Source organism: Marinagarivorans algicola (genome assembly GCF_001292705.1).
In the GTDB taxonomy this organism is placed as follows: domain Bacteria; phylum Pseudomonadota; class Gammaproteobacteria; order Pseudomonadales; family Cellvibrionaceae; genus Marinagarivorans; species Marinagarivorans algicola.
Genome location: NZ_LGAK01000004.1, coordinates 57672 through 108683 on the forward strand (window position 1 = coordinate 57672; position 51012 = coordinate 108683).

Below are 51012 nucleotides of genomic sequence, written 5' to 3' on the forward strand. Positions count from 1 at the left end.
GCCTAGAATGCAATACTGCAACGCCATTCACACTAAAGCTACCCACAATACCTAAGTAAGCCATACGCACCATAGGCTCGTCACCTTCTTCGATCAGTGACATCCTTCGCTGGCGCTCAGTATCGCCAGGCCAGCGCTGCGCAACCTGAACTAAAAAGCGTGCATTAATTTCATAAATAATTTCGAGTAGCCTAGGCAGCAAGGCACTGAACAAGTGTACCGACCAACGTTCTAGCGCTTCGGGTAATAAAGTATGGTTTGTGTATGCCATCGTATTATTCGTTATCGCCCACGCGGCATCCCACTCTAGTCGATGCTCATCCATTAATAGGCGCATTAACTCTGCAATAGCAATCGTCGGATGAGTATCATTTAACTGAAAACAGTTTTTATCCGCAAAATGAGCAAAGCCTCCACAATGCTCCAAGTGCTGCTCTATAACATCTTGCAAGCTGGCCGATGCTAAAAAGTATTGCTGCCTTAAACGTAACTCTTTGCCATTTTCACTGGCATCGTTAGGATATAACACCATCGTAATTTGTTCGGCTAAGTTTTTTTCAGCTACTGCCTCAGCATAATCACCAGCATTAAATTCATTGAGATTAAATTCATCTGTTGCAGTCGCCTTCCAGAGCCGTAAGGTATTGACAGTTTGGGTATTGTAGCCGGGAATAGGCATATCGTAGGCCAGCGCATAAATATCGCTAGTATCGACCCAGCGCATATGGCGAGCACCCAGATCGTCTGTATAAGACTCTGTACGACCATGAAACTGAATACGCCGGCGATGATCTGGGCGCTCCAACTCCCAAGGATTACCATCTCTTAACCAGTGATCAGGAGACTCTATTTGCCGCCCTGATTCGAGTGATTGATGAAACATACCGTATTCATAACGAATACCGTAGCCCATTACAGGGTAATTAAGTGTCGCACAACTATCTAAAAAACACGCGGCTAAACGCCCTAAACCACCATTACCTAAGCCAGCATCAATTTCTTCGGTTTCCAGATCTTCTAGCGTGCAACCGTAGCTGTGTAATGCCTGCTCGACCTCGGCTTGCGCGCCTATATTCTTGATCGCATTACTCAGGCTGCGACCTAATAAAAATTCTAACGATAAATAATAAACACGCTTAGGCTGAGCCGCATTTTCTTGTTCGCGCGTGACACGCCAGCGCTCCATTAAACGATCACGAACAGTCAAAGCCAAAGCTTTTAATAGATAAGGCGTTTTAACTCGGCTATCAAAACGTCCTAATGTAAAGTTATAGTGCCGCTGTAGATCACAAGCAATATCGGTATTATTCAGTGAGGGTTTTGCGCCTTTATTTTTCATTTATCTACCTTAATTATTGAGTCAATAAAGGCGCACACATGCACCTAACGATACAAGTCTTTAGAGTATGGTTGGCAAGCTTATACTGTGGCTGTCTTATCGGCACCAACAAATACCATAAGACTCTTATCTTCTAGCGTCACACAGGGTTCACATTCCCAGCCGGGCTTTGGCTGACCATTCACAGCTGCCGTATCAAGCTTTAGTGTCCACTCCCAGCCATTGGGCAGAGTAAATGCCTGTTTGCGGCTATCCGCATTAAACAATGTTAATACGCATTCATGTTCAGGCTCGGTTGACTCTAGCATCCACCCCAGGACATGATTGTCTTGTTCGTGCCAATCTTTTTCTTCCATAGGATGGCCATCGCGGCTCAACCAAACAATATTAACGCTCTGCACCTCATCTTGACCGGGGTCATGAATATATCGCGGACTACGAAACACATGAATACTTTGACGCAACTTAATCACATAACGCGAGAAGTTTTTTAGTGTCCAATCATCTAATGTCAACTCGGACCAATTAAACCAACTAATTTCACTATCTTGACAGTAAGCATTATTATTTCCTTGCTGACTACGACCAAGCTCATCACCACCAAGTATCATCGGTGTACCTTGGCTCAATAATACAGTTGCCAATAAATTTCGTTTTTGCCGATTACGGATATCATTAATCGCTTTGTCTTGTGTTGGGCCCTCGGCACCATGGTTATGACTAAAATTGCCTTTGTGACCATCATTGTTATCTTCTTTGTTCGCGAGATTATGACGATGGTTGTAGCTCACCAAATCGCTGGTTGTAAAACCATCATGGCTGGCCACAAAATTAACACTGGCAGAAGGTCTTCGCCCGCCACTTTCAAAAAGATCACTGGAACCATGAATACGTTTAGCAAAATCTGGCAACATGCCGCTATCACCACGCCAAAACCGCCGAACCACATCACGGTATTTATCATTCCACTCACTCCATCCCGCAGGGTAATTACCTAGCTGATAGCCGCCAGGCCCTATATCCCATGGTTCTGCGATTAACTTAACATTGGCTAAAACCGGATCTTGCTGCACCGCATCAAAAAAGCCACTACAAGGATCAAAGCCATGAGGTTCACGACCTAACACGCTAGCCAAATCAAAACGAAAACCATCTACACCCATCTCGGTAACCCAATAACGCAAGCTATCCATTACCAATTGTAAAACTCTAGGATGATTAATATTCAGGGTATTGCCGCAACCAGTATCATTAATATAAAAGCGCTTTTCAGCTTCTAATCCATAATAGCTAGTATTATCAATTCCCCTAAAAGAGTAAGTGGGACCTAACTGATTGCCCTCACCCGTATGGTTATAAACCACATCGAGTAAGACTTCGATACCAGCTTCATGCAGCGCAGACACCATTTGCTTAAATTCTGCGACCTCATCACTATTAGCATATTCGGCATGAGGGGCAAAAAAGTTTAAGCTGTTATAACCCCAATAATTTTTAAGACCTTTATCTTCTACAAATTGATCATGAATAAAACCATGTAAAGGTAAAAATTCAACACTAGTAATACCTAAATCTTTTAAATAACTAATAACATCTGGATGCCCAAAACCTAAATAACGACCGCGCAGCTCTGGTGGCAAACGGCGCTGTAGATGAGTAAAACCTTTTAAGTGCACTTCGTAGATAATGGTATCTTGCCAATCAATAGGCTCGGACAGAGGAGTCGGTGCTGGTGTTGGCTGAACAACTTTAGCCTTGGGTATAAATGCTGCATTGTCATCTTCGTTAAAACTAAGATCAGAATCTTTATTCCCTACGTTATAGCCATAGTGAGTATCTGACCAAGTAAATTCCCCCACTAATGCTTTAGCATATGGGTCAACCAGCAGCTTGTTCGCATTAAAGCGCAAGCCTTTTTGTGGTATGTAATCACCGTGCACTCTATAGCCGTACACTAAACCCGCCTTTGCATTAGCCAATTCGATATGCCAAACGTTATTTGTTTGCTCAGGCATTTCAACGCGTTTTAATTCTGTTTTTCCATCCTCAGAAAAAATACAGAGCTCAACTTTTTTTGCACCAGTAGAAAATAGCGCAAAGTTAATGCCTGCCTGTGTAATTGTGGCACCTAAAGGATAAGGCTTACCTTGTCCTATTTCAAAATGCTCAATGACTGTTTGCATAGTTAATCACTTGTTAAAATTTGCTATTGATTTGAATGGCTACTTGCTGCGGTACTACTCATTTGGATTGCCACTCAAAAAACACAGTCGCCAATGGCGGCAATGTAATACAAATTGATTGCTCTCGCCCATGTGCTTTGATTGTATTGGTTTGCACGCCACCGGCATTGCCTTTATCGCTGCCACCATAAATTTTGGCATCGGTATTCATAAGCTCTTGATAAAAACCTGCACGTGGCACACCTAAGCAGTAACCTTCGCGTAACACTGGTGTCATATTACTTACCACAACTACAATGTCGTTGTGCGCTTTACGGGCAAAGGCAAACACAGATGCACCACTATCATCGGCATCTAACCATTCAAACCCTCGCGCTTCGCAGTCATCGTAATGCATGGCTGGCACACGCCTGTAAAGATTATTTAAATCTTGAACTAATTGTTTAACACCCGGATGCCAATGATTATCATCCAGTAAATGCCAATCTAAAGAATGATCATGATCCCACTCTTTACCTTGCGCAAATTCACAGCCCATAAACAGTAATTTTTTACCAGGATGCCCCCACATAAAACCGTAATAAGCACGTAAATTAGCAAATTTTTGCCAAGCATCACCTGGCATTTTATCAAGTAGCGAGCCCTTACCATGCACGACTTCGTCATGACTCAGCGGTAGAATAAAATTTTCATTAAAGGCATACAATAAACTAAATGTCATATCGTGGTGATGATAACGACGATGAATGGGATCATTAGCCATATAGCGCAAGCTGTCATTCATCCAACCCATATTCCATTTATAACCAAAACCTAAGCCACCGGCATAAACCGGATGCGACACACCAGGCCAAGCGGTTGATTCCTCGGCAATCATTAAGGCATTAGGGTAATGCTCATAAACTTTTTGATTCACTCGCTTGAGCAAGGCAATGGCATCTAGGTTTTCTCGCCCACCGTTGGCGTTAGGTATCCACTCGCCATTTTCACGGCTATAATCGAGATACAACATTGAGGCAACAGCGTCCACTCGTAAACCATCAATATGAAATTCATCAAACCAATAGAGCGCATTACTGTATAAAAAATTGGCCACTTCACAACGGCCATAATTATAAATATAGGTATTCCAATCCGGATGGAAACCTTGTCGAGGGTCAGCGTGTTCATACAAAGGGGAGCCGTCAAAAAAGGCTAATCCATGACCATCCGATGGAAAGTGGCCAGGCACCCAATCAATCAAAATGCCGATATCATTTTGATGGCAGCGATCAATGAAGGCTCTGAACTCATCAGGTGTGCCAAAACGACTGGTAGGGGCATATAAGCCTACAGGCTGATACCCCCATGAGCCATCAAAGGGAAACTCACTAATGGGCATTAGCTGTATATGCGTAAAGCCCATAGATTTGACATACGGTATTAGCTCATCGGCAAAATCTATATAGGTTAAGAATTTTTCACCATTCGAGCCTCTACGCTTCCAAGAACCTAGATGCACCTCGTAAATACTTACCGCTTCATCCCGATAGCCTTGCTCAGCTTTGCGGGACATCCACTGCTCATCCTTCCAGGCATAGTTTGATGGTGCAATAACACGCGAGGCCGTTTCAGGAGGTCGTTGTGCAGAGACACCCATAGGATCAGCTTTGAGTGGTAGCACGCCGTGGCTTCGACTTAATATTTCATACTTATATAAAGCCTGATCATTAACACCTGGAATAAATAATTCCCATAAGCCACTCGCGGCGTGGTGGCGCATGACATGATGACGACCATCCCAAAAATTAAATTCACCAACGACAGAAACTCGCTTAGCATTTGGCGCCCATACGGTAAATAAGGTGCCTTGAACACCCTCTACCTCACGAACATGGGCACCCAACCATTGATAAAGCTTCTCGTGAGTACCCTCACCAAATAAGTACACATCTGTAGGATTTAGCACACTAGGAAAACGGTAAATATCTTCGATAATCATTGTATCGTGACCGTAATGCACTTCAAACTGATAGCCATCGCGCGAAGATAAAGAAACTTGAGCCTCAAAAACCCCCGATGGATGAATTTTATTTAATGCTGTTATTGGCGCTTGTGTAGCGCGATCGATCACCATCACAGAATCTGCATCAGGTAAGAATGTGCGCACAGCGTAATGACCGCTATGCATTTGATGCGGGCCCAATATCGCAAATATATTACCGTGATAGGCATGCACAATTGAGTCTAATTCAGCTGCCGATATCATTGCAGACGTTACTTCCACGCTTCCCCCAAAATATTATCAATGCCTGTAAATAGGCTGATTCTTAAACTCGATTTATCTAAATTCTTAACAAATCTTTGTTAAGGTCGAGCGTTTGCAACTTTATTTAGTGTCGCTATAACACTCTCACGAGCAAATAATGTGTCTAAATTCACGGTCAGCTTACGCTGCCAATTGGCGTACTCTGTGCTGGTCCCAGGAACATTAACTGGTGCATCTAGCAACTCTAAATCATCTAACTGAATAACAAAAATTTGCGAAGCCACTTTGGCTCCACACGCTAAAATCTCCCCCATAAGATCTTCTGTCATCGGTTGTTGTATCTGTACATCAGGCTCTAGCGCCATATGGATGCCACAACGCTCAAGCCAGCGCAATAAACGATACTTATCATTGGTTCGCTCTTGCTTCACCTGATCTAACGGGACGCTGTCATCTAAAAGATTCAAGTTCGCGCGCAGTTCAATATCACTACCGGCCCACCAACTCGCAAGCGTTGGAACATCATGATTGGTTAACATAGCCAAAGCACGTGGCATATAATGCTCAGGTAACTTAAAATCACCATCGTGCTCGCGCTCAAAATAAAATAATTTATTCGTAAATACATTACCGCTAATAATGGCCTCACGAAACTCATCAGGCACGACACCCATATCTTCACCAATAATCATGCAGCCACTGCGCACACTTTCTAACTTAAGTAACCCAAGCAGTTCGGTAAAAGGGTAATAAACATAAGCACCATAATCAGCCGTATGGCCTGGCGGACACCACCACAAACGCATCAAACTCATTGCATGATCAATACGCAATGCTCCACAGTTGGCCATGTTTGTGCGTAATAGGTTAATAAAGTGCTCGAAGTCGGTTTGCCGTAAATGGGCTGGATCCATCGGCGGCAGCCCCCAGTTTTGACCTTTTTCGGCAAGAGGGTCTGGTGGCGCGCCGACCGCTGCTTCGCGACAAAATAAACGCTGATTCGTTGTTACCTCTGAACCACCACCATCTGCACCGACGGCCAAATCGCGCATCAAACCAATCGTTAAGTGAAGTTCTTGCGCCAATTCTTGACAGCTCGCCATTTGCACCTGTGCTTGCCACTGTAAATAAGCATAAAAATCAGCCTCATCTTGCTGTTCTGTAGACAGAGCGAGATTTGGTGTCCACAAATCGGCTGTACCACTATTAGTCAGTACTTGGTAAGAACAGTAATCTTGAAGAGCATGACCCTCACGTTCAACATACTGTAAAAAGCGCTCTGCTCTCTGGGTATTCAGCTGTAAATGCAGCCGCTTAAATTGACGATATAAGGACTTAAAAACCGCAAATTTAACATCATAAACAGCAGCGTAATTAACGCTTTTATCGGCCCGTAATTGCACCAATTGAGCGGAGGGAACGCTCAGGCCGGCAAACTCGTCTATGACTTCAGGGTCAATGTAAAGCGGCTCAATAAAACGGCGGTCTGAAGGACTATAAGGACTGCAGTGGTATTCGTTAGGCGTACGCAGAACGTGTAATGGATTAAGACCAACAATATCAGCACCAAAATCAGCTGCTTTTAATAATAAGTATTTGAGATCTGTTAAGTCGCCAATTCCCCAATTGCGGTCCGTACGCAATGTATAAAGCTGAACAATAAACCCCCAAACACGTTTGCCTTTATGGATATCCGCCGGCACAAAACCTTGTTCAGGCACCACGGCCAACTGACCGGTCAATGAGTGTCCAGCCGATAACAGCGTCAGTCTATGATAACCTAAAGGCAAAGCGCCACACATGATAACTCGACGAGAGTAGCGTATACCCTCGAACAAGTAGTCACCTACCTCAGGCTGAGCTGAAGGTGTGAATACACCTTTAATATCGGTACCGTTTTCAAGCTCAATAGAATAGCTAAACTCTTGATTTAACTCTGAGGGAGCAACACTCACAAAAAAACAACACTCTTTATGTTGTTCGACAACTTGAAAAGTCTGAATCCATCGAGTCCAGGGCTCAACATCTAGTGTATACGCTGCACTAGCCACCGCAGCAAGGTCGTCAGGGTCTATGCCCATAGCTCGAACAAGGGCTTTACGATTATTTAGTGATATTTCGACTCTCTCACCCTTATAGTTAAAATAGTCAGATGCGATACCACGCCAATACATTAACTGATTGAGAGTTTCCATAGATAGATGAAGCCACAGTAATAAGAATTAAGTGTCTTAATCTTAATTTGTTTGCCCACTATATACCACTCACAAACAAAACAATGGCGGATATATTTGCGTTACGGCAACCAACTTATAAAAGATAATCTATCCCGTGGGGTATTGCATCTCTATTTTATGTCAGGCTAATGAAAGTACTTTCGCAAAACACAAATTACAGGCGAAAAAAAACCGAGCTAAGCTCGGTTTTAACAGCTAACACCAAATTACTCAGCGTCAGCAGCTTCTACTACTTCGCCCACAACAGGACGATCAACAAGCTCAACAAATGCCATTGGCGCTTTGTCGCCTGTGCGGTAGCCACATTTTAAAATGCGGATATAACCACCAGGGCGAGCTTCATAACGAGGACCAAGCTCATTAAACAATTTACCTACTGCAACCTTACAACGAAGGCGATCAAACGCCAAACGACGGTTAGCTACAGAGTCTACTTTACTTAAAGTAATCAAAGGCTCGGCAAAACGACGGAGCTCTTTAGCTTTAGGTAGAGTAGTTTTGATCGCTTCATGCTCAACTAAAGAAGCCACCATGTTTTTAAACATCGCTTTACGATGCGAGCTGTTCCGATTTAATTTTCGGCCACTTAAACGATGACGCATAACTTAAACCCTTTTTTTTGCTTCTCAGCAAACGTTACTGGGGTCGCAAGCGACCCTCTAATTTAATTAGTCGCCGGTGCGCAAGCTGGCTGGAGGCCAGTTCTCTAAGCGCATACCCAATGACAAACCACGTGATGCGAGCACATCTTTAATCTCGGTAAGAGATTTTTTACCCAAATTAGGTGTTTTTAACAATTCAACTTCAGTGCGTTGAATTAAATCACCAATGTAGTAAATGTTCTCAGCTTTCAAGCAGTTCGCCGAACGAACAGTAAGCTCAAGATCATCCACTGGGCGAAGAAGGACAGGATCAATTTGATCTTCTTTCTTCTCTGGCTCAGCTTCTTTTTCGCCTTCAAGGTCAACGAAAACCGCCAACTGCTGCTGAAGGATAGTGGCTGCACGACGAATTGCCTCTTCTGGGTCTAGAGTACCATTGGTCTCTAGGTCCAATACCAACTTATCAAGGTCAGTACGTTGCTCAACACGGGCGCTTTCAACCGAGTAAGCCAAACGGCGAACAGGGCTATAAGAAGCATCCAGCTGAAGTCGACCGATTGTTCGGTTTTCTTCTTCGTCAACAACGCGGGCATCAGCAGGCTGATAACCACGACCGCGGGCAATAGTTAATTGCATATTTAAGCTGACTTCACCAGAAATATTGGCAATGACAAGATCAGGGTTTTTAATTTCAACACTCTGATCAACTTGAATATCCCCAGCAGTTACAACACCAGGGCCTTGCTTAGATAAGGTAAGAGAAGCGCTATCTTTGCCTTCCATTGTCAAAGCAACGTTTTTGAGGTTTAGCAAGATTTCAATAACATCTTCTTGCACGCCCTCAATCGCACTGTATTCGTGCTGAACGCCATCGATTTCAACTTCGGTAATCGCGCAACCTGGCATAGAAGACAGCAGGATACGGCGCAATGCATTACCCAAAGTATGACCAAATCCTCGCTCCAACGGCTCCAAAACTACTTTGGCGCGAGTTGGAGTCACTTCTGTCACATCAATGTGGCGAGGGGTCAAAAATTCATTCACAGCTGTCTGCATAGTTTCACCTGTTAGCGGTTATATGGAGGCCTTACTTAGAGTAAAGCTCAACAATGAGGTTCTCGTTGATATCAGCTGGTAAATCACTGCGATCTGGAACTCGTTTGAAAACACCTTCTTTTTTGTCAGTGCTTACATCAACCCACTCAACATCAGCACGCTGACTAGAGATAGTTAAAGAGTTTTGAATACGCAATTGATTCTTAGATTTCTCACGGATAGCAACAACATCGCCCACTTTCACTTGGTAAGATGGGATGTTTAAAACAGCACCATTCACAGTGATTGACTTATGAGAAACAAGCTGACGAGATTCAGCGCGCGTTGCACCGAAGCCCATACGATAAACAACGTTATCCAAGCGACACTCTAAGATTTGCAACAAGTTTTCACCGGTTGCACCCTTACGACGTGCAGCTTCTTTATAGTATCCACGGAATTGCTTTTCAAGTACGCCGTAAGTGCGACGAACTTTTTGCTTTTCACGCAACTGAACACCGTAGTCAGATAAACGACCACGACGCTGACCGTGTTGGCCAGGTGCTGTTTCGTGTTTACATTTTGATTCTAATGGGCGCGCTCCGCTTTTAAGGAACAAGTCAGTTCCTTCGCGACGCGCCAGTTTACAGGTAGGTCCTACATAACGAGCCATAACTGATTAAACTCCTATACGCGACGTTTCTTGGGAGGGCGACAACCATTATGTGGAATGGGTGTCACATCGGTAATATTGGTAATTTTATAACCAACATTATTAAGTGCACGAACAGCTGACTCGCGGCCAGGTCCAGGACCCTTAACTTCAACATCAAGATTTTTCAATCCATAGTCCAACGCAGCTTGACCCGCACGCTCTGCAGCAACCTGCGCAGCGAATGGAGTACTTTTACGTGAACCACGGAAACCAGAACCTCCAGAGGTAGCCCACGAAAGAGCGTTCCCTTGACGGTCTGTAATTGTTACGATCGTGTTATTAAACGATGCGTGAATATGCGCAATGCCATCGACTACTGTCTTTTTGACCTTTTTGCGCTGAGTGCTTTTATTACCTGGCTTTGCCATAGCAATGGATCCTCAACTTATCGGGCTATTACTTCTTGATTGGCTTACGTGGACCTTTACGGGTGCGCGCGTTTGTTTTGGTGCGCTGGCCACGTAGGGGTAAGTTGCGACGATGGCGCATGCCACGGTAACAACCTAAGTCCATTAAACGTTTGATATTCATTGACACTTCGCGACGAAGGTCACCTTCAACCGTTAACTTAGCCACTTCAGTACGCAATAATTCTAGTTGCTCTTCAGATAAGTCGCCGATTTTTGCGCTCTCTTCAATGCCAGCATCAGCACATACTTTTTTCGCTGATGTAGCACCTACGCCATAGACGTAAGTTAAAGAGATCACGGCATGTTTGTTATCTGGTATGTTGACACCAGCAATACGAGCCATTTAGTTACTCCAATTTTTCATTTTGTTGCGGTACTAACAGCAACACTTGCATATCAAAAAAGCAGGGCCCCAAGTAATACTCGGGGCCCTGCCTGCATGTCTTAAGTAATCAATAGATAATTACAAATAAAGGCGCGCGATAATAATAGCAATGTCACTGGAATTCAATAGCTAACCCTAGGATTAACGACAGTTAGTACCCCCAGTGTGTAACGACAAGGATTATCTTGGCATTACGAAATATCGATTAGGCCGATACTCAGCATAATCGATATTAATTTTTAGCCCTGACGCTGTTTGTGGCGGGGCTCCGCACTACAGATTACGCGTACTACACCGCTACGACGTACAACCTTGCAGTTACGGCAAATCTTTTTTACAGATGCACGAACTTTCATCGATAAAACCTCATCAAAGGGTCGCTAACTTAGCGACCGTAGTTTTTCAAATTTGCCTTTTTCAGTACAGAATCATACTGATGGCTCATGAGGTGAGATTGGACTTGAGACATAAAATCCATCACAACCACCACAACAATCAGAAGCGAAGTACCGCCGAGATAAAAGGGAATATCTGCAGAGACGACCAAAAACTGAGGAAGCAAGGCCACACCAGCGATGTAGACCGCTCCGACCATGGTCAAACGGGTCAGTACTGAATCAATATACTTTGCTGACTGCTCGCCAGGACGAATCCCGGGTATATAAGCACCACCTTTTTTAAGGTTGTCAGCGACTTCCTTCGGATTATACATCATTGCCGTATAAACAAAACAAAACAGTATAATTAATGCACCGAAGATCACAAAGTTAAGTGGCTGACCAGGGCCAATTGCCAAGGCAACTTCCTGAAGTATCTCTCCAGCACGACCTTCCTGTGACTGCCCAAACCACTGAGCAATAGACGCAGGGAAAAGCAACAAGCTACTCGCGAAAATAACTGGAATAACACCAGCCATATTGATCTTGAGTGGAAGATGGCTTGTTTGTTGATTGTAACCACCATTACGTCCTGTTTGACGCTTGGCGTAATTAATGGTGATGCGACGCTGCGCACGCTCCATAAATACAACAAACCAAACAATCGCAATCGCAAAAGCACCGATAAGTAATAACAACAAAAAGTGTAAATCACCTTGTCGAGCGCTCTCAATGGCCTGCCCTATCGCACCGGGTAAACCTGCAACAATACCCGCAAAGATAAGCATGGAGATACCATTGCCAATCCCGCGCTCTGTTACTTGCTCACCAAGCCACATCATAAACATGGCGCCGGTTACTAAAGAGCTCACCGCAACAAGATAGAAACTTATGGAGTTCAACCCCACATAAGCCATACCTTGACCCGCCATACCTGCCACCATGATAAAGCCTTGCACTAGAGCAAGTGCCAAAGCAAGATAACGGGTATATTGACTTATTTTGCGGCGACCAGCGTCACCCTCTTTCTTAAGTGCTTCTAACGTAGGCGATACTGCCGTCATCATCTGCATAATAATAGAGGCAGAGATGTAAGGCATAATACCTAGCGCAAGAATACTCATACGCTCCAATGCACCACCAGAAAACATGTTGAACATGCCTAATATGGTACCTTGGTTTTGATTAAATAAATCAGCTACGCGCTGAGGATCAATTCCTGGAACAGGAATATGTGTACCCACGCGATAAACCACAATGGCCAAAAACAAAAACCACAGGCGAGCGCGAAGCTCTCCTGTGCCTTTAGAACCACCTAGCGCTAAATTTCCCGGCGTTGCCATAGGAACCTCGCTTAGTCTTCTACCTTGCCGCCAGCAGCTTCAATAGCCGCTTTAGCACCCTTGGTCACAGCTAAACCTTTTACAGTTACTGCTTTGGTAAGCTCACCCGACAAAAATACTTTTGCACGTTTGGCGCTTATTTTTACTAGATCGGCTCGCTTAAGCGCATCTAGATCAATAACGTCAGAGTCTACCTTGTTAAGCTCAGCAAGGCGAACTTCTGCAGAAATTAAACTAACACGACTGCTAAAACCAAACTTAGGCAAGCGTTTCTGTAAAGGCATCTGACCGCCTTCAAAACCCGGACGCACACTGCCGCCAGAGCGAGACTTTTGGCCCTTGTGGCCGCGACCACAAGTTTTACCTAAGCCAGAACCAATACCGCGACCCACACGTTTAGTGCTTTGCGAACGGCCAGAACCTGGCGATAATTCATTCAAACGCATCGGATTAACCCTCAACCTTAACAAGGTAGTTAACTTTGTTGATCATACCGCGCACAGAAGGAGTGTCTTCTACTTGTACGGTGTGACCTATGCGACGAAGACCCAAACCTGCAACACAGGCTTTATGAGCTTTCAATCGACCGGCGATACTCTTAATCTGAGTCACCGTGATCATATTATTAGACATGGCTAGATACTCGTTGTCACTAAAAATTAAACTAGCGAAGATGTTCTTAGTAGAGCGCCCGAAGGCGCCCTATTAATTTAGAATCTCTTCTACAGTCTTGCCGCGTTTAGCTGCAACAGACTCAGGAGAAGACATCGCACGCAAGGCTTCAAAAGTCGCACGCACAACGTTTACCGGATTGGTAGAGCCATAGCACTTAGCCAATACGTTTTGTACGCCTGCAATTTCAAGCACTGCACGCATTGCACCACCAGCAATAACACCGGTACCCGCAGAAGCAGGCTGCATGTAAACGTTTGAAGAGCTGTGAACACCTTTCGTAGGATACTGAATGGTATCGCCGTTAAGCTCAACACTAATCATGTTACGACGAGCAGCTTCCATAGCCTTTTGAATCGCAGTAGGCACTTCACGTGATTTACCACGCCCGTAACCCACACGACCATTACCGTCACCAACAACAGTCAAAGCGGTAAATTGAAAAATTCGACCACCTTTAACAGTTTTAGAAACGCGGTTCACCTGAACCAATTTTTCTTGCATGCCTTCGGCGTTGCTATCTTTTTTATCTGTATTAGACATTTTTTAGAACTCCAGTCCAGCTTCACGTGCTGCATCGGCTAATGCCTTAACACGACCATGGTAACGGAAACCGCTACGGTCAAAAGCAACAGCATTAATGCCAGCTGCTTTTGCACGTTCTGCAACAAGCTGGCCAATGACCTTAGCCGCTTCTGCATTACCGGTTTTCTCAAGAGAAAAATCTTTCTCAACAGTCGATGCCGATGCCAATACGCGATCGCCCTCTGGGGCAATAACTTGGGCATAGATGTGACGAGGAGTACGATGAATACTCAAACGGTTCACACCTAGCTGACTGATTTTGCTACGAGCACGGCGAGCGCGACGTAGACGTGCTTCTTTTTTATCGCTCATAACCTATGCCTACTTCTTCTTAGCTTCTTTACGACGAATTGTTTCGTCGGCGTAACGCACACCTTTACCCTTATAAGGCTCTGGCTCACGGAATGCGCGAATCTCTGCTGCAACCTGACCTAACAATTGCTTGTCCATGCCGGTAAGCACGATGTCAGTTTGTGATGGAGTTTCGGCTTTAACGCCTTCTGGCAACTCATAATCAACAGGATGAGAAAAACCAAGGGTTAGGTTTAAAGTTTTGCCCGTTGCTTTCGCACGGTAACCAACACCTACCAATTGTAGTTTTTTCTCAAAACCGACGCTAACGCCGGTCACCATGTTATTAACTAATGCGCGAGTAGTACCTGCAAGCGCATCAGAAGATTTACCACCATCGCGCGGGGTAAAAGTTAAAACATTATCGTCTTGTTTCACTTCCACGCTGGTGTGGATAACGAAATCAAGCGTGCCCTTGCTGCCTTTAACGCTAATGTTCTGACCTTTTAAGGCCACACTAACACCGCTAGGCAAGCTGACTGGGCTTTTTGCTACACGTGACATAACTGTATTCCCGTTAAATCTCGGCCTTTAGAAAACGGTGCAGAGAACTTCACCGCCGATACCTGCAGCGCGAGCTGCGCGATCTGTCATTACACCTTTACTGGTAGTAACAATCGCAACGCCTAAGCCGCCACGAACAGAAGGTAACGCGCCTTTGCCGGCATATGAACGTAAGCCTGGACGGCTTACACGATCGATTTCAGCGATAACAGGCTTACCTTCGAAGTATTTAAGCTCAATAGTGAGCTCAGATTTTACTTCGTCGTTTACGCCAAAATCAGTAATGTAGCCTTCGTCTTTAAGGACTTGCGCTACGTTTTTTTTCAGCTTAGATGAAGGCATAGAAACACTGGTTTTACCAACCATTTGTGCGTTTCGGATGCGAGTCAGCATATCAGCTAATGGATCTTGCATGCTCATTGTTAATTGCTCCTCAGAACCAACCTTACCAACTAGCTTTAACTAAGCCAGGGACATCACCGCGCATTGCTGCTTCGCGGAGCTTATTACGACACAAACCGAACTTGCGGTATACCGCATGTGGACGGCCGGTGATACGACAACGACGCTGAATACGTGCAGCACTACCATCACGTGGTAATTTCTGCAATTTCATCATCGCGTCCCAAACTTCTTCTTCAGAAGAGTCAACGCTAGAGATGATCGCCTTCAACGCATCGCGCTTAGTCGAATCTTTTTTTACAAGGTTGGCGCGCTTTACTTCACGCGCGATCATAGATTTTTTTGCCATTTCTACACCAATTCCTATTAACCTTTGAACGGGAAGTTGAACGCTTTTAACAGCGCACGACCTTCGTCATCAGTGCGGGCTGTGGTGGAAATACAGATATCCAAACCGCGCATTTTGTCGATCTTATCGTAGTCAATCTCGGGAAAGATGATTTGCTCAGAAACACCCATAGAGAAGTTTCCACGCCCATCAAATTGCTTGGGACTAATACCACGGAAGTCACGAATACGTGGAATCGCAATTGAAACTAAGCGATCCAAAAATTCGTACATTTTTTCAGCACGTAAAGTCACCTTACAACCGACTGGCCAGCCTTCGCGAACCTTAAAACCAGCGATTGATCTGCGCGCTAAGGTAACAACAGGCTTTTGACCAGCAATTTTTTGCATATCGCTTACTGCGTGGTCTAAAACTTTTTTGTCACCTACCGCTTCACCAACACCCATATTAATGGTGATTTTGGTGATTTTGGGAGTTTCCATTACGTTTTTCAAACCCAACTCTTTGAAAAGTTGAGCTGCAATTTCGTTTTTATAACGTTCTTGTAGCCTGGCCATAATTTCTCAGTGCGCTTACGCGTCTACCGCCTCGCCATTGGACTTGAACACACGAATCTTGCGCTTATCGTCCAAAACTTTAAACCCAACACGATCAGCCTTACCTGTAGCGGCATTAAAAATCGCTACATTTGACTCTTGTATTGGTGCCTCTTTTTCGATAATGCCACCGGCAATACCTGCTTGAGGATTTGGCTTTTGGTGCTTTTTAATCAGTTGTATACCGGAAACTAACAAGCGACCATCAGAAAATACACGAGTCACTTTGCCTCGTTTTCCTTTGTCGCGACCGGTGATTACAATCACTTCGTCATCACGTTTAATTTTACGCATTAACCCGTCCTCTAAATACCGGCGTGCCTAAAGCACTTCGGGCGCCAAAGAAATAATCTTCATGAATTTTTCGCTGCGTAGTTCACGCGTCACAGGACCAAAGATACGAGTACCTACTGGTGCACTTTGCGCGTTTAATAACACAGCGGCATTGTCATCGAAGCGAATGATAGAACCATCATTGCGACGAACACCTTTTTTGGTGCGCACAACAACAGCTGTCATTACTTGGCCTTTTTTCACTTTACCGCGAGGAATTGCTTCCTTAACGGTGACTTTAATAATATCGCCTACTGCAGCGTAACGGCGGTGTGAACCACCCAACACTTTGATACACATCACGCGACGTGCACCACTGTTGTCCGCTACATCTAGGTATGTTTGCGTTTGAATCATCTTTTATCTCCAAAGCTCCAAGATGGCGGTTAGATCGCTACAGATTTCTCATCAACTTTTACTAAAGACCAGTTTTTAGTCTTAGAAAGTGGACGCGATTCTGCAATTGTTACCAAATCACCAATGTTGCACTCATTTGCTTCATCATGAGCTTTAACTTTGGATGACTTACTAACGTATTTGCCGTAAATAGGATGCTTAACACGACGCTCGATAAGTACAGTAATCGACTTATCCATTTTATCGCTAACAACTTTACCCGTTAAGGTACGAACAAGTTTTTTCTCAGACATCGTTATTTACCTGCCTTTTCTGCGAGGACTGTTTTAATACGAGCTATATCACGACGAACTTGTTTTACCAAGTGAGTCTGTGAAAGTTGACCCGTAGACGCCTGCATGCGAAGTTTGAACTGTTCTTGTAATTGAGCGAGCAATTCGTTGTTCAACTCTTCGACTGATTTTTCGCGGAGTTCTATCGCTTTCATTACATCACCGATCGCTTAACAAACGTTGTTTCCACGGGAAGCTTAGCTGCCGCTAGGGCAAATGCTTCACGCGCCAGCTCTTCAGAAACACCTTCCATTTCATAAAGAACTTTACCTGGTTGAATTTGGCAAACCCAATATTCAACATTACCTTTACCTTTACCTTGACGAACTTCTAAAGGCTTTTGAGTAATCGGCTTATCAGGAAACACACGAATCCAAATTTTACCGCCACGTTTAATGTGACGAGTCATAGCACGTCGCGCTGCTTCAATTTGGCGAGCGGTAATACGACCACGACCAACTGCTTTTAACGCGAATTCACCGAAGCTCACTTTAGAGCCACGATGGGCTAAGCCGCGGTTACGGCCTTTTTGCTGCTTACGAAATTTCGTACGCTTAGGTTGTAACATGGTGCGTACCCCTTATTTTTGGCTCTTTTTCTTTTGATTAGTCTCGACTTCCTCGACACCACCAATGACTTCACCTTTGAAGATCCAAACTTTTACGCCAATAATGCCGTAAGTCGTTGCAGCTTCTGCAGTTGCGTAGTCAATATCTGCGCGCAAAGTATGAAGAGGTACACGACCTTCACGATACCATTCGGAACGTGCGATCTCTGCGCCACCTAGGCGGCCACCCACTTGAATTTTTACACCCTCAGCACCTTGACGCATAGCGTTTTGTACGGCGCGCTTCATAGCACGACGGAACATAACACGGCGCTCAAGTTGAGACGCAACACTCTGCGCCGCCAAAGTTGCATCCAAGTCAGGCTTGCGGATCTCTTCGATATTGATGTGCACAGGCACACCCATTTTCTTAGTGACCGCAGCGCGTAACTTCTCTACATCCTCACCTTTCTTGCCGATAACAATACCGGGGCGAGCAGTGTGGATAGTGATTCGAGCAGTATTCGCAGGGCGCTCGATTTCAATGCGGCTTACTGAAGCATGCGCCAAAGTATTTTTGATGAAATCACGTACTGTGAGATCAGCGAAAAGCTTATCTGCGTATTGCTCTTTGCCCGCATACCAAGTCGACGTATGCTTTTTAATTATTCCGAGACGAATGCCTGTCGGATGTACTTTTTGACCCATAACGTCGCTCTCTTATTGATCAGCTACTTTAACGGTAATATGACAGCTGCGCTTTAAAATACGGTCTGCACGACCTTTAGCGCGCGGCATAATCCGCTTCATGGTAATACCTTCGTCTACAAAAATTGTAGACACCTTCAGCTCATCGACATCAGCGCCTTCATTGTGCTCGGCATTTGCAATTGCTGATTCAAGAACTTTCTTAATTAAGGCTGCACCTTTTTTCGTGCTGAAAGTTAGAAGTTCAAGCGCTTCTTCAACGCCCATACCCCTAATTTGATCAGCCACCAATCGCGCTTTTTGCGCAGAGATGCGAGCACCTTTATGTTTTGCTGCTACTTCCATCGTGAAACACCTCGGAGGTTCTCGCGCGATTAGCGCTTAGCTTTTTTATCTGCAACGTGGCCCTTGTAGGTACGCGTCGCGGCGAATTCACCCAATTTATGTCCAACCATTTCTTCATTAATTGAAACGGGAACATGTTGACGACCATTATGTACAGCAATAGTCAAACCAACCATCTCGGGTAAAATCATTGAGCGTCGTGACCAAGTTTTAATAGGACGACGATCGTTTTTTTCGGCTGCCACTTCTACCTTCTTTAAAAGATGGTGGTCAATGAACGGGCCTTTCTTTAGTGAACGTGGCACTGCAAGTTCCTCTCTATGTCCGGTCAGTCGTCGTTATTTTTTATTACGACGACGAACAATCATGTTGTCGGTGCGCTTGTTGCTGCGCGTTTTGTAACCCTTCGTTGGGGTACCCCAAGGTGAAACTGGATGACGGCCACCAGAGGTACGACCTTCACCACCACCATGCGGGTGATCAACTGGGTTCATTGCAACACCGCGGACTGTAGGACGAACACCACGCCAGCGCGTAGCACCTGCCTTACCTAAAGAGCGCAGATTATGCTCGCCATTTGAAACTTCACCCAAAGTTGCACGACAATCAGATAGTACTTTACGCATCTCACCTGAACGTAAACGAACAGTTGCATAAGCACCATCACGCGCAACTAACTGAACGCTAGTACCTGCTGAACGCGCAATTTGAGCACCTTTACCAGGCTTAAGCTCAAGACCATGAACAACACTACCCAAAGGAATGTTGCGCAATGGCAAAGTATTACCAACCTTAATTGGAGCAGCATCACCCGATTGGATAACGTCACCTGCTTTTAGACCTTTAGGAGCGATAATGTAACGACGCTCACCATCGGCATAGCACACCAAGGCAATAAACGCTGTGCGATTTGGATCGTACTCCAAGCGCTCAACTTTAGCGGGGATAACATCTTTGTTACGACGAAAGTCGATAAGACGATAGCGCTGCTTGTGGCCACCACCAACGTGACGAACAGTAATTCGACCGTTGTTGTTACGACCACCATTTTTTGATTTCTTTTGAATCAAAGGCGCGTGTGGTGCACCTTTATGCAAATCAGGATTCACCACACTGACAACAAAGCGGCGACCTGGAGACGTAGGTTTACGTTTTACAATAGCCATTTCTTATGCTCCTGCTTCCGCTGATAGAAGATCTAAATCTTGACCTTCCGCTAAGCGAACGTAAGCTTTTTTCCAGTCACTGCGCTTGCCAATGCCGTGCTTAGTACGCTTGGTTTTACCCTTTTGTACAGCCGTGCAAACATTAACAACCTTCACTTCAAACAACTGCTCAACAGCCGCTTTAATTTCAGGTTTAGCGGCATCAAGCGCAACCTTAAAAACAACTTGATTAGAAGATTCAGTTAAGAGTGCCGCTTTTTCTGAAACAACGGGACCTAACAATACCTTGTATAAACGCTCTTGATTCATACCAAAGCCTCCTCAAGTTGCTTAAGTGCCGCAACAGTTACAACAACTTTATCGGCACGAATCAAGCTAACCGGATCAACCGCTTGCGCATCAAGTACGTCAATTTTGTGTAAATTGCGGGCCGCCAAGTAGAGATTTTCACTGACTTCTTGGCTAACAATTAATGCATTGCTCAAGCTAAACTCATTCAACTTAGCAACCAATGCTTTCGTTTTTGGTGCGTCAACATCAAAGCTTTCAACAACGACTAGACGCTCTTGGCGATGAAGTTCAGATAAAATGCAACGCAACGCAGCGCGATACATTTTTTTGTTCAACTTTTGCTCAAAACTACGAGGTTTAGCAGCAAAGTTAACACCACCCGAACGCCAGATTGGGCTGCGGATAGTACCTGCACGTGCACGACCAGTACCTTTTTGACGGAAAGGCTTTTTGCCACCGCCAGAAACTTCTGAACGTGTTTTTTGTGCTTTAGTGCCCTGACGTGCACCAGCCATGTACGAAACAACGGCTTGGTGGACAAGGTCTTGGTTAAACTCTTTACCAAAAGCCACATCAGAAACTGCAACAGTTCCGTTAGTGCCAGTTGGTGTAGCAATATTTAATTCCATGGTCGACCCCCTAGGAAATTAACCGTTATTACGCAATTTAACGGCAGGACGAACAATCACGCTGCCACCTGGAGCACCAGGAACTGCACCTTTGATAAGAAGCAAGTTGCGCTCAACATCGACCTTAACAACTTCCAAATTTTGTGTAGTAACACGGGCAGCACCCATGTGACCGGCCATTTTTTTGCCTTTAAACACTCGACCTGGAGTTTGACACTGACCAATAGAACCTGGCGCACGGTGAGACAAAGAGTTACCGTGAGTTGCATCTTGCATTGCAAAGTTCCAACGCTTAACACCACCGGCAAAACCTTTACCTTTTGATTGACCTGTTACGTCAACTATTTGACCAGCTTCGAAAGCTTCTACTGTAATCGTACCACCCACTTCGAAAGCTTCTTGCGCGTCGTTACGCAGCTCTACCAAGATAGAACCGGCTTCTGATTGCGCTTTTTCGTAGTGGCCTTTTTGTGGTTTAGTTACACGGGAGGCTCGACGAGACCCTACAGCTACCTGTATTGCATTGTAGCCGTCGGTTTCTGCATTCTTAACCTGGGTGATGCGGTTGGGATCTACCTCAACCACAGTGACAGGAATGGAGGAACCATCTTCTGTAAATATACGTGTCATACCGCTTTTGCGGCCGACAATACCAATCGTCATTGTTTTAACCTCAAGTGTACGGGGCTCTTACCCGCTATGGCCGCCCATCTCAGAGCGTTACACACCCCAAATGGACTTACCGTTAAGGGGCTGGTTTGGAGCTTCAATTAACCGAGACTAATTTGAACTTCAACACCAGCCGCTAAATCTAGCTTCATTAGGGCGTCTACAGTCTTCTCAGTTGGTTCTACAATATCGAGTAAACGCTTATGAGTGCGAATCTCGTATTGATCACGCGCATCTTTGTTAACATGCGGCGAAACCAATATAGTAAAGCGCTCTTTACGAGTAGGCAGCGGAATAGGACCGCGAACCTGGGCGCCAGTGCGCTTTGCTGTTTCAACAATTTCTTGCGTAGAAGCATCAATCAATTTGTGATCGAACGCTTTTAAGCGAATACGTATGCGTTGATTCTGCATTTGAACCAAAACTCCAGTGATTTTTAAAGAACTCTTGAATAAACGCCTTTGGGTCTACTCAAAATGGAGGCGGCATTTTATGGGGAGCACGCCAAAGTGTCAACAACAACAGCAAAAAAACTGCATGTTTTTTAATCGACCCCGCTACATTGTGACCAAACACAAAAAAAGGAGGCATAGCCTCCTTTTTTGCTAGCTCGTACTGACTGCAAACAATCAGTAAAAGCTACCGAAGAGTGTATTACTCAACGATTTTAGCAACAACACCCGCACCAACAGTACGACCACCTTCACGAATAGCGAAGCGTAAACCTTCGTCCATCGCAACAGGGTTGATCAAGGTTACGCTCATTTTGACGTTATCGCCAGGCATTACCATCTCAACACCTTCAGGAAGCTCACAAGCACCTGTGATGTCAGTAGTACGGAAGTAGAACTGAGGACGGTAGCCTTTAAAGAAAGGTGTATGACGGCCGCCTTCATCTTTAGATAATACGTAAACTTCTGCTTCGAACTTAGTATGAGGATTAATTGAACCAGGCTTAGCTAAAACTTGGCCACGCTCAACATCTTCACGCTTAGTACCACGTAAAAGAACACCAACGTTCTCACCAGCACGACCTTCGTCGAGAAGCTTGCGGAACATTTCAACACCAGTACAAGTAGTCTTGGTGGTGTCACGGATACCGATGATTTCAATCTCTTCACCGACTTTAACAATACCGCGCTCAACACGACCGGTTGTTACAGTACCACGACCAGAGATTGAGAACACATCTTCGATAGGCATAATGAAAGGCTTATCAATATCGCGCTCAGGCTCAGGAATGTAGCTATCCAAAGCTTCAACTAACTTTTTAACCGCTGTAGTACCAAGCTCGTTATCATCTTCGCCATTCAACGCCATCAATGCAGAACCTGCAATGATTGGAGTGTCGTCGCCAGGGAATTCGTAGGCAGAAAGAAGATCACGGATCTCCATTTCAACTAACTCGAGCATTTCAGCGTATTCTTCTGAATCAACACCGCCACAATCTTCAGCAAGAAGATCAGCTTTGTTTAAGAATACTACAATGTAAGGAACACCAACCTGACGAGACAACAAAATGTGCTCGCGAGTTTGTGGCATAGGGCCATCAGTCGTACCACAAACCAAGATAGCGCCGTCCATTTGAGCAGCACCGGTGATCATGTTTTTAACATAATCGGCATGGCCTGGGCAATCTACGTGTGCATAGTGACGAGTCGGTGAATCATACTCAACGTGAGAAGTCGCGATGGTTATACCACGTGCTTTTTCTTCAGGAGCATTATCAATACCATCAAATGCAACAGCAGTACCGCCAAAAACTTCGGCACATACGCGTGTTAACGCTGCAGTTAGAGTTGTTTTACCATGATCCACGTGGCCGATAGTACCAACGTTTACATGGGGTTTATTACGTTCAAATTTTTCTTTTGCCACTTTAAAAGTCCTCTTAAGAAATTACTTCAGTGAAGTCAGATAAAAACCAATTACTCGCCGGTACCATCTTACAAATACAAGTTTTGCTTAAAAATACATTATTACAGTCAGATTTTAGCGATGATTTGTTGTGCCACATTATTTGGAACCTCTGAATACTTACAGAATTCCATAGCATATGTTGCACGACCCTGCGTCGCAGAACGCACAGCTGTTGCATAGCCAAACATTTCTGCCAAAGGTACTTCAGCCGTGACAACCTTACCGGCAACACCATCATCCATACCCAAGATCAACCCACGACGTCGATTTAAATCGCCAACTACATCTCCCATATTTTCCTCGGGAGTAACGACCTCAACCTTCATCATAGGCTCCAACAGGACAGCACCACCAAACTCTACCAGCTTTTTAGTTGCCATCGAGGCAGCAATCTTAAAGGCCATTTCGGAAGAGTCAACATCGTGATACGAACCGTCGTAAATTGTCGCCTTTAATCCAAGCAAAGGATAACCGCCGACTACGCCGTTTTTCATTTGCTCTTCTATGCCCTTTTGGATCGCAGGAATGAAATCTTTAGGCACTACACCACCAACAATTTCATTCACAAACTCAAGCCCTTCAGATGTTTCATCTTCTGCAGGCTCAAACTTAATCCAAACATGTCCGTACTGGCCGCGACCGCCAGACTGACGCACAAACTTACCTTCAATTTCACAGGTGTTGCGAATAGCCTCACGGTAGGCCACTTGAGGCTTACCGATATTAGCATCAACACCAAACTCGCGACTCATTCGGTCAACAAGAATATCTAAGTGCAACTCACCCATGCCTGAAATAATGGTCTGCCCTGTATCTTCGTCAGTTTTCACCTGAAACGAAGGATCTTCTTGCGCAAGCTTACCTAGCGCAACACCCATCTTCTCTTGATCAGCCTGCGTACGTGGCTCGACAGCAACAGAAATGACAGGCTCAGGGAAGTCCATTTTTTCTAGGGTGATGATATCGCTTTGCGCGCAAAGCGTATCACCGGTTGTGATATCTTTAAAGCCAATACCGGCAGCAATGTCGCCCGCCAACACCTCTTTGATTTCTTCTCGCTGGTTAGCGTGCATTTGCACCATCCTACCCACGCGCTCTTTTTTACCTTTTATTGGGTTAAAAACCATATCACCTTGCTTCAAGGTGCCGGAATAGACCCTAAAAAACGTTAAAGTCCCCACAAAGGGATCAGTCGCTATTTTAAAAGCTAACGCCGCAAAAGGAGCTGCATCATCAGCAGCTCGAGTGGCTGGGGTACCGTCTTTGTCATCAAGAACGCCTTCAATAGCCTTAACTTGGTTAGGCGCTGGCAAATATTCAACAACCGCATCAAGAACAGCCTGGACACCTTTGTTTTTGAAAGCTGACCCACCCAATACAGGGACAATCTCATTGGCTAACGTGCGTTGACGTATACCCGCTTTAATTTCTTCCTCAGTAAGCTCAACGCCTTCTAAGTATTTTTCCATCATCTCATCTGATGACTCTGCAGCTGCTTCCACAAGACGCTCGCGCAACTGCGCGCACTCATCGGCCATATCTGCAGGGATATCGGCGTATTCAAAGCTAACACCTTGATCGGCTTCACTCCAAAAAATGGCTTTGTTTTTGACCAAATCAACAACGCCTTTAAAGTCTTCTTCTGCGCCAATCGTTAGCTGCAAAGGTACCGCATTAGCACCTAGACGACTCTCAAGCTGCTCGACTACACGCATAAAATCAGCGCCAGCGCGATCCATCTTGTTAACGAACACCATGCGCGGTACTTCGTATTTGTTCGCCTGACGCCACACAGTTTCGGTTTGCGGCTGAACACCCGAAGAGCCGCACAGCACAACAACTGCGCCATCGAGTACACGCAACGAACGCTCTACCTCAATAGTGAAGTCAACATGACCTGGGGTATCGATGATATTAATACGGTGCTCATCAAACTGCTTTGCCATACCCTGCCAAAAACAGGTAGTTGCTGCAGAAGTGATCGTGATACCGCGCTCTTGCTCTTGCTCCATCCAGTCCATGGTGGCGGCACCATCATGCACCTCACCAATTTTATGAGAAACGCCAGTATAAAAAAGTACTCGCTCGGTTGTTGTGGTTTTACCCGCATCAACATGCGCACAGATACCGATATTACGGTAGCGCGAAATCGGAGTCTTACGAGCCACTATGGTCTCTCCATATAACTAAAAAACAAGAAAAGAGTGTTTTTGGAAAACAGCTCAGCCCCAAAAGGCAAGCCACTATTCAAAAATACACTTTAAGCATTATGAACATGTCGTGATAATTGAGCCCTGCGGCCCAAAATGCAATTTACTTTTGGATAAAATTGCTTACAGGCCAAAAATCGACTCTGTGCAAACAGCGAAAAGGCAGCCAAACGCTGCCTTTTCGCCACAAAAGCAATAACTTAGAAGCGGAAGTGCGAGAACGCCTTATTCGCTTCGGCCATGCGGTGAACGTCTTCACGTTTCTTAACCGCAGCACCCTTGCTTTGTGAGGCATCGATCATCTCACCCGCTAAGCGGAAAGCCATAGACTTTTCACCGCGACCACGCGAGTAATCTACCAACCAGCGCATAGCCAAAGCTACGCGGCGTGAAGGGCGAACCTCAACAGGAACTTGATAGGTAGCACCACCTACACGGCGAGACTTAACCTCGACCATAGGCGCTACATTTTCTAGAGCTTCTTGGAAAACTTCTAAAGGATCTTTGCCGCTTTTTTCAGCAACAATATCCAACGCACCATAAACGATGCGCTCAGCGACTGACTTCTTGCCGCTGACCATGACGTGGTTCATAAACTTAGCCAAAGTTTGATCACCAAACTTTGGATCCGGAAGAACTTCACGTTTTGCGACGACGCGTCTTCTTGGCATAAAACTACACTCACTTTAATTCAGGTTTGCCTGAGATGGTTACACCACTCAGCCTTACTGGATCTTAAGACTTAAAACGTAAAACGACCTACTTAGGGCGCTTAGTACCGTACTTAGAGCGACCTTGCTTACGGTCAGCAACACCAGAGGTGTCTAATGAACCGCGAACAGTGTGGTAACGAACACCTGGCAAATCTTTTACACGACCGCCACGAATCAATACTACACTATGCTCTTGCAAGTTATGCCCTTCACCACCGATATAAGAAGTCACTTCGAAGCCGCTAGTTAAGCGAACACGACAAACTTTACGTAAAGCAGAGTTTGGCTTCTTAGGGGTTGTGGTGTAAACGCGGGTACAAACACCACGACGCTGAGGACAGTTTTGCAACGCAGGAACGTCACTCTTCTGTACTTTACGTTTTCTCGGCTTACGAACCAACTGGTTGATCGTTGCCATGAAAAAAACTCCAAAATAATATTGCCGTAAAACAAACCGGCAGTTAAACAAAGAAACGGGTACGAATTACCCGACCGCAAAATGCGGGTGGCGCATTCTAAATGCGCCACCCAACAAGGTCAAGCGAAGATTGATTGAAAATTAGTCGCTTGAGCGAAGTGCCTCAGTTAAGGCCGCTTCAACTTCAGCAGCGCTTACACTTTCGGTCACAACCTCTTCAACTTTTTTCTCACGCTTACGCTTACGCTCAGCATGGTACGTCAAGCCTGTACCAGCAGGAATCAAGCGCCCTACTACCACGTTCTCTTTCAAGCCGCGCAAAGTATCTACCTTACCCGTTACAGCCGCTTCAGTAAGAACACGTGTGGTCTCCTGGAACGATGCCGCAGAAATGAACGACTCAGTTGCAAGTGATGCCTTAGTAATACCGAGTAACTCACGCACATAGCGCGCAGGCTGCTTGTCTTCGGTACGTAATTTTTCGTTTTGCTCGAGCACTCGAACAAATTCCGCTTGCTCGCCTTTAACAAAGTCAGAATCACCCATTTCGGTAATTTCAACTTTGCGCAGCATTTGACGAACGATAACCTCAATGTGCTTATCGTTAATTTTCACGCCCTGTAAGCGGTAAACATCTTGAATTTCATTGGTAATGTAATCAGCCAATGCCGCAACACCTTTTAAGCGCAAGATATCATGAGGATTAGAGGGGCCATCAGAGACGACCTCACCCTTAGTGACCGTCTCACCTTCAAACACAGTCAATTGACGATGCTTAGGAATCAAGACCTCATAATGCGTTGAACCATCTTCGAGTGTTTCACCATTTTGCGGCGTGATCACTAAACGACGCTTACCCTTAGTTTCTTTACCAAAGGTTACAGTACCCGAAATCTCAGCCAGAATAGAAGGCTCTTTTGGCTTACGCGCTTCAAATAAGTCAGCAACACGCGGTAGACCACCCGTGATATCACGGGTCTTTGAGCCTTCTTGCGGAATACGCGCAATAACAGCACCCACATCTACAATATCGCCATCAGCCAAACTTAAAATAGCCTTAGAAGGCAACATGTAGTGTGCAGGCTGATTTGTGTTAGGCAAGTACAGCTCATTACCATCGGCATCTACCAACGTAACAGCTGGTTTCAAGTCTTTACCCGCAGAAGGACGCTCAGCCGGATCCAAAACTTCGATCGACGAAAGACCGGTAATCGCATCTTGCTGGCGACGTACTGATAAGCCATCAGTCATACCGCTTAAAATAACTTTACCCGACATCTCTGTAATAATGGGGTGAGTATGCGGGTCCCATTTAGCGACAATAGAACCACCATTAACCTCGTCACCATCTTTGGTCGATATCACGGCACCGTAAGGGATCTTATAGCGCTCACGCTCACGACCGCTACTGTCGGCAATGGCAATCTCACCCGAGCGCGAGACAGCCACTAAAGAGCCATCAGGACGAATAACGGTTTTAATGTTATGTAAGCGAACCACACCATCTTGTTTCACTTGAACATTATCAACTGCAGACGCTCGGCTAGCCGCACCACCAATATGGAACGTACGCATAGTCAGCTGTGTACCCGGCTCACCGATCGATTGCGCCGCGATAACACCAATAGCCTCACCCACATTAGCGCGATGACCACGCGCAAGGTCGCGACCATAACACTGCGCACAAATACCATGACGAGTTTCACAAGTAATGGCAGAGCGCACAATCACTTCATCAATGGCTAAATTCTCTACACGCTCAACCCATTTTTCATCAATCATGGTGCCAGCAGACACTAAGATCTCATCAGAGCCCGCACGTACAACATCTTGCGCAATGATACGACCCAAAATGCGGTCGCCTAACGACTCGATAATATCACCACCCTCAATCACAGGGTTCATGACCAAGCCGCGATCAGTACCACAATCAACTTCAGTAATAACAACATCTTGCGCAACATCGACTAAACGACGCGTCAAGTAACCTGAGTTAGCGGTTTTTAGTGCTGTATCGGCAAGACCTTTACGGGCACCATGCGTTGAAATAAAGTACTGAAGTACGTTCAAACCTTCACGGAAATTAGCCGTAATCGGCGTCTCAATGATCGAGCCATCTGGACGCGCCATCAAACCACGCATACCCGCAAGCTGACGAATCTGCGCTGGGCTACCCCGCGCACCCGAATCGGCATACATAAACACTGAGTTAAATGACGATTGCTTTTCTTGCTCGCCCTCTTTATTGGTGACAGGCTCGGTAGAAATACCTTCCATCATAGCCTTAGCCACTAGATCGTTCGCGCGTGACCAGATATCGATGACTTTATTGTACTTCTCGCCTTGCGTCACCAGACCCGAGGCATATTGAGTTTCGATTTCTTTCACTTCAGCCTCCGCGCGAGCAACAAGCTCCGCTTTGGCATCGGGAATTTGGAAGTCATTCACACCGATAGATGAGCCTGACTTGGTTGAGAAGTCGTAGCCCATATACATGAGTTGATCAGCAAAGATGACTGTCGCTTTCAAGCCCACAATACGGTAGCAAAAGTTAATAACCGTAGAGATTGCCTTTTTAACCATGTTACGGTTAATCAGCTCGAATGGGATGCCGTCTGGCACAATATCCCACAATAGGATGCGACCAACCGTAGTATCCACAAGCTTTACAGTTTCTTCTGTTTCACCGTCTTCACTCATGACAATGTCGTTAATACGACACTTAATACGCGCTTGCAAATGCACTTTACCTGAGTAAAACGCACGTGATACCTCTTTAGGATCAGAGAAAGCCATGCCCTCTCCCAAGCCGTTCACACGCTCACGCGTCATCCAGTACAAGCCCAATACCACATCTTGCGAGGGCACAATAATAGGCTCGCCCGATGCTGGCGATAGGATGTTGTTGGTTGACATCATTAACGCGCGTGCTTCAAGCTGTGCTTCGAGAGTCAACGGTACGTGGACGGCCATCTGATCGCCATCGAAATCGGCGTTGTACGCAGCACATACCAACGGATGAAGCTGAATGGCTTTACCTTCGATGAGTACGGGCTCAAAAGCCTGAATACCCAAACGGTGAAGTGTCGGTGCACGGTTAAGTAATACCGGATGCTCACGAATCACGTCATCTAAAATATCCCAAACAACAGGCTCTTCACGCTCAACCATCTTCTTTGCAGCTTTAATGGTGGTCGCTAAACCACGCAATTCTAGCTTGCTAAAAATAAACGGCTTAAATAGCTCAAGCGCCATCTTCTTAGGAAGACCACACTGATGCAAACGCAATGTAGGACCAGTAACAATTACCGAACGGCCCGAGTAATCAACACGCTTACCTAAAAGGTTTTGACGGAAACGACCTTGCTTACCTTTGATCATGTCAGCCAGTGACTTCAAAGGACGCTTATTCGAACCAGTGATCGCACGACCGCGACGGCCGTTATCAAGCAATGCATCAACCGACTCTTGCAGCATGCGCTTTTCGTTACGCACGATGATATCTGGCGCATTTAAGTCAAGAAGACGCTTGAGACGGTTGTTACGGTTAATCACACGACGGTATAGGTCGTTAAGATCAGAAGTCGCAAAGCGACCACCATCTAGCGGTACCAACGGACGAAGATCTGGCGGAAGAACTGGCAAGGCTTCGAGTACCATCCACTGCGGCTTATTGCCGGAGTTAAGGAAGGCTTCTACTAGTTTCAAACGCTTAGATAGTTTCTTGATTTTGGTTTCTGAGTTGGTATTGGGAATTTCTTCACGCAACATTTGCGCTTCAGATTCCAAGTCAATATCCATCATTAAGCGCTGAATCGCTTCAGCACCCATTTTGGCTTCAAACTCGTCACCAAACTCTTCCATGGCTTCGAAGTATTGCTCGTCAGTTAATAGCTGCGCGCGCTCTAACGTCGTCATACCCGGATCCACAACAACGTATGACTCAAAGTACAAAACGCGTTCGATGCTACGCAAAGTCATATCGAGTAACAAACCAATACGGCTTGGCAATGACTTTAAAAACCAAATGTGTGCGCAGGGAGCGGCCAGTTCGATATGCGCCATACGGTCACGACGAACTTTCGCTAAGGTGACTTCTACGCCACATTTTTCACAAATAATACCGCGATGCTTCATGCGCTTGTACTTGCCGCATAAACATTCGTAGTCTTTGACTGGGCCAAAAATTTTGGCACAGAACAAACCTTCGCGCTCGGGCTTGAAGGTTCGGTAGTTAATGGTTTCAGGCTTTTTAACTTCACCAAACGACCACGAGCGGATCATTTCAGGTGATGATAAACCAATACGGATGCCGTCAAACTCGTCCGCCTGCCCTTGGTTTTTCAAAATATTCAGCAAATCTTTCAAGGTGTTTCCTCCAGTGCGTGCTTATTGCACAGTGGGCCGCAGCTATGCTGCGCCCACCACCGTTTATAGGTCGATTTATTGGTAACCCAATGGCCTACGAATCGTGTTCCAATTCGATGTTAATACCTAGCGAGCGAATCTCTTTCACCAATACGTTGAAAGATTCTGGCATGCCCGGCTCCATACGATGATCACCGTCCACAATGTTTTTATACATTTTGGTTCGACCATTAACGTCATCCGACTTAACGGTCAACATTTCTTGTAGCGTATAGGCGGCACCGTATGCCTCTAACGCCCACACTTCCATTTCACCAAAACGCTGACCACCGAACTGCGCTTTACCACCTAGCGGCTGCTGTGTGACTAAGCTGTACGAACCGGTTGAACGGGCGTGCATTTTGTCATCAACTAAGTGGTTCAGTTTGAGCATATACATATAGCCCACAGTCGTATGACGCAAGAAAGCATCACCAGTACGACCATCATGCAACTGCATCTGACCAGAATCAGGTACACCTGCTAAACGCAATAACTCTTTGATTTCGCTCTCTTTCGCGCCATCAAAAGCGGGGGTCGCCATTGGCACACCCGTACGTAAGTTTTGCGCCATTTCTAAGATTTGCTTATCACTAAAGGAATCTAGATCTTCTTTGTCTTTGGCAATCCCAGATTTGTTGTAGATCTCATCCAAGAAGGCACGAATTTCAGCAACAGCACGCTGCTCAGCCATCATGGTGTCAATTTTTTCACCAAGACTCTTAGCGGCTAAACCTAAGTGCATCTCAAGTACCTGACCGACGTTCATGCGCGATGGCACGCCCAGCGGATTCAAGACAACATCAACAGGGACGCCATTCTCATCATAAGGCATGTCTTCAACCGGCATAATCACCGAGATAACACCTTTGTTACCATGACGGCCAGCCATTTTATCGCCCGGCTGAATGCGACGCTTAATCGCCAAGTAAACCTTCACAATTTTAAGGACGCCAGGCGCTAAGTCGTCGCCAGTTTCTAATTTGCCTTTTTTATCTTCAAAGCGGTCGTCAAGCTCTTTACGGCGTTCAACTAGACCCTCTTCAGCAAGATCGATCTGGTCATTGAGCGCGTCATCATCCATACGGATTTTGAACCACTCTTTATGCGGTAATTCAGCCAGTTGCTCAGCAGTCACGGGGCTACCTTTAACCACACCCTTACCACCGGCAGCAATTTGTCCAACAATAGCATTTTGCAAACGCTCGAAAGTGGCTGATTCAACAATGCGGTATTCTTCGTTTAAATCTTTACGCACTTGATTCAGCTGTGATTTTTCGATTTCACGCGAGCGCTGGTCTTTCTCCAAGCCATCACGGGTAAAGACCTGCACATCAATTACTGTCCCTTTGGTACTGGTCGGTACACGCAGTGAACTGTCTTTCACGTCAGAAGCTTTCTCACCAAAAATAGCACGTAAGAGTTTTTCTTCTGGTGTGAGCTGTGTTTCACCTTTAGGTGTTACTTTGCCCACCAAAATATCACCAGGACCCACTTCGGCACCAATGTAAACAACGCCAGACTCATCAAGCTTAGCTAAAGCTGATTCGCCAACATTTGGAATATCTGCTGTGATCTCTTCGCTACCGAGCTTAGTATCACGTGCAATACATGTAAGCTCTTGGATGTGAATGGTGGTGAAGCGGTCTTCTTGAACAACGCGCTCACTCACAAGGATGGAATCCTCAAAGTTGTAACCATTCCAAGGCATAAAGGCGATACGCATGTTTTGGCCTAGCGCCAACTCACCCATATCCACCGATGGGCCATCCGCCAAAATGTCACCGCGTACCACTTCATCGCCGATATTGACAATCGGACGCTGATTAATACAGGTATTTTGGTTAGAGCGGGTGTACTTGGTGAGATTGTAAATATCAACACCAGCATCACCGGCTTCAACCTCTGCTTGTGCAGCGCGAATCACAATACGCGCAGCATCAACACGGTCCACAATGCCGCCACGCTTAGCTACAACACACACACCAGAATCCGAAGCGACTTTACGCTCCATACCCGTACCCACTAAAGGCTTTTGTGCTTTTAATGTCGGTACAGCCTGACGCTGCATGTTCGAACCCATCAATGCACGGTTAGCATCATCGTGCTCAAGGAAAGGAATAAGCGATGCCGCCACCGATACAACCTGGCGAGGTGACACATCCATATACTGAACATCAGCAGGTGTCACCAACGTAAATTCATTCATGTGACGCGAAGAGACAAGCTCATCGATCAAATTGCCGTTTTCATCCTGTGTCGCAGAGGCCTGAGCAATGACAAATTTAGATTCGTTAATTGCCGATAGGTACTCGATGTCATCGGTCACTTTACCGTCAATAACTTTACGTACAGGGCTTTCTAAGAAACCATAACTGTTAGTACGCGCGTAAGTCGCCAACGAGTTGATCAAACCAATGTTTGGTCCTTCAGGTGTCTCAATTGGGCATACACGGCCGTAATGTGTTGGATGCACATCGCGCACTTCAAATCCAGCACGCTCACGTGTTAAACCGCCGGGGCCTAAGGCAGAAACGCGGCGTTTATGCGTCACTTCTGATAGCGGGTTGTTTTGGTCCATAAACTGAGACAGCTGGCTAGAGCCAAAGAACTCTTTAACCGCTGCAGCAACAGGCTTGGCATTAACCAAATCCTGTGGCATTAAGCCTTCGCTTTCTGCCATCGACAAACGTTCTTTCACTGCACGCTCAACACGTACCAAACCTACACGGAATTGGTTTTCAGCCATTTCACCCACAGAGCGAATACGACGGTTACCCAAGTGATCGATATCATCGACAACACCTTTACCGTTGCGAATATCAATCAGCGTTTTTAACACCTCAACGATATCTTCGCGCGACAATGTGCCTTCACCGGCTTCTTCTTCACGGTTTAAGCGACGGTTAAACTTCATGCGCCCTACCGCAGAAAGATCGTAACGCTCAGGACTAAAGAACAAGTTCTGGAATAACGCTTCAGCCGACTCTTTAGTCGGTGGCTCACCAGGGCGCATCATGCGGTAAATTTCAACCAGCGCTTCCAGCTCTGTACGCGATGGATCACTGCGTAAGGTATCTGAAAGGAAAGAGCCGCAATCAAGGTCATTGGTATAAAGAGTTTGAACGCTTTCAACGCCCAAAGTCACCAATTGCGCCATGACTTCTTCTGTGATCTCGGTGTTACACTCAACAACCACTTCACCGGTGCTTTCATCGATAATGTCTTTGGCCAATGCACGACCTAACATGTAGTCAGCCGGTACATCGAGCTCAACCACATTGGCTTTTTCTAATTGTTTGATATGGCGCGCAGTAATGCGGCGACCTTCTTCAACAATCACATTACCTTCGGTATCACAAATATCAAATGACGCCATATCACCGCGCAAGCGAGAAGGGACAAGCTCTAACTTAAGACCTCCTTCGCCAACGATACGGAAATTGCTGGTATCAAAAAACATATCGAGCATTTCTTGCGAGCTATAACCCAAAGAGCGCAATAAAATGGTCGCAGGAAGCTTACGACGACGGTCAATACGAACGAATACAAGATCTTTAGGATCGAACTCGAAATCCAACCATGATCCACGGTAAGGAATAACACGCGCAGAATAGAGCAGTTTACCCGATGAGTGAGTCTTACCTTTGTCGTGCTCAAAAAACACACCAGGAGAACGGTGTAATTGCGAAACAATTACACGCTCGGTACCATTAATCACAAAGGTACCGTTGTCTGTCATAAGCGGAATTTCGCCCATGTAGACTTCTTGCTCTTTAATATCTTTGATCGTTTTTGCGCTAGATTCTTTATCGTAAATAATCAGGCGAACTTTTACACGCAATGGCACAGCATAGGTTGCACCACGCAATACACATTCATTAACATCAAAAACAGGTTTACCTAAGGTGTAGCTCACATATTCAAGCGCTGCACTGCCTGAATAGCTAACAATAGGAAATACCGATTTAAACGCAGCATGCAAACCCATGTCTAAGCGTTTTTTAGGTGAGGTATCTATTTGCGTAAATTTTCTGTAGGAGTCGAGTTGTATTGCCAAGAGGAACGGCACATCCATGACGTTCGGCAACTTGCCAAAATCCTTGCGGATACGTTTTTTCTCTGTATACGAGTAAGCCATCAGATTTCCTCAGCTTTTCACGGGGATGCTTTCTTGCGAGACATAAAGGAGCGCTGCTCCCGATTCATACTAATAAGCACGAATTAATAAATATCTGTTCCGCTTAACAACCTTTGTTTATGTAATTTTTGCCACTCAAAGGCCGCAAACGGAAAAAGGCCAGCAGGTAAAATACCTGCCAGCCCAGCGCCAATCAGAGATTGGACTTGAACTTCAAAATTACTTAAGCTCGACAGTTGCGCCAGCAGCTTCAAGTTTTTCTTTAGCCGCTTCAGCGTCGTCTTTAGACAATGCTTCTTTAACAGCAGCAGGAACGCCGTCAACAATGCCTTTAGCTTCTTTCAAGCCAAGACCTGTTACTTCACGAACAGCTTTAATAACGTTAACTTTCTTATCGCCAACAGCGGTAAGCATTACGTCAAATTCAGTTTGCTCTTCAGCAGCAGCTTCGCCACCACCAGCAACAGCAACAGCCGCTGCAGCGCTAACGCCGAATTTTTCTTCCATTGCAGTCACTAATTCAACAACGTCTTTAACAGACATTTCAGCAATAGCGTTTAAGATATCTTCTTGTGAGATAGACATGTTACAAGTCCTATTCTTACGTGAGCTTTACGCTCGGATAATTTTTAAAAAAGTGGGTATTCTCAATCTGGTTAGATAAGAAATTACGCCGCTTCTTGTTCTTTTTGATCGCGAAGTGCTGCAAGTGTACGTACCAACTTGCCAGCGGCTGCTTCTTTCATCACGCTCATGAGTTTCGCAATAGCTTCGTCGTATGTTGGTAAAACGGCCAACATATTAACGTCTACTAAGGCGCCCTCGAACGAGGCAGCTTTTAATTCCAACTGTTCATTGGCTTTAGCGAAGTCACGCAAAATACGCGCGCCAGCACCTGGGTGCTCGCTAGAAAATGCAATAATAGTTGGACCTACGAAGCTCTCAACGAGACATTCGTAGTCAGTGCCTTGAACCGCGCGACGAGCCAAGGTGTTGCGAACTACACGTAACCATACGCCATGTTCACGAGCCTCTTTTCGTAGAGCTGTCATTTGACTTACAGTAACGCCGCGAGAATCGGCAACCACTGCAGAAAGAGCGCTCTTGGCAGCCTCTGAGACTTCAGCAACGATCGCTTTTTTGTCTTCAAGTCCTAATGCCACGGGATTTCTCCTGGTTAATGATAGATTTAAACCTATCGTTTACTACCAGTTCAAATGTTGCCATTTGAACCCTATGTCGGTGACAACAGGTTCAGAATTCTGAACAGGGTCCACCATCTGCGTAGGCTAGTTGCTGTCATTCAGTAACCAACTGTTTAAAGCAACGCCATTAAGAAGTGATAGACAACCAAAAAAAATTCACAGGGCTGGAATAATATTTATTACAAGCCCTAATAGTGTAGTAAAGAGTGTTAGCTTTGCTACTTTTTTGATTGTCTTATCAACCCCACCTACGGTCTTTGACGGCCTAGCCTAAGCTAGACCCCAAAGTATGTTACGCTAACAACAGACTAGCTTTGTTAGCGCATAATAATCTTTAACCCTACTGACTTAAGCCTCTAAAGACGAAAGATCAACAGTTAAACCTGGGCCCATAGTCGTGCTCAAGGTGATTTTCTTAAGATAAACACCTTTGGCAGAAGCTGGTTTTAAGCGTTTAATATCAACAAGTAAAGCTTCTAAGTTTTCTTTAACCGCTTTGGCATCAAAAGATACTTTACCGATACCGCCGTGAATGATGCCGCCTTTGTCAGCACGGAAACGCACTTGACCGGCTTTAGCATTTTTAACAGCCGTTGCAACATCAGGTGTTACAGTACCGGTTTTAGGGTTAGGCATTAAACCGCGTGGGCCTAATACTTGACCTAATTGACCCACAACACGCATTGCCGCAGGATCTGCAACAACAACGTCAAAGTCCATCATGCCGCCTTTAATTTGCTCAGCAAGATCTTCCATGCCAACAAAATCTGCACCGGCCGCTTTAGCCGCTTCGGCGTTAGCACCTTGGGTAAATACTGCAACGCGCACGTCATTACCAGTACCATTAGGTAAAGTAGTTGCACCACGAACTGCTTGATCTGATTTACGTGGGTCAATACCCAAATTAATAGCTGCTTCAAAAGTCTCTGGGAATTTAACCGCAGATAACGACTTCAATAATTCAACAGCTTCTTCGATACCGTATACTTTAGTCGCATCGACTTTTTCATTTATTGCGCGTTGACGCTTAGATAACTTAGCCACGATCAAACCCCTTCCACATTCAAGCCCATGGCACGAGCAGAGCCCGCGATAGTACGTACTGCAGCGTCCATATCAGCTGCAGTCAAGTCAGGTGCTTTCGCAGTAGCAATTTCTTCTAATTGCGCGCGAGTCACAGTGCCAACCTTTTTGGTGTTTGGCGTGGGGCTACCACTGGTGATACCCGCTGCTTTCTTAAGCAAGAAAGCCGCAGGTGGCGTTTTCATGGCAAAAGTAAAGCTTTTATCGCTGTATACCGTGATAACAACAGGTACTGGCGCACCTGTTTCAATTTCTTGGGTCTGCGCATTAAATGCTTTACAGAATTCCATGATATTCACACCGTGTTGACCTAATGCAGGACCAACTGGTGGACTTGGATTTGCCTTACCTGCACCAACTTGGAGCTTTATATAGGCATTAATTTTTTTAGCCATGAGACTTTCCTCGATTAATGGGTTTAGCGCCTAAATTGATTGCCCACTCATGTGCGAACGATCAACCTCACAGGCTTCCCGATATTGAATGCTGAAACGAAGGCCCATCAAATAGAAAAGATCTATCAGACACCTAAATAACCAACGTAACATCCAGAGACACAAAAACCCCCAACACCTAAAAGGCGATGGGAGTTAAAAAACTGTAAATTTGGTTTAGTTTTTCTCTACCTGACCAAATTCTAATTCAACCGGTGTTGAGCGACCAAAAATAAGTACAGCAACACGTAAACGGCTTTTTTCGTAATTCACTTCTTCAACAACGCCATTAAAGTCATTGAATGGGCCATCGGTAACTCGTACCATTTCACCAGGCTCAAATAGCGTTTTAGGTTTAGGCTTGTCAGTTGAATCATCGACGCGCTGTAGAATCAAATTAGCTTCTTTTTCGGTAATCGGCGCAGGTTTATCGGCTTTACCACCAATAAAGCCCATAACACGTGGCGTTTCTTTCACTAAATGCCATGCTTCATCGCATAATTCCATGTTAACCAAGACATAACCTGGAAAAAACTTACGCTCAGACTTACGCTTTTGACCAGCCTTCATTTCAACGACTTCTTCGGTGGGTACAAGAACATCACCAAATAAATCTTGCTTACCGTTGAGCTCAATACGCTCTTTGAGAGCCGCTGCAACTTTTTTCTCGTAACCTGAATAGGCGTGTACTACGTACCAGCGCTTTGCCATGATAAACAGTGTCCGTGATTAACCAATAATAAAAGAGGCGATTTTTCCGAAGAGGGCATCTAAAGCCCACAAAATAATAGCCATAACGAACACAACAACAAGTACAAGCAATGTTGTCTGGTTGGTTTCAGGCTTGCTAGGCCAAACGACTTTGCGCATTTCAATTTGAGCAGACTTTAGTAGCTCCCAAAAAGCTGCACCTTTCGCGGTTTGCAATGCAACGAAGGCAGCAACAAGACCCATGGCCACCATCGCCACAACGCGATACAACAGACCAATATCCTCAGCATAATAGGAATTACCCACTGTGCCCGCTGCAATAATTGCAAGGACAAGCAACCACTTAAGGCCATCTAACTTGTACTCTGGAGAATCAACACCTGTACTCATCGCAATCTTCTCTTGTCTTACATCTCTGCTCAACACACAGAAAGGCCCAACACACAGAAAGGTTGAAACTTGCATTCCAACCTTCGTGGCCGCACGCAATTGTGCAAATAATGGCAGGCCAGGAGGGACTCGAACCCCCAACTTTCGGTTTTGGAGACCGACGCTCTACCAATTGAACTACTGGCCTGTATCAACTACCACTTGAGCGTATCAGTAGTAGCAGGTGGATACTTAAGCATCAAACACTCAAATATCACAAAGGCCAGCAAGCAACAGCTTCACTGGCCTTTTTAAAAATGGAGCTCATAAGCGGATTTGAACCGCTGACCTCACCCTTACCAAGGGTGTGCTCTACCAACTGAGCTATATGAGCCTTATGCTTTCGCATTATGGAGCGGGCAGCGGGAATCGAACCCGCACCATCAGCTTGGAAGGCTGAGGTTCTACCGTTGAACTATGCCCGCATATATTAGGGCCCACCGCGCGCTCTACAATCAATATACTTAGCGCTACCAGCTGACAAAACAATTAACTGCGCACTACTTATGCTGACAGAAAACCGAGGTATTACCAACTAAAAACTATTTAAACTTACGACATACATTACCTAAGCCGCATTATTTACGCTTACAACCATCATTGATGGCATGCCAGCAAAAATAATGGTGCAGGGGGGTGGATTCGAACCACCGAAGCTTGCGCGTCAGATTTACAGTCTGATCCCTTTGGCCACTCGGGAACCCCTGCACTTAACACTGATTAGCCTTAGAGCTAAAAAGTTAAGCACTTCACCTAAAAGGTGAAAGCCTGCGAAAAATGGAGCTGGCGAGAGGAGTCGAACCCCCGACCGGCTGATTACAAGTCAGCTGCTCTACCAACTGAGCTACGCCAGCACACTTAAAATACCTTTAAAATCAGAAGCTTACGCTTCGGTATTTTTCTTTTCGCTCCACATTGATTGTTGCCTCTCAATGTGGAGGCAGAATTCTAGTGAAAGTTACTCCAAGACGCAACCATCTATTTGCATTTATTTTCATTTATTTTCATTTCAGTCTTATTTTTGAGCAGTATGGGCAAAACGCCATCACCTACACGATCTAAGTCATCTTTTTTGATCACAAGCGACCACTGCTTCACCATGCGCTCGAAACTATCCATTTTGGGCTGCCAGCCTTTTTTCTGCATTTTAGCCATTTTAGCGTCGGCTAATACCTTGCGACTAAATAAACCTAAAGAGACGCCGTGCTTTCGCTCGCCCTTAAGAATAAGGTAACTATCGACGCCCATTTTCTTCAAGACGGCTAGCTGGCTTGCAGCTTCTGCGCGCGTCTCTTTAGGGGCAAGATAAACCCAGTAGCGCCATCCGCCCGAGACATCAACTGCTTTCTCCTGTGCAGCTATCTTAAATTCCAGTAAGCGTGCGCGTAGCTCATCCCTATCCTCTTTGTTAGGTATAGGCCCTACCCAATAACAAAGGTCCTCGACCTCATCTGCAAGAGCGCTCGGCTCACGCATCAACGCCGCTTGAGTATCATTCAGCAATTCACTCTCATCTTGAACCACCGAGACGTGCTCACTCGCCACCGAGCTGCTCGACGGCGTACGCAAGGCCACTCGATCGCTCTCAAGCTCTTCGAGCAAGGTGATCGTTTGCGCCTCCAAGTCACTCGACGGGGCACTAATTGCAGCTTGAGCTGAGCCATCGATAGCCCCCGAAGAAGGGGCTGCTGCCACACCGTGATGATCCGAACCACCCAAGGCGCTGCCAGATTCGACAACATGACGCTGATCAATATACCGCCAAGCCAATATCATCACGTTAATTAAAACGAGGGATAAAACCATCCACCTCACAAATACACCTTAATTTGTTTAGTATTACGCGCCCCAATAGGCGCGCCATTAAGGCAATGCAATTGCAAGCCCATCCAAAACCATATTGTTCACTGTCTTCACTCTATGCTTGTCCTTATCATGGCACACGCTAAGCATAGCGTCAGTGTCACCACCTGCAAGCCATATGGGCGCGGTATTGCGATTAATCACCTCAGCCATAAAACCTGACAATAAAACTCTAACACCTGCCGCAGAGCAACTTTCGGTATTTTGGCCGAGACCATTGCGCTGCTCCAGCGCAGGTAGGTCGGCGGAATGCAGCACCCGCGCCAAGTCACGATGCAAACTGGCTACTAAGCGCTGGCGACCCGGCGCAATCAGACCACCTAAATGCTGACCTCGCTCATCGAGCCAATCAGCCGTCAGCGCACTACCAGCACTCACCACCACGCACGCTCCATTAAGCGATGAGAAAGCTGCCACCATTGCCAGCCAGCGATCGACCCCCAATCGCCGAAGGTCGGTATAGCAAGGCTTAACCCCAGCAACATGATGTGTCACAACGGCAAATTCAGGCGTAATAGCCCATCGCTTCATCACTTGGCGGTTAAAGGTCTCGTTCACCTTATCATCAGCCACGCTGGCCACTCGCACACGCGTGACCTGCTGAGCATGACACTGCCAGCCTATAGTGAGTAACGAGGCCGTCAACTGACGATCTACCGGCCCAGCCAACCCTTGTCGCCACTTGATGTAAGTATTGCCAATATCCACATCTATCACATCACTCAATAAGGCATCTTTATCTATCATGCCTGAACCACCTTCCTGACCGAGACCTCTCCGCCATTAATCACTTGCTCGCCTGAAAGTGTTTGCAGCACAAGTCCTCCGGATTCACTTAAGCCCACAACTTTTCCTGTCAGTTGCGCCGCTCCGGTAACACTGACACTCTGCCCCTGTAAGGCATTGCGAGCGAGCCATGCACTTTTATAACGAGCAAAACCTTGCACCTGATAGCTACTAAGCAAAACAACTAAGTGACTAATTAAAGATGCCGCGATAGCATTTCTCGAGTCTGTCACACCCACAGAAGCCAAATCTATCCAGGGTTGATCAATATCTTGCGCTACTGCCTTTGGCATTGCGATATTTAAACCCACGCCAACGACCGCATAGCAATCACCATTAACGTCTCCGCCAATTTCAACCAGCACCCCCCCAAGTTTTTTGCCTTTTAGCCATAGATCATTAGGCCATTTAAGCTGCACATCATCGACGCCGTGAAAACCTAAAGCCTCGGCTAGCGCCACACCCACCGCCAAACTCAATCCCTCTAAGTTCGCAATCCCTTGGTGAAAGTGCCAGCGTACCGAGAGATAGATATTACTGGCCAGCGGGCTCACCCAGCTGCGCCCGCGACGCCCACGCCCTGCCGTTTGCTGCTCAGCAAGCATCACCGCACCAGCGCCATATTCACCGGTAGCCAAGGTACTATTCGTCGATCCAATTTGCCGGACCACCTGCAAAGTACTCACGCAGTGCTTTGCTGCTAAGCTCAACTGCGCATTAATGGATTCTGCATTGAGTAAATCAATACCGCCAGCCGCACGATAGCCGCGCCCGCGCACAGACTCAATCAATAACCCCGCCTGCTGCAGCTGCTGCACCATTTTCCAAATAGCAGCACGCCCTACGCCCAGCTGCTGACCTAAATATTCGCCAGAGTGATATTCACCATCGGCTAAGCAGGTGATCAACGGCCAAGAAATATTATTTGCCATTGCGCGCACCCTCTGCACGGTTCACGGTATGCATATCATTTACTGCACCTTTATAACGACGGCATACACGATCTCCCATGCTAGTGAGCACCTCATAACCAACCGTATGATAAGCCGCCCCTTGTAGATCTGCCGTGATTTGCTGATTTAAGATCGTGATCTCATCGCCTTCGGCAACCGCATCAACCTCTGTCACATCAAAGACTAAAGAATCCATAGAAACGCGACCCATTAATGGCACTGTTACGCCACAAATACTCGCAATAATATTAGGGAATGCCGCGCGCAAAATACCATCCGCGTAGCCTCCAGCAGCAACCGCTAATACGCTATCGCGTGCCAACTGTGTCTGCGCACCATAGCCTACATACTCTCCTTTTAATGCATGGCGGACTTGCAGAACAGGCAGACCCCAGTGTACTACCGGCTGCATCCTATTGCGTTGACCAGGTACAGGGTTTAAGCCATAAAGCGCAGCGCCAGGCCTTGCAATATCAAAATGATAATCGCTACCCAAAAAAATACCTCCAGAATTAGCAAAAGACGCTAATGCGCTTGGGTTAAGGTGTTTTAATGATGTCACGCACTGCTCAAACAGCATCTGCTGCCGCAGGTTTAGCTTATGGCAAGGATCATCGGCACAGGCCAAATGACTCATCAGCATCACCGGCACTTGCCGCCACCATTGAGCATGCCGCACTAAAGAATCAGCATACTCTTGATATGCCAAGCCTAAGCGGTTCATTCCTGTATTCACCTTCACAGCACAAGGCCAATGATCACCATGCACGCTACCCTGCCAGCGTAATAACATGGGCAAGCTAATAATTACCGGCCTTAAATTATGCTCAACAAACAGCCATTCACAACCTGCCTCGCAACCCTGTAAAACATAAATAATGGGGGGGGGGATATCGTTAACCGCCTTTAATAAAGTTCGCAGTTCAATGCCTTCATTAAGATGAGCCACAAAGAAAACCGTGCAACCCTGCGCCACTAACTTAAGAGCAACCGGTGCAATACCTAACCCGTAAGCATTGGCTTTTACAACCGCCCCGCACGTCGTCGTACCCAAACGCTCAGATAGCACACGCCAATTAGCCGCTAATGCATTTAAATCAATTGTGACAGATAACTGTGCGCTCACGATGCCTCCTGAATTTTACAAGGCGTGCATTATGGCACAAGGGCATACGCTTATATCGCGATTACAGCAACTCATCGCCGATCAATGCATTACACCATAAGCATTGATCAGTACAGCCGTAGCGTCAGCATACCGAGGAGGGAATGTCACATACAGAAGAGCCGCTACTGACACACCCAAAAAGCGATTGCATGCGCAGGTATGACCAGTGATAAGGTATCGGTACTAAAGCGATCAAGTGATGGCAGCTGACCCTTTTGAAGACGCGCTTTAATGCCATTAATCTGCAGCTTTTTACTCGTGATTTTTTTTGCTGTGACGGTGTATTGCTTATCTACCACTAAAGCTTGGCAGCCCCCTGACAACACAGCATGACAAGGCTTCGCCGACACATTAATCAACAGCAAACAACGCCCAGCCGCTGAACCTGCCAAGCTATGGCAGTAAACGCGCAGCTGCGCATGAGGACTTGTCACTGAAAACACCTCTTGCCCCATAAGCTGCTGCCACAGCCAACTCAACCAGTAATCCGGCCGCGGCTTAAGCGTTAAGCGCTCTAATAAACCATAGTCCCCACCCACTAAGCTTTGCCGAATCATAACTTGCTGACCATTCGCCGCACCCAACCCCAGCTGATCTGCCCACCAAAAACAAGAAGCAAAGCGATCAGACAGCTTAGGCTCGCCACCACATTGCGCCGAGCCGCTTTCGCCAGTCCACAATTGCGCGCTAGGGTAGTAAGTGTCTCTTAAGCGCTTAAGCTGTTGGGCATATTTTTTATATTCGTTAAGGGCTTTAGGGTGCAGCATGCTCGTGCGGGTTGCCCTGCGCGTACGCACTGGCGAGCGCTGGCTTTGAAACGGGTAATAATGCCAATCAATAATATCGATCGCAGTATGAAGCTTGCTGCTAGCCGCTAAAAATTTTGCCGTGATATTTGAAAAAGGACGAATCGTTTCACCCAAGTGCGGCCAAAAGGCACTACCTGGACCAATCACTTTTGCCTCGGGTAAAAAAGCCTTAACTGTTTGGCTAAAAGTCGCGTAATCGTCGGCCAGTTTAATCGCTCGCGGCTGCGATGTTAGCCCATGAAATGCCCAATAGGCATTAAGCTCATTACCCAATTCACACACCGCGATCTTGTAGTGTTTGTGCTGGCTATAGCGCAATAGGGTCAGAACCTCATTCGCCTGCCAGTCGCCGTGAGTACTGCGCTTAAATAGTCCATATTTAAAGGTAAACGCCAGCTTTAAAGCATTGCGATCTACGTATTCATGTAAACCATCCCACATACTTTGGGTGAGCACCAAACTACCCACCTCACCCGGTGGCGCCGTGAAATAATGAATTTTATCGGCTTCGGACCCCCCGACTCTCAAGTAAGACGCGCCCAGTCCTTGCGTCAAGTGATCCAACTTAGCACTGTATAAATTGAAAGGTAATACTTTTAGCCCTCCCAACCCTTTGTGCGTTTTATGGCTGCCTTCCCACCACTGGCCACCAGCCAACACAGAAATGTCAATCGAAAACGATAAATAGCGCTCATCTACACGAGCAATAGGGTCCTCGAGTGCACCATCGACTAAGACCGTTTTAATGGCTTGCGGGCGTACCGTTAGCCAACCCAATACAGACCTTAGGAGCTTAGGGCTTGTGCGCCTACACCTCGCAAGCCAAAGCCTACCCCTCGCATACATACCCCTCGCATACATACCAGAGGTGTGCGTAAAGACCGCTCCACATGATGCATCAGATACAGGTGAAATATACCGTTTATACACTGCCGCAAACATAGCTATAAGCCATTCAATAAAAGACTAAATACACTGTCACTACTCAGCCAAGCTGACCAATCTCACCCTGTTGAAACTGATGGATTTTTTTGTGGGCATTGAAGCGCCAAGATCACTGATATAACGCCCAATTTCAACACCTCTAAAAGTTACAACACAGTAAAGATGAAACATGACAATTCCATAATAACTCGCTCACATACGCTATTAAACAAAGCCGCGCTGATGCAGGGTTACTGCACCAAAATTACTGCGCCAAATTTGCACCAGTGGTGTAATAGCGTACTTTTTGCAATACAAAATCCTCATCAATTGGCTTGGGAATAAAATCATCCATGCCGGCTGCATCGCACAGCTGCCTGTCTTGCACGGCAATACCAGCAGTAACCGCCACAATAGGGATGCGACACTCCAACTGTTTTCGAATAATACGCGTTGCTTCTAGACCATCCATCACTGGCATCTGAATATCCATTAGTATCATTTGATATGCATCGCGCTGAGCCATCATAGTATCGACCGCTTCTTGACCATTATTGGCAACATCTACCTGATAACCAGCATCTTCTAAAATACATAGCGCAATTTCTTGATTTAGACGGTTATCTTCTACTAACAAAATGCGCTCTCCCGTGGCGGCCGGCTTAGCCCGCGTGGGCGCACTGTGCTCGCAGGGCTGTAATACGTCAATAATCTTTAGCCACTCATGCATTAGCACTGGTGCGCGCATACACGGTACTCCCGCTAAAGCACTCGCGCATACGGGGTTCACCGCTAAATCTTTAGAAATCACCACGGCACAACTCAAACCCTCACTGGCCACATCCTGTGCCCACATTTTTAGCTCATGCACATCCACGCCATCACTCGAAGAGTCCAGCACAACACCCGCCACTGGATTCTGCGCCAACTGTAAAGCCAACGGAATATGTGCATTAAATTCAATCACTGTTACCCCTAAAAAAGCTAAGCAATTTTGTGTGATATTATCGCTGACAGACTCTTTTTCAGTGGTAGCACTTTTCAATGCCGATAAGCGTAAAACCGCTAAAGGCGCTGGTAAATTAACCGCTCGCGGACTCTCGTTGGGTACCCGTATTGGCAAATGTAACGTAAAAGCACTACCCTGCCCTTGCACGCTTTTGACCTCGATAGCACCGCCCATAGTCACCATCAAACGGTGCGCTAGATGCAACCCCAGACCCGTACCACCATGGACCCGTGTATTCGAAATATTTTGCTGCGTAAACGGCTCAAAAATTTCTGACAGAAACTTCGGGGCTATCCCTATACCCGTATCAACAACCGCAACCACTAAGGTCCCTTCTTCTAGCCTGCCCTCTTGTGTCCCAACTTCTGTTTCACTTGCGGCCGCTTCAACAAGCTCATAATCAACATCGACATGTATTTCGCCACTGCTCGTAAATTTAATCGCATTACTGAGTAAGTTCGTCATCACTTTTTGAACGTGATATTCCGCTGCAATCATGCGTGCAGGCACTGCGGCATTAATACGGTAAGTCAAGCTAATAGGCTTTTGCTGGACTTGACTAATCGCTTGCTCGACGACGCCATCAAATAGCTCATGACTGGATAATTGGTTTTCGGGCAGCTCAATGATCCCATCCTCTAAGCGCGATAGCTCCAGTACATCATTGAGCATTGTCATGAGCTGCTGGCCAGCATCTAGCATACTTTGCACTTGCAAGCGCTGGCTTTGATTTAACTCCGATTTCAGTAACATCTGACAAAAAGCCAGCATTGCGTTCATAGGGGTTTTGACTTCATGACTCATATTGGCCACAAAAGCGCTTTTCACATTGTTTGCTTTTTGCGCGCGATGCCTTGCGTCGCGCTCTTGCCGAGCTAACAGCTGATACTGCTCTTGTAGCTTTTGGCTTTTTTGCAACTCTAATTCAAGGGCAACTTGTGCCTCGCGGCTCGTAATTTCAGCAGCTATACGCCCGCCAAACACTTTAAATAACGTGATGATGCCTGCACTGTCATCGACCGGCGTCTTAAATAGTGCAATCAACAAACCCATCACGTTACCATCAGGACCATGTAAAGGCGCCCCTAAGTATCCTTTAATACCCAAATCTATTAATAGCTTATCGTCAGGAAAGGCAGCACAAACATCATCGGGGTAAAAACAAATACGATCATCAGCTACTTGCTGGCAGGGCGTACCATTGAGTACATAGCTACAGTTATCAATAATTTGTGTTCCCTCACACAGGCATAGAGTGAGCGCCTCGGTTCCATCGGCGTTAACACGTCCTACCAAGGTGTAGTCGGCATTGATCACTTCGGCTAACAATGGCGTAATTTTATTAATGAAGTGCGAACCACGCAGCGTTTCAACCTCCTCGAGAATCCGTGCGAGTACAGAAGAAAAAATATTTGCATCAATATGCTTCACGCCCACTGCACCTCGGCTTTCTTTTGACCACCAGCTTTCTTTTGACCGGTAGAAGACCACCTAGCTTGTTTACTGACCATTAAATAACCTCATCATCCATTAAAGCGTAGTTCAATTCACTTTCTAACTAAGACAATCTCACACTTAATTATTCGTAAAATGAGAAGGAATGTTATAAAAAGGTGTATAAATGACAGCGGCGACTCACTCAGGCTAGCGTATTGCCCCTTAAATGATCTATTGAACCTTGTAGATTCTGTATTTAAACCTTTTTCAGCGGAGACCTTACATGCCAGAAACCTGCCCGCAAGATATTCAGTGGTTTCGCCACTCAGCCCCCTATATCAACGCACACCGCGGCAAGACTTTTGTACTCATGCTGCCGGGTGATTGTATCGACCGCCCTAACTTGGGTACGATCATTGCCGATATCGCACTCATGGTGAGTTTAGGTATCAAACTAGTAGTGGTCCATGGCGCGCGCTCACAAATCACTCAAAAGCTCTCTGGCAACCTCGAAGCCTCGCAGATTCATAACGGCCTGCGGGTAACGCGCAAAGAAGACATGCTACAAGTCTTAGAAACTGTCGGCGCCACGCGCATTCAGTTAGAGGCAAGCTTTTCTAACGGCTTACCTAACTCACCCATGTACGGCGCGCACATTAAAGTACGTGGTGGCAATTTTGTCACCGCCAAGCCACAGGGTATTATCGATGGTGTTGACTTACAGCACACCGGTAAAGTGCGCAATGTCGATACCACAGGTATCAGAGCGATTCTCGGTGATGGTGGTATTGCCCTTTTATCGCCGCTGGGTTATTCGGCCACAGGTGAGGTTTTTAATCTCAACTTTGCTGATGTCGCCGTACACACCGCACTGGCATTAAATGCTGACAAGCTCATCGCCTTTAATGATGACGGGCCGATTAAAGACGAAAGCGATCAAATTTATCGTGAGCTCACATTGCTCAAATGTGAGAAGTTTCTCAGCCATCAAAAAGCCGAGCTCAATAAATCCAACACTTACTTTTCACTCAAAGCCTGTCATCAGGCCTGTGACGGCGGCATCGCTCGTGCACATGTGATCTCTTCAAACGAAGACGGCGCACTGCTCAAAGAGCTATTTACTCGCGATGGTTCTGGCACGATGGTTTATCGCGATAGCTACGAAACCATTCGCCGCGCCCGTATTGATGACGTGATGGGCATCCTAAATCTTATCGCGCCTCTCGAGCACGAGGGCATTTTAGTCAAGCGTTCACGCGAGCTACTCGAACGTGAAATACATTGCTTTACCGTTATGGAAAAAGACAACGTTGTCATAGGTTGCGCCGCCCTTTATCCGTTTAGTGATAAGACATCGGGCGAGCTGGCGTGCATGGCCATTCACTCTGATTATCGCCGTGATGGCAAAGCCGCCAAGCTCCTCACCCATATCGAGCGCCAAGCTTTAAAGCTCAATATCGAAAAACTGTTTGTGCTCACAACACAAACCGCACATTGGTTTATAGAGCAAGGATTTATCGAAACGCTGACGAATGCACTCCCGGTAGAGCGCGCGGCACTTTACAATTATCAGCGTAAGTCCAAAGTGTTTGTAAAAACGCTCAAGAGCCAGTAATACAAGAGCGGCGCAATTCCTCATCAAGCCTAAAACCGATAAAAGCAAAACTATCAAAGGCGTCTAAACTCAAAGGATGGAGCCGCATTCCACCGTGCGGCAATGACCAATTTGAAACCTGCAAGCAGCCCACTGACCCGCTGCTTGCTACAGGCGCACACTATGAAAGCTGCAACATTAGATTTAGGGCATATATCGCCTGACGACGTTAAGCAAATCGATATTGTTAAAATATTTTCAAATAAAAAGTGTCTTGTCGCCGACGACTTCCCTGAAATTCGCGGCTCGCTTAAGCGCTCGCTGCGCAGCTATGGCGCCGAGCATGTCGATACAGCCGCCGACGGGTCTGAAGCCGTCAAATTATGCTCGCAAAATAAATACGATATTGTGATTTGTGACTACAACCTCGGTAATGACAAAGATGGCCAACAAGTTTTAGAGGAAGTGCGCTTTTTACGGGTTCTACTCATGACGAGTTTATTTGTACTGTTAACGGGCGAGCAATCGCGTGAAATGGTTTTAGGGGCCCTCGAATGCCAACCCGATGACTACATCACCAAACCCTATACTGAACAATCCTTAAAGTCGCGTTTAAATCGCGCCATCATTAGGCACGAGGCGTTATTGCACATCAAGCACGCTATTTCAGAAGGTGACTACAAAAAAGCCCTCATTAGCTGTAACGATCTGATTAGCAGTGGCAGTCGCTATGCCAAGGACTGCATTAAAATGAAAGGGCAATTATTATTTTTACTGCGCGAACTCAAAGAGGCAAAACACCTCTACGAAAGCGTACTGGATAAAAAACCCATGGTATGGGCCAAGCTGGGCCTAGGGAAAACACTGGTCGAAATGGGAGACTATGAAAGGGCTGAAGACTTGATGGAAGAAGTACTTCAAGAAGATGAACGCTATATCGAAGCGCACGATATGCTCGCCGAGATCCACACCAAGCGCAACGACATGCTCAGTGCACAAAAAGCCATGGAGCGCGCCACTTATATCTCCCCAAAATCGGTCACCCGTCACCGCGAGCTCGCCGAGCTCGCCGATATTAACCACGATGA

52 protein-coding genes and 5 tRNA genes (1 of these 57 cut by a window edge) are annotated in these 51012 nt (G+C 46.1%); 2 read left to right on the plus strand and 55 right to left on the minus strand.

What is annotated here, in order from left to right; translation table 11 throughout:
- The 55 genes from AC438_RS02160 to AC438_RS02425 form a co-directional block, all read right to left on the minus strand.
- A protein-coding gene (locus AC438_RS02160) for a glycogen/starch/alpha-glucan phosphorylase (protein WP_053979639.1) crosses the window boundary here: on the minus strand, positions 1-1339 show its 5' portion. Its footprint begins 1100 nt before the window's first position; only the first 1339 of its 2439 coding nucleotides appear in the window; its start codon is at positions 1337-1339; its stop codon lies beyond the left edge, outside the window.
- 80 nt (positions 1340-1419) lie between these two features.
- Complete coding sequence (gene glgX / locus AC438_RS02165; protein ID WP_053979640.1) at positions 1420-3522, minus strand: glycogen debranching protein GlgX; 2103 nt, start codon at positions 3520-3522, stop codon at positions 1420-1422.
- A gap of 58 nt (positions 3523-3580) precedes the next feature.
- On the minus strand, positions 3581-5770 hold the full coding sequence (gene glgB / locus AC438_RS02170) for a 1,4-alpha-glucan branching protein GlgB (RefSeq protein WP_053979641.1): 2190 nt from the start codon (positions 5768-5770) through the stop codon (positions 3581-3583).
- Positions 5771-5868: 98 nt separating this feature from the next.
- Positions 5869-7965: a 4-alpha-glucanotransferase gene (gene malQ, locus AC438_RS02175; protein ID WP_053979642.1), complete on the minus strand. Its 2097-nt coding sequence runs from the start codon at positions 7963-7965 to the stop codon at positions 5869-5871.
- A gap of 248 nt (positions 7966-8213) precedes the next feature.
- Positions 8214-8609 (minus strand): 50S ribosomal protein L17, encoded by a 396-nt coding sequence (rplQ, locus tag AC438_RS02180; RefSeq protein WP_053979643.1) that lies wholly within the window; start codon positions 8607-8609, stop codon positions 8214-8216.
- A 66-nt stretch (positions 8610-8675) separates the two neighbouring features.
- Positions 8676-9665, minus strand: coding sequence for a DNA-directed RNA polymerase subunit alpha (locus AC438_RS02185; protein ID WP_053979644.1), 990 nt, complete (start codon positions 9663-9665; stop codon positions 8676-8678).
- A 31-nt stretch (positions 9666-9696) separates the two neighbouring features.
- Positions 9697-10317 (minus strand): 30S ribosomal protein S4, encoded by a 621-nt coding sequence (gene rpsD, locus AC438_RS02190; RefSeq protein WP_053979645.1) that lies wholly within the window; start codon positions 10315-10317, stop codon positions 9697-9699.
- Between the two features lie 14 nt (positions 10318-10331).
- Positions 10332-10727: a 30S ribosomal protein S11 gene (gene rpsK, locus AC438_RS02195; RefSeq protein ID WP_053979646.1), complete on the minus strand. Its 396-nt coding sequence runs from the start codon at positions 10725-10727 to the stop codon at positions 10332-10334.
- 28 nt (positions 10728-10755) lie between these two features.
- Entirely contained in the window at positions 10756-11112 is a 357-nt protein-coding gene (rpsM, locus tag AC438_RS02200; protein ID WP_053979647.1) for a 30S ribosomal protein S13, read from the minus strand.
- 281 nt (positions 11113-11393) lie between these two features.
- On the minus strand, positions 11394-11510 hold the full coding sequence (rpmJ, locus tag AC438_RS16475) for a 50S ribosomal protein L36 (RefSeq protein ID WP_082353893.1): 117 nt from the start codon (positions 11508-11510) through the stop codon (positions 11394-11396).
- Between the two features lie 29 nt (positions 11511-11539).
- Positions 11540-12874 carry a preprotein translocase subunit SecY gene (secY, locus tag AC438_RS02205; RefSeq protein ID WP_053979648.1) on the minus strand — a complete coding sequence of 445 codons (1335 nt, stop codon included), beginning with the start codon at positions 12872-12874 and terminating at the stop codon, positions 11540-11542.
- 11 nt (positions 12875-12885) lie between these two features.
- On the minus strand, positions 12886-13320 hold the full coding sequence (gene rplO, locus AC438_RS02210) for a 50S ribosomal protein L15 (RefSeq protein ID WP_053979649.1): 435 nt from the start codon (positions 13318-13320) through the stop codon (positions 12886-12888).
- A 4-nt stretch (positions 13321-13324) separates the two neighbouring features.
- The gene (rpmD, locus tag AC438_RS02215) at positions 13325-13507 is read right to left on the minus strand and encodes a 50S ribosomal protein L30 (protein ID WP_053979650.1); all 183 of its coding nucleotides are present in this window, start codon (positions 13505-13507) and stop codon (positions 13325-13327) included.
- A 72-nt stretch (positions 13508-13579) separates the two neighbouring features.
- The gene (gene rpsE, locus AC438_RS02220; protein ID WP_053979651.1) at positions 13580-14089 is read right to left on the minus strand and encodes a 30S ribosomal protein S5; all 510 of its coding nucleotides are present in this window, start codon (positions 14087-14089) and stop codon (positions 13580-13582) included.
- 3 nt (positions 14090-14092) lie between these two features.
- Entirely contained in the window at positions 14093-14443 is a 351-nt protein-coding gene (gene rplR / locus AC438_RS02225) for a 50S ribosomal protein L18 (RefSeq protein ID WP_053979652.1), read from the minus strand.
- Positions 14444-14452: 9 nt separating this feature from the next.
- Entirely contained in the window at positions 14453-14986 is a 534-nt protein-coding gene (rplF, locus tag AC438_RS02230; RefSeq protein WP_053979653.1) for a 50S ribosomal protein L6, read from the minus strand.
- Between the two features lie 27 nt (positions 14987-15013).
- Positions 15014-15406, minus strand: coding sequence for a 30S ribosomal protein S8 (gene rpsH / locus AC438_RS02235; RefSeq protein ID WP_053979654.1), 393 nt, complete (start codon positions 15404-15406; stop codon positions 15014-15016).
- A gap of 25 nt (positions 15407-15431) precedes the next feature.
- Positions 15432-15737, minus strand: coding sequence for a 30S ribosomal protein S14 (rpsN, locus tag AC438_RS02240; protein WP_053979655.1), 306 nt, complete (start codon positions 15735-15737; stop codon positions 15432-15434).
- Positions 15738-15754: 17 nt separating this feature from the next.
- Positions 15755-16294, minus strand: a complete 540-nt coding sequence (gene rplE / locus AC438_RS02245; protein WP_053979656.1) for a 50S ribosomal protein L5 — start codon at positions 16292-16294, stop codon at positions 15755-15757.
- 15 nt (positions 16295-16309) lie between these two features.
- Positions 16310-16627, minus strand: coding sequence for a 50S ribosomal protein L24 (gene rplX, locus AC438_RS02250; RefSeq protein WP_053979657.1), 318 nt, complete (start codon positions 16625-16627; stop codon positions 16310-16312).
- Positions 16628-16654: 27 nt separating this feature from the next.
- Complete coding sequence (rplN, locus tag AC438_RS02255; RefSeq protein WP_053979658.1) at positions 16655-17023, minus strand: 50S ribosomal protein L14; 369 nt, start codon at positions 17021-17023, stop codon at positions 16655-16657.
- 29 nt (positions 17024-17052) lie between these two features.
- Positions 17053-17316 carry a 30S ribosomal protein S17 gene (gene rpsQ / locus AC438_RS02260; RefSeq protein WP_053979659.1) on the minus strand — a complete coding sequence of 88 codons (264 nt, stop codon included), beginning with the start codon at positions 17314-17316 and terminating at the stop codon, positions 17053-17055.
- Positions 17317-17318: 2 nt separating this feature from the next.
- Positions 17319-17510 (minus strand): 50S ribosomal protein L29, encoded by a 192-nt coding sequence (rpmC, locus tag AC438_RS02265; protein ID WP_053979660.1) that lies wholly within the window; start codon positions 17508-17510, stop codon positions 17319-17321.
- On the minus strand, positions 17510-17923 hold the full coding sequence (rplP, locus tag AC438_RS02270) for a 50S ribosomal protein L16 (RefSeq protein WP_053979661.1): 414 nt from the start codon (positions 17921-17923) through the stop codon (positions 17510-17512). The genes rpmC and rplP overlap by 1 nt, the downstream gene beginning before the upstream one ends.
- A 12-nt stretch (positions 17924-17935) precedes the next feature.
- Positions 17936-18610 (minus strand): 30S ribosomal protein S3, encoded by a 675-nt coding sequence (rpsC, locus tag AC438_RS02275; protein WP_053979662.1) that lies wholly within the window; start codon positions 18608-18610, stop codon positions 17936-17938.
- Positions 18611-18622: 12 nt separating this feature from the next.
- The gene (gene rplV, locus AC438_RS02280) at positions 18623-18955 is read right to left on the minus strand and encodes a 50S ribosomal protein L22 (protein ID WP_053979663.1); all 333 of its coding nucleotides are present in this window, start codon (positions 18953-18955) and stop codon (positions 18623-18625) included.
- A gap of 29 nt (positions 18956-18984) precedes the next feature.
- Positions 18985-19260: a 30S ribosomal protein S19 gene (rpsS, locus tag AC438_RS02285; protein WP_053979664.1), complete on the minus strand. Its 276-nt coding sequence runs from the start codon at positions 19258-19260 to the stop codon at positions 18985-18987.
- A gap of 33 nt (positions 19261-19293) precedes the next feature.
- Positions 19294-20121, minus strand: coding sequence for a 50S ribosomal protein L2 (rplB, locus tag AC438_RS02290; protein ID WP_053979665.1), 828 nt, complete (start codon positions 20119-20121; stop codon positions 19294-19296).
- Between the two features lie 3 nt (positions 20122-20124).
- Positions 20125-20430, minus strand: a complete 306-nt coding sequence (rplW, locus tag AC438_RS02295; protein ID WP_053979666.1) for a 50S ribosomal protein L23 — start codon at positions 20428-20430, stop codon at positions 20125-20127.
- The gene (gene rplD / locus AC438_RS02300) at positions 20427-21041 is read right to left on the minus strand and encodes a 50S ribosomal protein L4 (RefSeq protein ID WP_053979667.1); all 615 of its coding nucleotides are present in this window, start codon (positions 21039-21041) and stop codon (positions 20427-20429) included. Before rplD ends, rplW begins: the two co-directional genes overlap by 4 nt.
- A gap of 18 nt (positions 21042-21059) precedes the next feature.
- Positions 21060-21704: a 50S ribosomal protein L3 gene (rplC, locus tag AC438_RS02305; protein ID WP_053979668.1), complete on the minus strand. Its 645-nt coding sequence runs from the start codon at positions 21702-21704 to the stop codon at positions 21060-21062.
- 107 nt (positions 21705-21811) lie between these two features.
- Positions 21812-22123 (minus strand): 30S ribosomal protein S10, encoded by a 312-nt coding sequence (gene rpsJ, locus AC438_RS02310; RefSeq protein WP_053979669.1) that lies wholly within the window; start codon positions 22121-22123, stop codon positions 21812-21814.
- A 241-nt stretch (positions 22124-22364) separates the two neighbouring features.
- Positions 22365-23588 carry an elongation factor Tu gene (gene tuf / locus AC438_RS02315; RefSeq protein ID WP_053979670.1) on the minus strand — a complete coding sequence of 408 codons (1224 nt, stop codon included), beginning with the start codon at positions 23586-23588 and terminating at the stop codon, positions 22365-22367.
- A 107-nt stretch (positions 23589-23695) separates the two neighbouring features.
- Positions 23696-25798 carry an elongation factor G gene (gene fusA, locus AC438_RS02320; RefSeq protein WP_053979671.1) on the minus strand — a complete coding sequence of 701 codons (2103 nt, stop codon included), beginning with the start codon at positions 25796-25798 and terminating at the stop codon, positions 23696-23698.
- Between the two features lie 242 nt (positions 25799-26040).
- Positions 26041-26511, minus strand: coding sequence for a 30S ribosomal protein S7 (rpsG, locus tag AC438_RS02325; protein ID WP_053979672.1), 471 nt, complete (start codon positions 26509-26511; stop codon positions 26041-26043).
- Positions 26512-26599: 88 nt separating this feature from the next.
- Positions 26600-26971 carry a 30S ribosomal protein S12 gene (gene rpsL / locus AC438_RS02330; RefSeq protein WP_053979673.1) on the minus strand — a complete coding sequence of 124 codons (372 nt, stop codon included), beginning with the start codon at positions 26969-26971 and terminating at the stop codon, positions 26600-26602.
- 141 nt (positions 26972-27112) lie between these two features.
- Positions 27113-31339: a DNA-directed RNA polymerase subunit beta' gene (rpoC, locus tag AC438_RS02335; RefSeq protein ID WP_053979674.1), complete on the minus strand. Its 4227-nt coding sequence runs from the start codon at positions 31337-31339 to the stop codon at positions 27113-27115.
- A gap of 94 nt (positions 31340-31433) precedes the next feature.
- Positions 31434-35519, minus strand: a complete 4086-nt coding sequence (rpoB, locus tag AC438_RS02340) for a DNA-directed RNA polymerase subunit beta (protein ID WP_053979675.1) — start codon at positions 35517-35519, stop codon at positions 31434-31436.
- A 219-nt stretch (positions 35520-35738) separates the two neighbouring features.
- Positions 35739-36104, minus strand: coding sequence for a 50S ribosomal protein L7/L12 (gene rplL / locus AC438_RS02345; RefSeq protein ID WP_053979676.1), 366 nt, complete (start codon positions 36102-36104; stop codon positions 35739-35741).
- 83 nt (positions 36105-36187) lie between these two features.
- On the minus strand, positions 36188-36682 hold the full coding sequence (gene rplJ / locus AC438_RS02350) for a 50S ribosomal protein L10 (protein ID WP_053979677.1): 495 nt from the start codon (positions 36680-36682) through the stop codon (positions 36188-36190).
- Between the two features lie 390 nt (positions 36683-37072).
- A complete protein-coding gene (rplA, locus tag AC438_RS02355; RefSeq protein WP_053979678.1) occupies positions 37073-37768 on the minus strand; it encodes a 50S ribosomal protein L1 in 696 nt (231 codons plus the stop codon).
- Between the two features lie 2 nt (positions 37769-37770).
- Positions 37771-38202 (minus strand): 50S ribosomal protein L11, encoded by a 432-nt coding sequence (gene rplK / locus AC438_RS02360; protein WP_053979679.1) that lies wholly within the window; start codon positions 38200-38202, stop codon positions 37771-37773.
- A 216-nt stretch (positions 38203-38418) separates the two neighbouring features.
- A complete protein-coding gene (nusG, locus tag AC438_RS02365; protein ID WP_053979680.1) occupies positions 38419-38952 on the minus strand; it encodes a transcription termination/antitermination protein NusG in 534 nt (177 codons plus the stop codon).
- A gap of 18 nt (positions 38953-38970) precedes the next feature.
- Positions 38971-39342 carry a preprotein translocase subunit SecE gene (gene secE / locus AC438_RS02370; protein ID WP_053979693.1) on the minus strand — a complete coding sequence of 124 codons (372 nt, stop codon included), beginning with the start codon at positions 39340-39342 and terminating at the stop codon, positions 38971-38973.
- Between the two features lie 111 nt (positions 39343-39453).
- A tRNA-Trp gene (locus AC438_RS02375) sits at positions 39454-39529 on the minus strand.
- Between the two features lie 110 nt (positions 39530-39639).
- Positions 39640-39715: transfer RNA gene (locus tag AC438_RS02380), tRNA-Thr, on the minus strand.
- Positions 39716-39732: 17 nt separating this feature from the next.
- Positions 39733-39806, minus strand: a tRNA-Gly gene (locus tag AC438_RS02385).
- A gap of 199 nt (positions 39807-40005) precedes the next feature.
- Positions 40006-40089, minus strand: a tRNA-Tyr gene (locus AC438_RS02390).
- Positions 40090-40159: 70 nt separating this feature from the next.
- A tRNA-Thr gene (locus AC438_RS02395) sits at positions 40160-40235 on the minus strand.
- Positions 40236-40359: 124 nt separating this feature from the next.
- Positions 40360-41196 (minus strand): SPOR domain-containing protein, encoded by an 837-nt coding sequence (locus AC438_RS02400; protein WP_162230679.1) that lies wholly within the window; start codon positions 41194-41196, stop codon positions 40360-40362.
- A gap of 48 nt (positions 41197-41244) precedes the next feature.
- On the minus strand, positions 41245-41991 hold the full coding sequence (locus AC438_RS02405; RefSeq protein ID WP_053979682.1) for a type III pantothenate kinase: 747 nt from the start codon (positions 41989-41991) through the stop codon (positions 41245-41247).
- Positions 41988-42962: a biotin--[acetyl-CoA-carboxylase] ligase gene (locus AC438_RS02410; protein WP_053979683.1), complete on the minus strand. Its 975-nt coding sequence runs from the start codon at positions 42960-42962 to the stop codon at positions 41988-41990. The genes AC438_RS02405 and AC438_RS02410 overlap by 4 nt, the downstream gene beginning before the upstream one ends.
- Positions 42952-44109: an alanine racemase gene (gene alr / locus AC438_RS02415; protein WP_053979684.1), complete on the minus strand. Its 1158-nt coding sequence runs from the start codon at positions 44107-44109 to the stop codon at positions 42952-42954. Before alr ends, AC438_RS02410 begins: the two co-directional genes overlap by 11 nt.
- Positions 44110-44273: 164 nt before the next feature.
- Positions 44274-45737 (minus strand): glycosyl hydrolase family 79 N-terminal domain-containing protein, encoded by a 1464-nt coding sequence (locus AC438_RS02420; protein WP_238376300.1) that lies wholly within the window; start codon positions 45735-45737, stop codon positions 44274-44276.
- 412 nt (positions 45738-46149) lie between these two features.
- Positions 46150-48324 (minus strand): response regulator, encoded by a 2175-nt coding sequence (locus AC438_RS02425; protein WP_156316970.1) that lies wholly within the window; start codon positions 48322-48324, stop codon positions 46150-46152.
- Between the two features lie 289 nt (positions 48325-48613).
- Between AC438_RS02425 and argA the strand changes: the two genes are divergently transcribed.
- Both argA and AC438_RS02435 read left to right on the plus strand, forming a co-directional pair.
- On the plus strand, positions 48614-49945 hold the full coding sequence (gene argA / locus AC438_RS02430) for an amino-acid N-acetyltransferase (protein WP_053979686.1): 1332 nt from the start codon (positions 48614-48616) through the stop codon (positions 49943-49945).
- A gap of 162 nt (positions 49946-50107) precedes the next feature.
- A partial coding sequence (locus tag AC438_RS02435; protein WP_156316971.1) for a response regulator occupies positions 50108-51012 on the plus strand: 905 nt, incomplete at its 3' end.

Coding starts and splice junctions, on each gene's coding strand:
- rplQ (WP_053979643.1), bottom strand. CDS start 8,609: ATGCGTCATCGTTTAAGTGGCCGAAAATTAAATCGGAACAGCTCGCAT.
- rpmJ (WP_082353893.1), bottom strand. CDS start 11,510: ATGAAAGTTCGTGCATCTGTAAAAAAGATTTGCCGTAACTGCAAGGTT.
- rpsM (WP_053979647.1), bottom strand. CDS start 11,112: ATGGCTCGTATTGCTGGTGTCAACATACCAGATAACAAACATGCCGTG.
- rplK (WP_053979679.1), bottom strand. CDS start 38,202: ATGGCTAAAAAAATTAATGCCTATATAAAGCTCCAAGTTGGTGCAGGT.
- rpsC (WP_053979662.1), bottom strand. CDS start 18,610: ATGGGTCAAAAAGTACATCCGACAGGCATTCGTCTCGGAATAATTAAA.
- rplC (WP_053979668.1), bottom strand. CDS start 21,704: ATGACGATTGGTATTGTCGGCCGCAAAAGCGGTATGACACGTATATTT.
- rpsH (WP_053979654.1), bottom strand. CDS start 15,406: ATGAGCATGCAAGATCCATTAGCTGATATGCTGACTCGCATCCGAAAC.
- rplR (WP_053979652.1), bottom strand. CDS start 14,443: ATGAGCGATAAAAAAGAAGCACGTCTACGTCGCGCTCGCCGTGCTCGT.
- glgX (WP_053979640.1), bottom strand. CDS start 3,522: ATGCAAACAGTCATTGAGCATTTTGAAATAGGACAAGGTAAGCCTTAT.
- secE (WP_053979693.1), bottom strand. CDS start 39,342: ATGAGTACAGGTGTTGATTCTCCAGAGTACAAGTTAGATGGCCTTAAG.
- rpsE (WP_053979651.1), bottom strand. CDS start 14,089: ATGTCTAATACAGATAAAAAAGATAGCAACGCCGAAGGCATGCAAGAA.
- rplW (WP_053979666.1), bottom strand. CDS start 20,430: ATGAATCAAGAGCGTTTATACAAGGTATTGTTAGGTCCCGTTGTTTCA.
- malQ (WP_053979642.1), bottom strand. CDS start 7,965: ATGGAAACTCTCAATCAGTTAATGTATTGGCGTGGTATCGCATCTGAC.
- rplD (WP_053979667.1), bottom strand. CDS start 21,041: ATGGAATTAAATATTGCTACACCAACTGGCACTAACGGAACTGTTGCA.
- nusG (WP_053979680.1), bottom strand. CDS start 38,952: ATGGCAAAGCGCTGGTACGTAGTACACGCCTATTCAGGTTACGAGAAA.
- AC438_RS02185 (WP_053979644.1), bottom strand. CDS start 9,665: ATGCAGACAGCTGTGAATGAATTTTTGACCCCTCGCCACATTGATGTG.
- rpsQ (WP_053979659.1), bottom strand. CDS start 17,316: ATGTCTGAGAAAAAACTTGTTCGTACCTTAACGGGTAAAGTTGTTAGC.
- rplF (WP_053979653.1), bottom strand. CDS start 14,986: ATGTCACGTGTAGCAAAAAGCCCAGTCAGCTTGCCTAGCGGTGTTAGT.
- argA (WP_053979686.1), top strand. CDS start 48,614: ATGCCAGAAACCTGCCCGCAAGATATTCAGTGGTTTCGCCACTCAGCC.
- rpsK (WP_053979646.1), bottom strand. CDS start 10,727: ATGGCAAAGCCAGGTAATAAAAGCACTCAGCGCAAAAAGGTCAAAAAG.
- rplX (WP_053979657.1), bottom strand. CDS start 16,627: ATGCGTAAAATTAAACGTGATGACGAAGTGATTGTAATCACCGGTCGC.
- rpmD (WP_053979650.1), bottom strand. CDS start 13,507: ATGTCTAATAATATGATCACGGTGACTCAGATTAAGAGTATCGCCGGT.
- rplB (WP_053979665.1), bottom strand. CDS start 20,121: ATGGCTATTGTAAAACGTAAACCTACGTCTCCAGGTCGCCGCTTTGTT.
- rplV (WP_053979663.1), bottom strand. CDS start 18,955: ATGGAAGTAGCAGCAAAACATAAAGGTGCTCGCATCTCTGCGCAAAAA.
- AC438_RS02405 (WP_053979682.1), bottom strand. CDS start 41,991: ATGATAGATAAAGATGCCTTATTGAGTGATGTGATAGATGTGGATATT.
- rplN (WP_053979658.1), bottom strand. CDS start 17,023: ATGATTCAAACGCAAACATACCTAGATGTAGCGGACAACAGTGGTGCA.
- rpsJ (WP_053979669.1), bottom strand. CDS start 22,123: ATGCAGAATCAACGCATACGTATTCGCTTAAAAGCGTTCGATCACAAA.
- rpmC (WP_053979660.1), bottom strand. CDS start 17,510: ATGAAAGCGATAGAACTCCGCGAAAAATCAGTCGAAGAGTTGAACAAC.
- secY (WP_053979648.1), bottom strand. CDS start 12,874: ATGGCAACGCCGGGAAATTTAGCGCTAGGTGGTTCTAAAGGCACAGGA.
- rpsL (WP_053979673.1), bottom strand. CDS start 26,971: ATGGCAACGATCAACCAGTTGGTTCGTAAGCCGAGAAAACGTAAAGTA.
- AC438_RS02410 (WP_053979683.1), bottom strand. CDS start 42,962: ATGGCAAATAATATTTCTTGGCCGTTGATCACCTGCTTAGCCGATGGT.
- rplO (WP_053979649.1), bottom strand. CDS start 13,320: ATGCGTTTGAATGAATTATCGCCAGGTTCTGGCCGTTCGCAAAGCACT.
- rpsD (WP_053979645.1), bottom strand. CDS start 10,317: ATGGCTCGTTATGTAGGACCTACCTGTAAACTGGCGCGTCGCGAAGGA.
- rplE (WP_053979656.1), bottom strand. CDS start 16,294: ATGGCCAGGCTACAAGAACGTTATAAAAACGAAATTGCAGCTCAACTT.
- rpsN (WP_053979655.1), bottom strand. CDS start 15,737: ATGGCAAAAAAATCTATGATCGCGCGTGAAGTAAAGCGCGCCAACCTT.
- rplP (WP_053979661.1), bottom strand. CDS start 17,923: ATGTTACAACCTAAGCGTACGAAATTTCGTAAGCAGCAAAAAGGCCGT.
- rpsG (WP_053979672.1), bottom strand. CDS start 26,511: ATGCCAAGAAGACGCGTCGTCGCAAAACGTGAAGTTCTTCCGGATCCA.
- rplL (WP_053979676.1), bottom strand. CDS start 36,104: ATGTCTATCTCACAAGAAGATATCTTAAACGCTATTGCTGAAATGTCT.
- glgB (WP_053979641.1), bottom strand. CDS start 5,770: ATGATATCGGCAGCTGAATTAGACTCAATTGTGCATGCCTATCACGGT.
- rpoB (WP_053979675.1), bottom strand. CDS start 35,519: ATGGCTTACTCGTATACAGAGAAAAAACGTATCCGCAAGGATTTTGGC.